Consider the following 57,671-nt stretch of genomic DNA (forward strand, 5'->3'; position numbering starts at 1 on the left):
TGAACAGAAAACAATCATTCCGACAGACTTTAATTTTGTTCTGTCTTTTTCAATTTTCGTTTTTCATTTTTAGTGCAAAAGCGCAGGTAACAATCGGTGCCGACAAAGCACCCGAAAGTTTTTCACTTTTAGAAGTAACAGGTACTACAGGCGGTTTTCGCTTGCCTCAGCTTACTACCGTTCAGCGTAATGCCTTATCGGTAAATGGTAAGGATTTAGCTAAGGGGCTAACTATTTACAACACTACTACTGATTGTTTCGACGTATGGAATGGTACTACATGGGTATCGCATTGTACAGGTGATTCGGCTCCACAAATTACTACTCAGCCTCGTGCTTTCAACTGGAAAGAAACTGTAGGCGCAGGTACTCTGTTAGGTATAGGTGCTGACGCCGCTACCATAAGCGTAGCAGCTACCGGAATAGCTCCTCTTGCTTACCAATGGTACGAAATCACTGCTAATCAGAATGCTGAGCCTAAGGCTGTGACAGACGGTACAGGAGGCGATTCGGATACTTTCACTCCCAGTTTGACTGCTTCAGGCATGCGCCGTTACTATTGCCAGGTTACCGACGCTAATGGTAATAGTATAAACAGTGATATAGCCGAAGTGGCTGTTGGTTGTGGTGCTAAAAACGTAAGTGGTGGTTGGAGTAAATTTATGTGTTATAATTTGGGCGCTACTGTTACAACTATTGCAGCTCAGAAATCAACATCAAGCGTTGTGTATAGTTTCAGTAGTGGTGTAACTCCCGACGATATGAAGGCTTCTCCTGTTTACGGTGACTTATACCAATGGGGTCGTAAAACTGACGGTCACGAGAAGCGTACAAGTGCTGCAACCACTACATTGTCTACTAACAATGACGCTACACTTCCTGCCGGTATTTCCGGTTCCTTTATTAAAGTTCCTTCTTATCCTTACAACTGGGTTGATGTAACAAAAGCTACTGCCGCCGACCTCAACTGGCGTAACCAAAAAAACGGCACTTACGACCCATGTCCTAGTGGTTGGCGTGTTCCTGCTCAAGGCGAATGGAGCGATATCTTCCGTGGCGGTTCAGCTCCCGGAGCTAAAGCTACTGCCGTAGCTAATACTTGGGAGTGGTATTCTACTGGTGGTACTAATGGTTACGAGATTAAGCCTGATGGCGAAACCACCACTTTATTTTTGCCCGCCGCCGGCTACCGCGAGTGCTCTACTGGCGAGCTCTACCACGTAGGTTCCGGCGGCCGCTACTGGAGTGGTAGCCTTAGCAGTATGTGCTCGCTCAACCTGAACTTCAATGGTAGTAACGTGTACCCTGCGGGTCTGAATTACCGTGCGGACGGCTTAAGTGTACGGTGTATCTCAGAATTATAAGATACTTTTTGGCTTCTTTAAAACTGTACGGTGTTGTAAGAGCATAGATAAAGAGGGATGTCTCAAAAGGAAAAAGAACGCAAATTACCCTTAGAGGTTGTTTAAATTTTCCACAAATACGCTATTATAGTTTTGAATATATCTTTTTCGCAATAAATTATGTCCTTTTTTGTGAAATTTTACCTTTCATTTTACTCATTTAGCCCGCTAAAATCGTAAAATGAAGTCAAAATTTCTCTAAAAAATCACCAAAATTTATCTTGCGAGTAAAATTTAAACAACCTCTTAGTTTGTGTTTAAAATAAAATTAAAGGTTAATTCTTTACTTTTGTTGTAAAAAAGAAAGAATTAACCGATTCTTAAAAGTGGACTATGCAAATGACAAGAGTTAAAACTCTACCTTGCGAAGTTGAAAATAATGATAGACTTTATTTGAAAGTCAACAGGGGTAAAACACAAGTGGGTTATGTTCGGCGAATGAAGTTCTTGGGTTATTCCTTTTATATGAATAAAGGGGAATGCCGCCAGGAAAGCGAGGGAGTGGGGGCGTATTAAAGGTTATTGGCGATTGTCGGGCAGCCCGGTTCCCCAACGTCAGAGGCATTGCTAAAAGCAGATTGTCCCACACTATTGAATTATAGTAAATTGTATTGTAAAAAAGGAACCGCTTGTACGGTGGTGTGAGAGGTCGAAAACAAAAATAGGAGAAAACTATTTTTGTTTTCTCCTACTCGATTTATGTTCTCCTTCAGTTATTTCAGGACGCCAAGTTCTTTCCCTACTTTAGTAAATGCAGCAATACATTTGTCTAAATGTTGTTTTTCGTGTCCTGCCGATATTTGCACACGTATACGGGCTTCTCCTTTAGGCACAACAGGATAATAGAAGCCTGTAACATAAATGCCTTCTTCTTGCAGGCGCGATGCCATATCTTGCGATAGTTTAGCATCGTAAAGCATCACTGCGCAAATAGCCGATTGAGTAGGTTTAATGTCGAATCCGGCTTCTTTCATGCCTTTTACAAAGTATTCTGTATTTGCATGCAGTTTATCTTGCAGTTCGTTAGTCGAGCTCATAATTTCAAACATTTCTATTCCGGCAGCAGCTACCATCGGAGGGATAGAGTTTGAGAACAGGTATGGGCGCGAACGCTGGCGAAGCATGTCGATAATCTCTTTTTTACCGGTAGTAAATCCGCCAATAGCACCGCCGAATGCTTTACCTAAAGTTCCGGTAATGATTTCAACTTTTCCGTGCAGGTTATATTGCTCAGTAACTCCACGGCCTGTTTTTCCTACCACACCGGCTGAGTGAGACTCGTCAATCATCACCATAGCGTTGTATTTTTCGGCCAAAGCATAAATTTTATCCATCGGAGCTACGTTGCCGTCCATAGAGAAAACACCGTCAGTAACAATGAGGCGGAAGCGTTGTGCCTGAGCCTTTTTCAGTTGGTTTTCTAAATCTTCCATATCTGCATTAGCATAGCGGTAGCGCTGTGCTTTGCAAAGGCGCACGCCGTCGATAATAGAAGCATGGTTCAGCGCATCCGAGATAATAGCGTCTTCGTCAGTCAGCAGTGGCTCGAAAACACCGCCATTAGCATCAAAACATGCTGCATAAAGGATAGTATCTTCAGTGCCGAAAAAATCTGCAATAGTTTTTTCCAATTTTTTATGCATATCCTGGGTTCCACAGATGAAACGTACCGACGACATGCCATATCCGCGTTCGTCCATAGCCTTTTTGGCGGCGTTAATCAAACGTTGGTCGTTCGATAGTCCCAGATAATTGTTTGCACAAAAGTTCAATACTTTTTTTCCGCCCGAAACTTCAATTTCAGCTCCCTGAGCAGATGTAATGATACGCTCGTTTTTATACAATCCTGCTTCTTTTATCTCATCCAACTGAGATTGCAAGTGCGATTTAAATTCTTGATACATGATTATTTATATTTGATGTTCTTTTGTGTTATTTGCGATGCAAAATTACTTAAAAAAATCAGAGTACATGAGAAAAAATGTCAAATGTTTTTTCAATCTGTTATAGGAACCTTATGACCTTGTCCGGTGAGCCGAAAAACAAGTGAAAGGAGCGTAAAAATACTCATTGTTTGAGCGTAGCGAGTTTGAGGATTTTAGCTCCTTGAGCGTAAGTTTTTCGTGCGAAGCGGGCATAGTCTTGAAAACACCGTTTAAGCAAGAACAGAACCGAGTTTACTCGGATTATGCCGAGCGTAGGCGCTTCAATGAAATTAGTTTTTGTTCCTTTTGCATCAAGGCAAAAGGAAGTAGGTGGATACCTTAAATAAATAAAATCTTTGATTGCCAGAAAAATACTGATTGTTATTCAGTTCTTTATAATGTACTTAATAAAAAAACAGTGAATGCCGAAATAATCCGATTATTCTTTACCTAATAATTTTAACTGCACTCTTTTTCTTGCAGCATCTATTTCCAGTACACGTACTTTCACATGTTGATGTAGCGAAACTACTTCCGCCGGATTGCTTATGAAGCGGTCGGCCATTTGCGATACGTGGATTAGCCCGTTTTCTTTAATTCCCACATCAACAAAAGCACCAAAATTAGTGATGTTGGTCACGATACCGGGCAGTTCCATGCCAATTTTCAAATCGTCTATTGTTTTTACATTGGAGTCGAACTCAAAAACTTTGATTGTTGTACGTGGGTCTCTTCCCGGTTTTTCAAGCTCCTGTACAATATCGGTCAGGGTAGGGAGGCCGACTTTATCGGTGGTATAATTTTTTAGTTCGATTGACTTCAATAATTCCTTATTTCCGATAAGTTGTTTTACATCGGTTTTTAAATCTTTTGCAATAGTTTCCACTATCTTGTAACTTTCGGGGTGGACAGCCGAATTATCAAGCGGTTGCTCACCATCCGGAATGCGCAGGAATCCGGCGCATTGTTCAAAAGTCTTTGCACCCATTTTCGGCACTTTCATCAGTTGTTTACGGTTGGCAAAGGCGCCGTTCTCGGCACGATAGTCCACAATATTTTGAGCCAATTGAGGCCCAAGCCCGGATATATACGTAAGTAAGTGTTTACTTGCAGTATTTAAGTTTACACCCACTTTATTTACGGCATTCTCTACGGTTTGGTCGAGGGCTTTTTTGAGCATCCCTTGGTCTACGTCGTGTTGGTATTGCCCTACACCGATTGACTTAGGGTCAATCTTTACCAATTCTGCCAAGGGGTCCATCAGCCTGCGCCCTATCGAAACCGCCCCACGTACAGTAACGTCATAATCGGGAAATTCCTCGCGGGCTATTTTTGATGCAGAATAGATAGATGCTCCATTTTCGCTTACTACGAAAACCTGTACCTTGCGGTCGAAGCGTGTATTTTGTATAAACTGTTCGGTTTCGCGTCCGGCTGTACCATTACCTATAGCAATAGCTTCAATATCGTATGCCTCTACCATTTTCTGTACCTTTCGCATAGCCTGTTGGTACTCGTTTTGTGGTGGGTGAGGGTAGATGGTTTCGTTATGCAGCAGGTTGCCTTGTGCATCCATACAAACCACTTTGCACCCTGTACGGAATCCGGGGTCGATACCTAATACACGTTTTTGCCCCAATGGAGGTGCTAATAGTAACTGTCGTAAATTTTCGGCAAACACCCGGATTGCTTCCATATCGGCTTTCTGCTTGCTCGACGATGCAAATTCGGTTTCGATAGATGGTTTCAGCAGACGTTTGTAGCTGTCTTCCAAAGCATCAAAAACCTGTTCGGCCGATTCGTTATCACCTTTTATAAAAATACGCTCCAAGCGTTCGATGCTATGTTCGTCGTCAGGACTGATACCCACACGCAGAAAACCTTCGGACTCGCCCCTGCGCATGGCAAGCAAGCGGTGCGACGAAACGCGCGCGAGTTTTTCACTCATTTCGAAATAATCGCGGTATTTTTGTCCGTCTTCCTCCTTTCCTTTGATAACCTTGGAAGTAATCATCGCTTCGCGTGCGAACACATTGCGTACCGAGTTTCGTGCGGCTTCGCTCTCGTTTATCCATTCGGCAATAATGTCGCGTGCGCCTTTCAGTGCGTCTTCAACGTTCTCAACCGACTCTTTTACAAAACCTAACGCCAATCGCTCTATATCGTCTGAATTTTGTTTCATCAGCATTTTAGCCAAAGGTTCCAATCCTTTTTCACGGGCTATTTCGGCACGTGTGCGGCGTTTAGGTTTATACGGAAGATAAATGTCTTCCAACTCGGTCATGTTCCAACAATTTTCAATTCGGCTCTTTAGTTCGTCAGTTAGTTTGCCTTGTTCTGCGATGGTAGAAAGAACGGTTTCTTTGCGTTTTGCAAGTTCACATAGTTTCTCGTAAAGCTCTTTTGCTTCGGCTAACAGTACTTCGTCCATCCCTCCGGTCATTTCCTTACGGTAACGGCTTATGAATGGGATGGTTGCTCCTTCGTTCAGCAGTTGGATGGCATTGCGTATTTGCTTTTCGGATAATTGCAAACTGTCGGAAATCAGTTTTATAAATTGCTGTGAAATATTGTCGGTAGACATATGGTAATAGGATTTATTTTTTATACAAATTGTTTTCTGAAATATATTGCTTTACTTCCTGTGGTAGCCATTTGTCAGCTTCTTTAGCGTGTATATTATTCCGTATTTCAGTCGACGAAATATCGTAATATGGCGTGTCGAGTAGTTGCATTTGGGGAAATTTGCTTGCTACTTCTATAAAATTATACCCACGTCGCGGATAAACAAGTACAGAGTATTCTGCTAAAATTTCCTCGTAGCTTTTCCATTTGTCGAAAACCAAAGCATTGTCGCTGCCTATCAACAAATAAAAGGCATAACCAGGATATTCGGAAGAAAGCAAGTGTAGTGTATCTATAGTGTACGAGGGCTTCGGCATGCTGAATTCTATATCCGAAACTTTCATGTTTTTATTATGTGCCGTTGCCAGTTTCAGCATCTCAAAACGGTATTTTTCGTCTATCAGGTCCGAATCTTTTTTCAAAGGGTTGTGAGGGGAAACAATAAACCATATTTCGTCGACTAAACGCAGTTTCAGTATGTCATTTGCAAGGTTCAGATGCCCGTAATGAACAGGATTGAAAGAACCAAAATATAATCCTACTTTTATATGGTTGTTTTTTTCTGCCATTTATTATCCTCGAAAAATTAATATCTTTGCCTTTCGGTTTGCATTATTAATGCAATGCAAAGATACGATAAAAAATAATACCTTTTATGAACGAAAAAGTTCAGTCTTATATTCAGGAACATCAATTATTAACATCAGGTAAGCCTGTGTTGGTAACGGTGAGCGGTGGTGCCGATTCGATGGCATTGTTGCATGTCCTTTTATCATTAGGGTACGAGTGTATTGTGGCGCATTGCAACTTCCATTTGCGGGGCGAGGAATCAGACAGGGATGAGAAATTTGTCTGTGATTTTTCGCAGAAGAATGATGTTCCGTTTCATAAAATAGATTTTGATACTGTAGGGTATGCTCAGGAGAAGGGTATATCTATCGAAATGGCTGCCCGTGATTTGCGTTACAGTTGGTTTTACGAATTGGCAGAAAAATTAGATGTACAAGCAATAGCCGTTGCGCATCATGCCGATGATAGTATCGAAACGCTGTTGCTGAATCTGATACGTGGTACGGGTTTGCGTGGTTTACGTGGTATTCCTTCCCGAAACGGAAAGGTGGTACGTCCGCTTCTTGCCTGTTCGAGAGAGGAAATAGAATTGTATTTAGCCGCCAATAATATTGGTTACATAGTAGATTCGACCAATAAACAGAATGACTATAGCCGGAATAAAATAAGAAATATTATTATTCCTGAATTGGAAAGTATTAACCCCGCCGTAAGGCAAACCTTATACGATTCGGTAAGGCGGTTTGAGGATACTTGTACGATTTACGAATCGGCTATAAAAAACATCGCTGAAAAGATAGTAAAGAAAGAGGGAGCGCAAATCAGTATTGATATAAAACAACTTGTTGCTCAACCTGCTTTTCACACTGTTTTGTATGAGATATTATATCCTTATGGCTTTACGCCCGATGCGATAGGGCAAATAAGTAAGTTATTGTATGGCGAATCGGGGAAACGTTTTTTTTCTGAAAAATATATGCTTGTGAAGGATAGGGAAGAACTTCTCCTTTTCCCAAAGCAAAGTGTTGATGATAATATATACCTTATTCCGAAAGGGCAAACGTCAATTAACGAGCCTTTGCAGATGGAGTTTAAAAATCTTGTTCGTACTCCGGATTTTCAGGCTTCAAAACTTCCAAATAAAATTCACTTGGATGCTTCTAAAATACAATACCCTTTGCAGCTCAGGCATTGGCAAGAGGGGGATGTGTTTATACCCTTTGGGATGAAAGGCAAGAAGAAAGTAAGTGACTTTTTTATCGACCTGAAATTTAGTCTGTTGCAAAAAGAGCAATGTTGGATCCTGCTTTCGGGCAATGATATTGTATGGATAGTGGGGTACAGAACGGACAACCGTTTTCGGGTGTCGTCAGATACTAACGAAATTCTGGAAATTGAATTATAGCTGCTTTCCTGGGCAATCACCCTTCTCAGACCTTTTTATCTCCCTTATAATTTAGCGATATTTAAGTTTACAGCTTCTTAAAAAATGCTTTTTCTCTGTCGTTTATACAATCAAAAACATTATCTTTGTCAGTCTTTTTTTTGAAAAAAACGGAGAAAGACGATATTTTCGTTAATTATAAAATAAATAAAACCAAATATAGCATGGGATTTAATGATGTTTTGAGTAAACTTTTTGGAAATAAAGCTCAACGTGATTTGAGAGAAATAGAACCGTATGTAGAAAAGGTAAAAAAAGCTTATTCTGAAATAGAAAAACTGAATAATGATGAGTTGCGCCAACGTACCGAAGACCTGAAAAAACGTATTCAGGATTACGTAGCGCCGGAAAGAGATAAAGTAGCTTCGCTGAAAGCAAGTATTGAGGAAACTGAAATCACTCAGCGTGAAAAGATTTACGATGAAATAGACAAGCTCGAAAAAGAAATAACCGAAAAATTTGAAAAAGTATTGGAAGAAGTGCTTCCGGAGGCTTTTTCAATTATAAAAGATACTGCCCGTCGCCTTACCGAAAATGATGAGATAGTAGTAACAGCTAACGATTTCGACCGTGAACTGGCTATAAAGCATGACTTTGTATATATCGACGGCGATAAAGCGCACTACAAAAGTGAATGGACTGCAGGTGGTAATCTTACCAAATGGGAAATGATACACTATGATGTACAGCTATTTGGTGGGGTGGTATTGCATAAAGGAAAAATTGCCGAGATGGCAACCGGTGAGGGTAAAACACTGGTAGCTACATTGCCTGTGTTCCTTAATGCCCTTACACGCAATGGTGTACATGTGGTAACGGTGAACGATTATCTTGCAAAACGTGACTCGGAATGGATGGGGCCTTTGTATATGTTTCATGGGTTAAGCGTGGATTGTATTGACAGGCATCGCCCCAACTCGGAAGAACGTCGTCAGGCTTACATGGCTGACATTACTTTTGGTACAAATAACGAATTTGGTTTCGACTACTTGCGGGATAATATGGCTACAAGCCCGCTCGACCTTGTTCAGCGCAAACACAATTATGCTATTGTGGATGAGGTGGACTCCGTATTGATTGACGATGCCCGTACTCCGCTGATTATATCAGGGCCGGTGCCGAAAGGTGACGACCAGCTTTTTGAAGACCTTCGCCCGCGTGTGGAAAAATTGGTGAGTGTTCAGAAAAAACTTGCGACAGAATACCTTGCCGAAGCACGTAACCTGATGAAATCCGAAGATGAGAAAAAACGTGAAGAAGGTGCATTAGCATTGTTCCGTTCGTACAAAGGTATGCCTAAGAATAAGGCGCTTATAAAATACCTTAGTGAGCAGGGAGTAAGAGCTGCATTGCTTAAAACAGAAGAGTTCTATATGCAGGAGAACAACCGTAATATGCATATAGCTACCGACCCTCTGTATTTTGTTATCGACGAAAAAAATAATTCTATAGAACTTACCGATAAAGGTATCGACCTGATTACAGAAAGCTCGGAAGACCCTGAATTTTTCGTATTGCCTGACGTGGGGGCTGATATAGCCGAACTGGAAAAAGAAACATCGCTATCGGCAGACGAAAAGCAGGCTAAAAAAGATGATATTATGCAGAATTACGCTGTAAAGTCGGAGCGTGTGCATACTATCAACCAGCTACTCAAGGCATATACACTTTTCGAGAAAGATGTGGAATATGTAGTTCTTGAGAATAAAGTGAAAATTGTAGATGAGCAGACAGGTCGTATTATGGAAGGCCGCCGTTACTCAGATGGTTTGCACCAAGCTATCGAAGCTAAAGAACGTGTTACGGTTGAAGCTGCTACGCAAACTTTTGCTACCATTACACTACAAAACTATTTCCGTATGTATCACAAGCTGTCGGGTATGACAGGTACGGCTGAGACAGAAGCAGGTGAGTTTTGGGACATCTACAAACTGGATGTTGTGGTTATTCCTACCAACCGCGCCATCTCCCGTAATGATATGGAAGACCGCGTTTATAAGACCAAGCGCGAAAAATATACAGCAGTTATCAACGAAATAGTGGAATTGGTAAATGCAGGCCGTCCTGTGCTTGTGGGTACAACTTCGGTAGAGATTTCCGAATTGCTGAGCCGTATGCTTACCATTCAGAAGATAAAACATAATGTGCTGAATGCCAAGCTCCACCAACGTGAGGCGGATATTGTGGCAGAAGCAGGACAGCGCAGTACGGTTACTATAGCTACCAATATGGCTGGTCGTGGTACCGACATCAAGCTGAGCGCAGAAGTAAAAGAAGCGGGTGGTTTGGCTATTATCGGTACGGAAAGGCATGAGAGCCGCCGTGTCGACCGCCAGTTGCGTGGTCGTGCAGGGCGTCAGGGTGACCCGGGTTCTTCGGTGTTTTACGTTTCGCTTGAGGACGATTTGATGCGTCTTTTCGGTTCTGAGCGTATTTCCGGTGTTATGGATAAACTCGGATTCAGCGAGGGTGAGATGATTGAACACTCTATGATTTCAAAATCGATAGAACGTGCTCAGAAAAAAGTGGAAGAAAATAACTTTGGTATTCGTAAACGCCTGCTTGAGTATGACGATGTGATGAACTCGCAACGTGAGGTTGTATATTCAAAACGCCGCCATGCGTTGATGGGCGAGCGTATCGGGGTGGATATTACCAACATGATATATGATACTGCGGAAGCTATTGCCGAAAGTACAAAAGAAACAGAAGATTACGAATACTTACAAGAGGAATTGCTCAAGGTGTTTGCAATGGATACGCCGCTTTCGGCCGATGATTTCCGCTCAACGAAAGCTAAAGACATATCGGAAAAAATAGCCGATGCCGCTATTGAGAATTTCAAACGTAAAATGGATAAACTGGCTACTACGGCAAATCCAGTTATCAAACAAGTGTATGAAACACGTGGAAAGCAGTACGAAAATATTTTGATTCCTATTACTGACGGAAAACGAATGTATAACGTTTCTGTTCGTTTGGAAGACGCTTATAAGACTGAATCGAAAGAAATAGTAAAGGCGTTTGAAAAACAAACTTTGTTGTTCGTAGTGGATGACGAGTGGAAAGAACATTTGCGTCAGTTGGACGAATTGCGTAACTCGGTGCAAAATGCGAGCTATGAACAGAAAGACCCATTGTTGATTTATAAACTGGAATCGTTCGGTCTGTTCAAAAAAATGATGGAATCGATGAACCGCAAGGTTATGTCGATACTGATGCGTGGCCAGATTCCTATGCGTGAGCCGGAACACGTGCGTGAGGCACAGGAAGAACGCCGTCAGGATTACAGCAAATATAAAACGCAAAAAGACGAGGTTGCATCTAACGACCCTACAAGGCAGGATACTCGTGAACAGCAACGCCCTGAGCCTCTGGTTCGTCAGGAAAAGAAAGTGGGACGTAACGACCCTTGCCCATGTGGAAGCGGTAAAAAGTACAAGAACTGTCACGGTGCATAGGGTTAGTAGCTAATAGCGAGTAGTGGTATGAATCGTAAATCGTCTTAGTTCTTAAAATAGTAGATATAAAAAATTATGCTTAATTATATTACATGGAACGTTGACCCTGAAATTTTCAGTATTGGCCCGCTTACCGTTCGGTGGTATGGTTTGCTTTGGGCTGCTGCAATTCTGGTGGCTTGGGAGATTGTAAAAAAGATTTTCAAATACGAAAAGCATCCTGAGGCATGGGCTGATAAATTGTTCATCTATGGAACTATAGGTCTTATCGTGGGAGCACGTTTGGGGCATTGTCTTTTTTACGACCCGGTTTATTACCTTTTGCACCCTTGGGAAATGTTGTATATATGGGAAGGAGGGCTTGCCAGCCATGGAGGTGCTGTAGGCTTGTTGATAGCCATGTATTTCTATAATAAAAAAGTAACCCATAAGGGCTTTGTATGGATGCTCGACAGGTTGGTAATCGGAGTTGCCGTAGGCGGAGCTTTAATCCGTCTGGGAAATCTGATGAACTCCGAAATATATGGTGGCCCTACTACGCTGCCTTGGGGATTCAGGTTTGTAAGAGACCTTATGTGGCATATGCCCATTGAGTTGGGAGGGGCAGGGGAATTGCCATGTCACCCCACGCAGATATATGAAATGTTGTATTGCCTCATTACATTTGCCATTATCTGGTGGATGTATTGGAAAAAGAAATCGTATAAACGACCGGGATTGATATTCGGTGTATTTCTGATAGGTATATTTGGAACCCGTTTTCTGCTTGAGTTCATCAAGTTCAACCAGGTTGATTTTGAAGCTACCATGTTCCTGAATATGGGGCAATGGCTGAGTGTGCCGTTTATTATCTGGGGAATTTACCTGATTATCCGGGCAAGCAGAATGAAGCCCATAGAGGAAGAAAAGAAAAAAGAGGAACACTCTGTTATACGTTCGGCAAGTACGGAAAAAAATGAAAAGGAAAGCGCAGCAAAGAAAAAGACTAAATAATTAATTTTAAGAAATCCTCATATTTTGGAATGTCCGGTAAAAAATCATACCGGGCATTTTTTGTATCTACCCTACAGCAATAATGTTCCAAGCCGTTGCTTACCATGAAAAACTGAACGTTTAGCTTTACATTGTATACAGCTACCTGGTCGAACACTTTCTGTGTAATGGGTACGTTTGGGGCTTTAAACTCAATAATGAGGTTGGGATTTGCATAATTGTTGAACAAAACAGCATCGCAACGTTTCTTCATATTATTCAGGTCAATCTGATGCTCTATAGCAAGTAGCGATGCCGGATAATTCATTTCTTCAATCAGGAAGCGTATAAAATGCTGCCTCACCCATTCTTCGGGAGTAAGCGCTACATAGCGTTTACGTTGCTGGTCGAAAACAAAAAACCGCTCGTTTTGTTTTTTTATTTTAAATTGATATTCCGGAAGATTTAGTTGATACATTTTTTGTAACTTTGAAACTCTGAAGTATATTGCAAAGGTACAAACAAAAGTAGAATATGAGCCTATGAAAACCAAAAAAGAGATTGTTGAAAATTGGCTGCCAAGATATACAAAGCGTCCGTTGAGCGAGTTTGACGATTATATACTGCTCACCAATTTTAATAATTATGTCGAGTTGTTTGCTCAGTGGAATGATGTACCTGTGTTGGGAAAAGACGGGAATATGCCCAATGCCTCCGCCAAAGGTATAACCATGATTAATTTTGGCATGGGAAGCCCCAATGCTGCTGTTATTATGGATATTTTATCAGCTATAAGTCCTAAAGCTGTATTGTTTTTAGGGAAATGCGGCGGGTTGCGCAATAAGAACAAAGTAGGCGATTATATTCTTCCCAGTGCGGCTATACGTGGCGAAGGTACTTCTAATGACTACTTTCCGGCTGAGGTTCCTGCACTTCCGGCATTTAGCTTACAGCGGGCTGTATCCTCCAATATTCGCGACTTTGGCAAAGATTATTGGACAGGAACGGTTTACACTACCAACCGCCGTGTGTGGGAACATGATGATGATTTTAAAAGATACTTGCGTGTGACACGTGCTATGGCTGTGGATATGGAAACTGCAACATTGTTTTCCGTCGGTTTTTACAACAGTATTCCTACCGGAGCTTTATTGCTTGTGTCGGATATGCCTATGCGGATAGATGGTGTGAAAACAATAGAAAGTGATAAGCAAGTAACCGCAAGCTTTGTTGAAGAACACATTAAGATTGGGGTTAAGTCGCTTACCTCGTTGATAAACAACAGCCGGACAATCAAGCATTTGCGATTCGAATAATTTAGCTAAAGAAGTATATATATACCAAGATGCCAAAATGAAAAGAAGGTGTCTCAAAAGTCTTTTTTGAACGCAAATTACGCAGATTACGCAAATTTTATTTTTTAAACTTGCTTTATTTCAACGAAATAAGATTTGCGTAATCTGTGTAATTTGCGTTCTCTTTTTTGAGACACTCTCTTTTCCATATATCTGACCAATCATTTTAGTATTACTCTCTTATTTACTATCCTTGTTCTTCTTTGTCGGCCTGCCTACAATAGCAAGCCCTCCTTCGGCGGTTTCTTTGTACAGGCTTGGTAGGTCTTTTCCTGTCAGTCGCATGGTTTCTACCACTTTATCGAAACTGACAAAATGTTTTCCATCCGAAAGCATTGAGGCGAGGTTTGCATCGAATGCCCTTAGTGCTGCGAACGAGTTTCTCTCGATACATGGGATTTGTACCAACCCGCATACAGGGTCGCACGTGAGCCCCAAATGGTGTTCCAATCCCATTTCGGCGGCATATTCTATCTGGTAAGGAGTACCTCCGTATAGTTGGTTTGCTGCTGCGGCAGCCATAGCACAGGCTGTGCCTACTTCGCCCTGACAGCCTACTTCGGCTCCCGATATAGAAGCATTGTTTTTTACAACATTACCAAAAAGTCCTGCTGTAGCCAATGCCCGAAGTATTGAAATATCCGAAAAGTTGTGGGTGTGTTTCAGGTGATACAGTACGGCTGGTATAATTCCGGCAGAGCCACAGGTAGGTGCGGTAACGACCAATCCTCCCGATGCATTTTGTTCTGATACCGCAAGTGCATAAGCCATGATTTGGCAACGGTTTTTCAAGCTGTCCTTATAGCCACTTGCTTTTACATAATATGAAGCTGCTTTTCTTCTTAAACTAAGCCCTCCGGGGAGTACACCTTCGTTTTCCAGCCCTTCGCGTACCGATTGTTGCATAACCTGCCATACTTCGTTCAGATAGTCCCATATATCGCTCTCCTCATGGTCTTGCACGTATTCCCAGTATGTTTTGCCTTCCTCGTCAATCCATTCGAGTATATCTGATATGGTAGTGTGTGTATAAATATGTTTTTCGGTAATGCGTGAATTTTCGTCAATAATCTTACCGCCGCCTATGCTGTATACAGTCCATTCTTGCAGTAGTTTGCGTCCTTCGTCGAATGCTTCAAACTTCATTCCGTTTGTATGGATTGGTAATACTATCTGTGGAAACCATAATATCTCTACAGGTATGGGGCTCATAGCATCAATGATTGCAACATCCGTAAGGTGACCGCGTCCTGTTGCAGCAAGGCTCCCATACAGGCTTACCTGGTAAGATACGGCTTCGGGTGTACGTTCTTTGAACTGTGTGGCTGCCATACGTGGCGCCATAGTGTGGCTACTCGAAGGGCCATACCCTATGCGAAATATAGATTTAATAGATTCCATAAAAATGTTGCAATATATTGCCTTAAGTGTTTGATGAAAATTAATGTCGTATTTTAGAAACAGTTTTGAATTCTACGAATTATAAATTAAAGTCTTTAATAATTGGGAGATGTTTTGAAAAGTATGCTGACTTGAAAAGTCAGCATACTTTGTAAAACACATCCAATAATTGTTTGTAAACTTAAAAAAAACAGAATTTTGTAGTTTTTAAGTTGTTGATTTTCAGATATTTAAAAAAATAATCCTGTGATTTTGTAATCATTTGGTTTTCATTAAGATACAAAAAATTAATGGACTGTTATTTTAAGAAACAACGGAAAATAAATAATAAAAACATGTAGACCTTTTGTAACATATATCCCTTTTTGGCTACCTGCAAGAGGGCTTGAAAAAGGAAGTGGTTAATATGGGCTTATAGAGATTCCGGTGTTCTTAATTCTTGACTCCTCCTTACTCCAAACTCTTTTTATACTCCGATGGAGTCATTCCGTATATTTTCTTAAAACATTTGCTGAAATACCGTGAATCGCTCATTCCCACCATATAAGTAATTTCTGATATATTATGTTCGCCGGCTTGCAAAAGCTGTGCCGCCCTTTTTATCCTTATCTCCCTGATAAACTCAATGGGCGAAAGCCCTGTCAGCCCTTTCAGCTTATTGAAAAACACGGTTCTTCCCAGTCCTATTTCAGAAACAACATCGTCTACAGTTAGTTCACTGTTGTCCATATTTCGCTCCATAATATCGAGTAGCTTAGCAAGGAATATCTCATCCTGCGACGTAATTTCTACTTTGGCAGGCTCCAGTTCCAACAGGTTTTTCCTGTAGGTTTCCTGTAAGCGTCTGCGCTGCTCAAGTATATTCTCTACCCGTGCTTCGAGATATACAGGACTGAAAGGCTTGGTAATATAATCCTCAGCACCATACTTCATTGCCTCCAAACGGCTTTCTATGGCTGATTTTGCCGTTAATAATATAATAGGTATATGGCTTGTACGGGCGTCATTCTTCATTTTCTCAGTAAACTGCAAGCCATCCATATTCGGCATCATCAGGTCGGATATAACCAGGTCGGGGATGATTTCCTGTGCCATTTTCCAGCCTTCTTCGCCATCTGAGGCTGATTGTACCCGATAGTCTTTTTTCAGGACATTGGTGAGGAAATTTCTCATTTCATCATTATCTTCCACTACTAACAGCAGGGGAGCATCTTTGGATAATACAAGGTGTTCGATATCCAGGCTACCCTGATGTGTTTCCTGGTTATCATTCTCACTTTCCAGCTTATCTTCTACCACGTAATCTACGTCATTCCCAAAATGCTCTTTGCCGCCACGGAAAGTTACTGTAAAAGTAGTGCCTTTGTTAAGCTCGCTTTCCACCTCAATCACCCCTTTGTGCAAGTCCACTAGTTCCTTTACCAGATTAAGCCCGATGCCGGTTCCTTTTTGGCTGCTGAGGCTTTGAATTTCGTTGGCCGAAGTAAAGCGTTCGAACAGAAATAGCCGCTTCTCGCGTGCAATGCCTACTCCTTCGTCTACAACTTTTACTTGTACATCGCCATTAGGGTTAATGGTAGAAATCCGTACTTCTATTGTTTTCCCTGCTGGGGTATATTTAAAGGCATTGGAAAGCAAGTTGTAAATAATCATGTCTGTTTTATCCCTGTCTATCCACAAAACTGTACCGGGTGATTCGTTGACAAAATTAAACCGTATGTTTTTCTCTAATGCTTCTTTCGTAAAATTGGAGCAAATTTCTTTAATCAATAAATCGATGCGTGTAGGTTGTATTTTTAAACGCATTTTCTTATTCTGTATTTTTCTGAAATCCAATATCTGGTTAATGAGCCGCAGCATCCTGTCGCCGTTTTTTTGTACTACTACTAATTGTTCTTTGACGGATTCGGATGTTTTTTCGTTTTTCAGTATATTCTCTACCGGCCCAAGAATCAGGCTTAGAGGTGTGCGCAATTCATGGGATATATTAGTGAAAAAACGGAGTTTTATATCGGTTACTTTTTGTTCGATTACCACATCGTTTTTCAGTCGTGAATACATCCTTGTCATGTAGAAAACGATGTATAGGGCAAGTGCAAAAAGGATGAAGTATATAAAATATGCAATAGGAGTTTCCCAGAACGATGGGAGTATTTTTACTTTCAGCACACGTTCGTTGTCTACCCACACCCCTTCATTGTTTGTCGATTTTACCTTGAAGTGGTATGTTCCTTTCGGAATGTTGGTATAAGTTGCTTTTCGCTGGCTTTGCACGTAGTTCCAGCCGTTTTCAAATCCTTCGAGCATGAAGGCATAGCTTATTTTTTCCGGATTGGTGTACTCCAGTGCGGCATATTCGATACTGAAAACCGATTGCTTGCGTGCCAGCTTTATTTCTTCGGTGTGTCCAATGCTTTGCTTCAGCGGAGAATTTTTTTCGCCTATCTTCACATCGTTGTTAAATAACTGAAAGCGGGTAAACTGAACAGAAGGTACGTCGTTGCTCAGTTCTATCATGTCGGGGCGGAATGTGTAATATCCCATATTACACCCGAAAAACATGTTCCCGTCTTTGGAATAAAACCCTGCGGCTTCGGAGAAATATCCTTGCTCGTTACCGCTGAATAAATTAAATTTCTGAAAGAAATTTGTTTTGGGGTTAAAGCGCGATAGCCCGCTTTCGGAACTCAGCCAGAGATTACCTTTACGGTCTTCCTGTATGCACAGCACAATGTCGCTATACATTCCATCGTCGCTGGTATAGTGTTCGAAAACAGCGGTTGAGTTTTCGTCGGCTTTTTTCAGCAGTTTGGAGAGCCCTCCTCCGAATGTGCCTATCCAAAGCTCTCCCGTACTGCTTTTGTGGAGATAATGTACGTCATTATTGCTTAGGCTGGTTTCTACGTTTGGCAGCTTTTCGATATAGAACTCTCTGGAGTGTCCTATATTCATGTAGTTGTCTATTTGCAAAAGCCCGTTTGCAGTAGCCACCCAAAGCGTGTTTCCGTCCTGAAGCAAATGCCTTACTTTTTCGCAGGTATTGATGGGGTAGGAGGTCAGCAGGTTTTTGTAGCTGATGAACGAAACCTGTCCTCCAATTTCGGATACAATGTTTATTCCCCCTCCAAATGTGCCTATTATAATATTGCCGAGGTTATCTTCTATTATGCTATATATGTTGTCGTTGGTCAGGCTGTTGTTGTCGAGCGGATTGTTGGTAAACCGTTTTAGTTTGTAACGTGGTTTTTCAGCATTTGTATAGTCAGGTGTTAGTTTTAATAATCCTCCGCCTTTTGTTCCTATCCAAATGTTTTTGCGGCTGTCCTCGAACATGCAATAGGCTAAATCATCTGTTTTTGCACCCGAATTTAAGGCTCCATTTGCCGATAATACTCCTAATTCATTAAGCGTACTGTTGAAAAAACGGATAGTACCGTCTTTGGTAGCTATTATGATATTGCCGTCCGAGGTTTGCAGAAATGAGCGTATCTCATTCGATGTTAATGTGTTTTCCTTCTTGTTTGGTTTGCCCAAATAAAACTGCGAAGGTAAAATGCTTATTTTATCCAATCCCTTATTGTATGTGCTTAACCATATATTGCCGTTGCGGTCTACATACATAGAGTGGATTATGTTGGAAAAATGGCGGTTTACGCCCTCCGGCTCATTATAAAAGTACTCTAACTCATCTTTATCGCGGTTGTATAATGAGAATCCTCCTCCCTGCGGGTTTATCCATAGGCGTTTTTTTATATCTTCGAAAACGATGAAATTGGGTAACAGCGACCGTTCGTTTACATTGTCCACTTTGGGCTGAAAGTATTTTACCGATTTATCGCTTGGTTTATAACGGAATACTCCTGTTTGCTCCGATTCGAACCATGCTATGTTGTGCGAATCAATCTGTACCGACATGAAATTGTCGGATGTTATTGCTTTGGTGTTGCTGCTGTTGATGTTTATAAGTTTGTCATCAGTTACAGAGTATGTGTAAAATCCGTTTCCGTAGGTAGTAAATATGATATTTTCGTTATCTATCGCTTTAATGTCAGATACTCTTGTGCCGTTTTGGAGAGCGATGGCTTTAAATTTGTTCTCATCTTTCGAGAACAGCCATACATTTCCATTACCGTCGCCAAGCCATATCGATTCTTTTGTTTCGTCTATCGAATAAAAGCCGCTTTTAGAGTTATTGCCGTTTGGCTTGTGCTTTTTTATCTGGTTCGAGTTGATATTGACGCTTTGTATTCCTTGTGTTGTACCAATCCATATATTTTGGTTTGTATCTTCGAATATGAAGTTTACATGATTATCGTCTATTGCATTGGCCGAGAGAACAGAGTACTCTATTACTTTTAAATCAAAGGTTTTAGGGTCGGTAACTATTCTTAAAGCACCTATTTCGTTTGTTGCAATCCATATATCTCCGGTGGATGTTTCTGCAATCCTTTTAGACCGCTCTACACCATATCGAAAACGGTTTGTTTGATAAGGGAGGCTATAAAACTGTTCGGTTTTGGGGTCGAAACGGTGAAATTTACCGTCGTAGGTCTGAATCCAGATAAAGCCGTAATTGTCTTCATGTATATAGTCAATCCGGTTTGTTTGGATATTGCTATGGTCGCCCGGCCGTGATTTATAAATAGTAAATTCGTATCCGTCAAATTTATTCAGTCCGTCCCATGTGCCAAACCACATGAACCCTTTGCTATCCTGCATGATAGCCATTACGGTGTTTTGCGACAGGCCGTCGTCGATAGAGTAATGCTGAAAAACAGCTTGTTCCTCAGCTTGTAACGATGCGAAACCCCCAAATAGAAATATAAAAGCAATGTATTTTTTAAGTATGGTATTTATCATAATGGGTATTTATTTGTCAACACATTAAAACAGTATAACCTTTAAATGATATTTTTATTATATTCCATTTTGTAAAGCTATAGCGTACAGTGTCGGTGAGAAATAACAACCGACAAAAATAGCGAAAAACAATGAAAATATTTAATGAAATAAAGATACAGTTTTTTTATTATTTATTCGTACTGTTCTCAAAAAGAACTTGTTCTGGAAATGAAACACTTAGATTGGTAGTTACTTGTTTTTAACCATATAAATACTTATTTTTGCAGGTATAAAATTAAATTGAAATCCTTATGTCTATTCCCAAAGGAACTGTTGAATTTAATGTCCCTGAGCCTACTTTGCGCCGTTTACCTTGGTATCTGGCTTTTGCACAGTTGGTACAAAGGGAAGGTGAGCAGTATCTGTCTTCCACACAAATAGCTAAAAATATAGCTGTCGATCCGTCGATGGTTGCCAAAGATTTGTCGTATGTAAATATATCGGGGCGTACCCGCGTAGGATACGAGGTAAACGAGCTTGTACGGGTATTGGAACGATTTTTGGGCTTTACCAATTCGCATAAAGCATTTTTGTTTGGAGTTGGGCGTTTGGGGGGAGCTTTGCTGCACGACAATGGGTTGCAACAGTTCGGATTGGAAATTGTGGCCGGATTCGACGTTAAGTACGAACTGGCAGGCAGTAGTATCAATCGTATTCCGGTGCATCATCTGAATCGTTTTCCGGAATTAAGAAAACAAACCGGAGTAGATATCGGTATATTGACCGTGCCGGTGGAGAAAGCGCAATCGGTGTGCGATATGATGATTGAGGGGGGGATAAAAGCTGTATGGAATTTTACACCTTTCCGTATACGTGTTCCTGAAAATGTGGTAGTGCAAAATACATCGATATATGCTCATTTGGCAGTGATGTTCAACAGGCTGAATGCTATTAATGAAGTGGAACGGATTAATGGGAAGAAACATAAATGAAAATAATAGCGATAGGTCAGAATTATGCAGAGCATAATAAGGAATTGAACAGTACTAACCCTACCGAGCCTGTAGTGTTTATGAAGCCTGACTCGGCATTGCTCAAAAGCAATAAACCCTTTTTTATCCCGGATTTCACCCAAGAGCTGCATTACGAAACCGAGTTGATAGTTAAAATCAACCGCTTAGGTAAGAATATCGCTCCACGGTTTGCACACCGCTATTATTCGGAGATAGGGCTTGGCATTGATTTTACGGCACGCGATTTGCAACGGAAACTTCGAGCCGAAGGCAAGCCTTGGGAAGTATGCAAGGCTTTTGACGGTTCGGCGGTAGTAGGAGATTTTCTGCCCGCTGATAAATTTCCCGATATTCAGAACCTGCAATTTTATTTGGATATAAACGGAAAAACTGTTCAGCAAGGCAATACTGCCGATATGATTTTTCCTGTCGACGAGCTTATAGCTTATATAAGTAAGTTTTTTACACTTAAAATAGGCGATTTGATTTTTACAGGAACGCCTGCCGGAGTTGGCACAGTGAGTATAAACGATAGGCTCGAAGGATACCTAATGGGTAATAAAATGTTTAGTTTTTTGATAAAATAGATTACGTATTTATATTGTTGTTGCAGCTTCTGTTGTTTTGCTGAAAGTGATGGTGTAGGGCGATAATAAAGTTGTAGTAATTTCGTTATACAGATATTGTTTCAGAAAGAATCCCATATATGAGAAATAAATTATACTTACTCTCTTTTTTTATAACATCGGTAACTTTTCTTATGGCGCAGCCGCCCACTACTGTCCCCGTTCAGCTCCACTGGCGTGGAATAGAGCGTTGGTATGCAGATTCGTCGTATGTAGAAACGCTTACTTTTGATAATGCGGTACATTCTGTCGATAATAACCTTCCTTATTTCCATTACGAAGAGATGACCGACCCTTCGTTCACGTATACTGCCGAGATAAAGAACGCGAATTATATTCCGGTAAGCGAAGAAGAATCGCTGTTTCTGAGTAATATAGAACTTCCGGCAGAGCCCGGGTTAGATGTTACAACGTCTAATTACCGGAGTAGTGAATCGTTGCATATTAACTTTTTACCATTTGTAATCAGGGATAATAAACCTTATAAGCTAAATGCTTTCGATTTAGTTATTCAGAAGAGTGTTAAATCACGGAGTTTAGTCCGTGCGTCTACTATACATAGCTATGCCAATGAGTCGGTGCTGTCGCAAGGGCGGTTTGTCAAAATACGTGTGAAAGACAGCGGAGTATATCGAATTTCGCATGCTAAATTGCGTGAAAACGGTTTAGAACCTTCCAATGTCCGTGTGTTTGGTTATGGAGGCGGTGTGCTGGAGGAAGATTTTACAAAGGCCAAACACGACGATTTGCCTCAGGTAGCTGTGCACGACACAGGCGATGCCATTATTTTTTATGCTCAGGGAGTGAATAAATGGTCGTACAATGCGGCTAATGAGATTTTCACACATAAGACAAATCCTTATTCTACATATGGTTATTATTTTATTACATCGGATAACGTACAGGATAAGAAAAGGATTGAGGAAAAGCCTGCCGTGCAGCCCGAAGGAAACACGGTTTGTGATATAACAGAATTTGTTGATTATAAACTGTACGAGGTGGAAAAAGAAAACCTGTTGAAATCGGGGAGGGAGTTTTTTGGAGAAAAATTCACTTCGCCGCAATCATCTGTAGATATAACATTTACGTTTCCTAACGTAATAAAAAGCACAGATGCGGTAAGGGTTAATATTAACTTGGCTGCAACTTCGCAAAGTGCCAGTATTTTTGACCTGTCATTAAATGGGGTGAAAAAAACGGTTACTGTACCCGCCTTAGGTGGTAGCGATAACTATTTGCTGGTAAGCAATACGACCAAAATTGTTCCGTACGAGCCTTCGCAGGATATACTGAATTTTAAATTAGCACTGACCACCTCTACTACGGCTTATCTTAATTACATGGAAGTAAATGCACGCCGAAGCCTTATCATGTCAGGCTCGGCTATGCAGTTTAATAATATGGATAATATCGGTAGTAAATCGTACAACCGTTACCATCTGACGGCAAACAGTTCAATTATTCATATCTGGGATATAACCAACCCCGTAAATACCGGGCGTATGAGTACCGACCGCAACGGGAATGCTTTAACCTTTGTGGACAATGCTTCGAGCGTAAAATCGTACATGGCGGTTGATTTGAATGCTTCCGAATCTTTGCCCGAAGTGGAATTTGTAGGAGATGTTGCTACACAGAATATACATGGCATGGAACCCGTTGATATGCTTATTATTACCCATCCGATGTTTGTGGCTCAGGCCAATAAACTTGCACAGGCACATTATGATAAAGATGGACTTAGGGTAGGTGTGGTAACAACAGAGCAGGTTTACAACGAGTTTTCATCAGGTACTCCGGATGTCGGCGCATATCGCTGGGCGGCTAAAATGTTTTATGATAAGCCTGAAAATGAAGATGATAAGCTGAAGTATTTATTGCTGTTCGGCAAGGGAACTTATGACAATAGGGGAATTATGTCTAATTCCGGAAATAATTTGGTTCTGACATATCAGTCGGCTAATTCATATAGCGAAACAAATTCTTATGTGTCTGACGACTATTTTGGTTTTATGGACGATAAAGAAGGGGTCAATATACATGATAGTGCCCATAAGTTGGATATTGGTATAGGACGTTTCCCTGTCAGTACCGAAGCCGAGGCCGAGAATGTGGTAAGCAAAACCATTGCTTATATGGAAAACAAAAATAAAGGAGGATGGAAAAACCAGCTTTGTTTTATTGGCGATGACGGGGGAACCGGCAATGACGGTATGGGACATATGGAAGATGCTGACGTTATAGCTAAAGTGGTGGGAGCTGCCAATCCGGCCTATCAGGTGAATAAAATATACTTGGATGCTTATCAGCAGGAAACAAATGCCAGTGGCGAAAGGTATCCTGCTGCGAAGACTCGTTTTCACAATTTAGTTCGTTCAGGGTTGTTCTTAGTTACTTTTATGGGGCATGGAAGTGCCGGTAACTGGACTAACGAACAGATACTTACGCTGGGTGATATAAATTCTTTTTCGAATAAGAATTTAGGTGTTTGGGCTGCCGGTACTTGCAACTTTTCCCGTTTTGATAAAGACGGTATATCCGGAGGCGAGGCGTTGCTTCTGAATCCTATCGGCGGAGGTATTGGTTCGTTTTCTGCTGCCCGTACCGTTTTCCAGAATTATAACCGTACTGTAGTCAAGAATTTTTGTGAGTATCTGTTTGAAGATATCGACGGAGTACCTCCTCGTATGGGTGATGTGGTAGTTAAAGCAAAAAACAAATCGGAATCGCACGCAAATAAACTTTCGTATATGTACTTTGGCGATCCGGCTCTTAGGCTTAATTATCCTGAGCCATATAAAGTGGTAACAACGCAGATAAACGAGAAACAAGTCGTCCCAACCCATACTGATACTTTACGTGCCTTGTCGGTTGCCACTATAAAAGGAATGGTGACGGACGTTTCGGGTAATTTGAATGAGGATTTTAATGGAAACCTGCAAGTGCTAGTTTTCGATAAAGAGCAAAATATAAAATCGCTGGATAATCATAAAGAAAACTTATCAATAACTTATAAAGAACGACCGAATACTATATTTACAGGGAAAGCAAAAGTGGTTGACGGAAAGTTTGAGTTTACCTTTATGTTACCAAAGGACATTCGTTACAACTATGGAACCGGAAGGCTTAATTTTTACGCATGGGATGATGATAATGAATACGAGGGGCAAGGCTATTGCGAAGATTTTATCATAGGCGGAAGCATTGATAATCCTATTGCCGATAATGAAGGTCCTGAAATTGTTATGTACTTGAACCACTCAGGATTCATATCGGGCGAGAAGGTGAATGAAACTCCTGTATTTACGGCATATTTGCAGGATAATAACGGTATCAATATAGCCGGCTCCAGCCCCGGACATGATATAATGCTTTCTATCGACCAAGACCCTAAGTACTGGTTTACGCTGAACGAATATTACGAGGCGGAAGAAGGAAGTTATCAGCGTGGAATGGTTAAATTTCAGTTGCCTGAGATATCCGAAGGAAAGCATATCCTGACTTTCAGGGTTTGGGACTTGCTGAACAATCCATCTGAGAGAATATTGGAGTTTGAGGTCGTAAAGGCTTTGACTCCCGATTTGTTTTCGGTTACTACGTACCCTAATCCTGCAACATCTATAGCCTATATTAAGGTAAACCACGACAGAGGCGATGAAATAATAAACGTGAATGTAGATGTTTATGATTTGTCGGGAAAGAGAATCTGGACTTTCAACGATTATGTAATTGATAACACAATACAGTGGGATCTTATGCAAGGGAATGGGCAGAAGGTATCGGCTGGTATGTATATTTACAGGGTAAGCGTAGAAACAAACGATAAGAAAATATCAACAAAGTCAAATAAAATTATAGTGACGGAATAATAAAATATGAAATAATCAGTTAGTTATTACGTCGGATTTTATAAATTTACGCACTTTAAAAAAAATAAAAAATAAAAAACATAAATAATTACGAATGAAAAAAACGATTTTGACCTTATTTTGTGTTGCTTCAGTTTTATCGTCGGCAGTATATGCTGATTCTGAATTGCCTGAAGATAATAACTTAAATCCTTTGTACACAGGTGTACCTTCATTATCCATTGCACCGGATGCACGTTCGGGTAGTATGGGCGATACCGGGGCAGCTACTACACCGGATATATACTCTCAGTATTGGAATCCGGCCAAATATGCTTTTATGGAGAGTGCAGTTGGCTTTGGCTTTTCGTATACCCCTTGGTTGAGGTCTTTGGTCGAAGATATTAATTTGGGCTATGTGGCCGGTTATTGGAAATTTGACGATTATCAGGCAGTAAGTGCTTCATTCCGTTTTTTCTCGATGGGTAAGGTTACATTACGCACAGCGGCCGACGGACCTATACACGATGCACATCCTAACGAATTTGCAGTAGATGTGGCTTACTCCCGTATGCTTTCTGAAAAATTCTCGGCTTCGGTAGCATTCCGTTATATACGTGCCGACTTGGGAGTGGGTGGTTTCGGAACAGGTGGTGAAACCGAAATGTATCCTGCAGATGCTTTTGCTGCCGATGTATCAGCTTACTATCGTACCCCAATCACAATGGCAACAGGTGATGCTATCTTAGCATTTGGTGCTAACATTTCCAATATGGGTAACAAAATAAGCTACGATGATATAACATACAATTATCTGCCTACCAACCTTAAAATCGGAGGTTCTTTCGATATTCCGTTCGATAGTTACAACCGTCTTTCAGTTAATGCCGATGTGAACAAACTGTTGGTTATTTCCCGCGGAGGTAAATATGGCGATGAATTTGGTGAAGTATCTCCTCTTTCAGGTATTTTCAGGTCGTTTGCCGATTCTTCGTTTGGCGAGGAAATGAAAGAGATAACATGGTCGGTTGGTTTGGAGTATTCGTACAACAAGCAATTCTTTGCGCGTGTAGGTTATTTCAACGAACATAAAGATAAAGGAGGGCGTAAGTACTTCAATGCAGGTGTCGGTTTTAAATTGAATATATTCCAACTGGATGCGGGATATGTGCTTGCTACTACACCGCTTAACCCTCTTGACCAAACATTGCGGTTTTCATTATCATTTGATTTGTTTGGCTTGAGAGATTTGATGAACTAAAACTTTATATCTAAAAAATATAGAAACGGCTGTAGAAGATAATTGCAGCCGTTTTTCATTAGCTACATTTGTATGACACATAGGTTCAGATAGTTTACACATAAGTACACATAGATTTCTATTGTGTTCTATGTGTTTTCGTGTGTGTACACTATGTGAGCAAAATAATATAATTAAAAGAGCTATTATGAATATACGTGTTGGTTTGGGTTACGATGTGCACATCTTTGCACCCGAAAGGGAGTTGTGGCTTGGTGGTATCCGTATAGAACATACGCGGGGGCTTTTAGGTCACTCAGATGCCGATGTGCTGATTCATGCTTTGTGCGATGCCTTGCTTGGAGCAGCCAATTTGCGTGATATAGGATTTCATTTTCCCGATACCGGTAGCGAATTTAAAAATGTAGACAGTAAAATACTGTTGGCAAAAACCATGACCCTGCTTCGCGACAAGGGGTATGAATTTGTGAATGCGGATTGTACCGTTTGTGCCGAGCAGCCTAAGATAAACCCTCATGTGGAAGCTATGCAAAAATGTTTAGCCGATATTATAGGTACAGAACAAGATAATATATCCATAAAAGCAACTACAAACGAGAAAATGGGGTTTGTGGGTAGAGAAGAGGGGATGGCTGCTTATGCCGTAGTACTGATATGTAAGCAGTAAGGATGTTATGACGAGCTACAAGTAAACGAGAATTTCAGTAGAAAGGGAAAAGGAGAAAGTACTTTTGCCTTTTTATATGAAAATCTAGGTTCTTGACTCTTGACTCTAAAATACAAATATTTATTGTATTTTTGTGTCTTTGCAAAATCAATTATAAGGTATGGAAAAGGTTTGGCTATTTGCACTTCTTAGTGCCATTGTAGTTAGTTTAATCTCTTTTATTGGTGTCTTTTTATTGTCTTTCAGGCAGCAAGCACTTAAAAAAGTATTAGTGTTGCTTGTTTCTTTCGCTGTTGGCGCGTTATTAGGAAACTCTTTTTTCCATTTGTTGCCCGAAGCCTATTTTCATATTCATGAAATATCCACTACGGCATGGATTTGCATTGCCGGTTTTCTTGTATTCTTTATATTAGAACAGTTTCTGCATGTTCACTCCGATAAAAAGAGTGGAGGCGAATCAATAAAGAATTATGGTTACTTAAGCCTTTATGCAGATGGAATCCATAACTTTACCGATGGCATACTGATTGCTGTGGCTTGGATGTTTTCCCCTGAAATGGGGTTGGCTACAACACTGACTATTGTGCTGCATGAGATTCCGCAGGAAATAGCAGATTTTGGTGTATTGCTCAAAGCCGGTTTTACACGTAAAAAAGCCCTTTTATATAATTTTGTTTCAGCTTGTGCTGCCATTCTTGGTACTGTGCTAACGCTTTGGGTGGGCGAACAGGTAAACGATTTTTCTGTTTATGTATTGCCTTTTGCCGCAGGTGGTTTTATCTATCTGGCTGCAACCTCCCTATTGCCCGAAATACTGAAAGAGACAAGTAAGAAGAATTATTGGCTTTATATACTTTGCATATTGTTGGGTGTGTTTGCTATGTATTATTTTAGTGCAAGCGGAGGACATTCGCACGCTCATTGATGTCAGCTTAAAGGGTGCCACATAGGTTCAGTTAGTTCACACATAGGGGCACATAGAGTATTCTCACGCCAGCGGAGGTTGGATTTGCATATGGAGCAATCCAATATGTCGGATACAGCATACAAGCGAAGCGTAGCTTATACCGAAAATAAGTGCAGTTTTAAAACAGTAAAAGAACATAGGTACAAGTCACAGACTTGCACCAAATACAAGTGTTTTATACTAATGGCGGATTTGCAATCCGAAAAGGATAATAGGTTTTAATAATTTGATAATCAATCATACACTTTTATGTCTGAAAACAATGTGAATGATGAAATAAAGAAAGCTATAGAGATGCTTCGGGCTGGTGGGGTTATTCTTTATCCTACCGATACCGTGTGGGGCTTAGGGTGCGATGCTACAAACGAAGAAGCTGTAAAAAAAGTGTATGAAATAAAAAAGAGGGAAGACTCAAAATCAATGTTGGTTTTGCTCGACAGTACAGCCAAATTACCCGCTTATGTTGACGAAGTGCCTGACATAGCCTGGGATTTGATAGAATTGAGCGATAAGCCACTGACTATTATTTATCCCGAAGCAAGAAATCTGGCGAAGAATTTGGTAGCCGAAGATAAATCTATTGGCATAAGGATAACAAGTGAGAGTTTCTCAAAAACATTGTGTGAACGCTTCCGTAAGCCTGTTGTATCCTCTTCGGCAAACATTAGCGGTGAAAGCACTCCGGCGAATTTCATGCAAATATCAGACGAAATTAAAAATAGTGTAGATTATATAGTGAATTTCAGACAGGACGAAAGCACACTTCCTGCACCATCGTCTATTATTAAACTGGGTAAAGGGAATGTTTTCCAAATAATAAGAAAATAAATACTCCTGATGTTGAAAACAAGAAACATGAATAGAATGACTTTGCGCTTGGCGTATCTTTTTTTTGATATGTTGGCGGCTGTCATTGCATGGTTGTTTTTTGTTTATTTCAGGCAGGTAATAAATAATGTGGGCCTGTTTGAGGGTATTCATATCCTGGTGCCTAAATACGATTATACAAAGAGTTTCGTTTTATTTCCTTTTTGCTGTCTTTTTGTTCATTACCTGTCGGGAGTATATCTTTACCCCGAAAGGCATTATCAGGTCAGGCTGTTTATAACAACCTTTGTTGCTTGCGCTATAATTGCCGTAGCTATTTTCTTTGCATTGTTGCTGGATGATATAGTTGTTTCGTACGAGTATTATTATTACTCGCTGCTTGCGTTGTTTCTTATTTTGTTCGTGTTTACTTACACTTTCAGGGTTATCATATGCTTTGGGGTACGGCGAAATTATAAAACCAAACGCTGGACAACCCGAACAGCTATAATTGGGACAGGAAAAAATGCAAAGAAAATAGCATATGAATTAGAAAAAAAACTGAAAGAAAATACTTTCGTTGGTTATATATCCGAAGACAATAAAAACTTGCAGCAAGAAGAGGTTATTGGACGAATATCGCAGATAGAGCCTGTTATAAAGAAAGAAAATATACAGGAAATTATCATCGCCCTGGACGATAGCGATGAGCAAAGACTGTTTTCAATTATCAGCTCTCTTTATAAGTATAATATAAGCATCCGGTTTACTCCGGGCTTGTATGAAATATTGATTGGGAGTGTGAAAATGACAGAACTGGGTATGAGTCCGCTGGTAAGCATTACGAACCCAACTATGAAAGACTGGCAGGCGTGTGTAAAGCGTCTTTTTGATATAGTAGCTTCATTCTTGTCATTAGTGATTTTATCACCATTATTCCTGTTTTTTGCAATCAGGATAAAAGCCGACTCAAAAGGTTCAGTCTTTTTTAAGCAAGAAAGAATAGGGCAGTTTGGGCGTCCTTTTGACATTGTCAAATTCCGTACGATGTATACAAATGCGGAAAATTTAGGTCCGCAACTAAGCAGCCCGCACGATAGCCGTGTTACCCCATTCGGGCGGTTTTTAAGAAAATACCGTTTTGATGAGTTGCCTCAGTTCTGGAATATACTGAAAGGCGAAATGAGCATTGTAGGGCCTCGTCCCGAACGCGATTTTTATATTAAGAAGATAACCGAAGTAGCGCCTTATTATTGCCTTATTTACAAGATTCGTCCGGGTTTGACATCGTGGGGGCCAATACGTATCGGCTATTCGGATACGCTTGAAAAAATGGTAGAGCGGCTCAATTATGATGTTATTTACATGGAAGACATGTCGCTTAAAACAGACCTGAAAATTCTGTTGTACACCGTGGATGTTATTTTTCGTGGCAAAGGGGTGTAAATGCTTCTTATAAAAATATCTTGTTACCTTTAATTCTATATCCATAAAACCCGCATTATCAGTTTTTAAGTAATTCAACTGCTTTTCGAAGTGGTTGCCTGACTTTTTTTAGACTTGGGAGAGTTTAGGCGTAAAGCGGACTTTAAGCCGCTTGCCGGATAAAAACTTTTCAGCCTAAAGTAATTCAAGCAGTTATTAAGAATTGAATGAAGCTAATGTTATATTCTATGATGTAAATTCTTGATAACGAGTGTTGTAGATTATTGTTGATTTCTTGTAACTACTTATATTCGTTTTTTGATGAATAAATATTTATCTTTGCGTGCCTATATGTAAACGATGGACAAACAGAATTGGTATATAAAAATGATTGCGTGGCGCGAAGCTCATATAAAGCAACGCCATTTTATAATTATCCTGAGTTTTGTTGTTGGGGTTTTAGCTTCGCTTGCTGCCTACCTTCTTAAAACAACAATCCATTTCATTCAGAATTTTTTAGCTACTACCTTTAATGCGGATAGTGTAAATTATTGGTATTTGGTTTTTCCTATTGTAGGGATAGCCATTACCTCCCTGTTTGTGCGCTATATTGTGAAGGATGATATAAGCCACGGCGTAACCCGTATTTTATATGCTATTTCGCAGCGAAAGAGTATTCTGAAACTTCACAATGTATGGACATCGCTTGTAGGTAGCTCCATTACTATCGGTTTTGGGGGGTCGGTAGGGGCTGAGGCACCTATTGTACTTACAGGGTCGGCCATAGGGTCCAATTTGGGTAAGTTCTTTAAGATGGACCAAAAAACCCTTATGCTCCTCATTGGGTGCGGTGCTGCCGGTGCTATCGGGGGTATTTTCAAAGCTCCTATTGCCGGACTGGTGTTTACACTGGAGGTGCTTATGCTTGATATGACCATGACTTCAGTTGTTCCACTTTTAATATCTTCTGTTACAGCTACTTCGCTATCATATATTTTCGCAGGTAATGCTTTTATGTTTCATTTTACCCAGTATGAGCCTTTTGCTATCGAACGTATCCCTTTTTTAATCTTATTGGGGGTGGTTTGCGGATTGGTATCTTTGTATTTTACGCGTGGCATGAACTGGTTGGAAGGGATATTCCGTAAACTTAAAAATCCTGTAGCCAAACTGGCGGTAGGAGGAGCTATTTTGAGCCTTCTTATATTTGTTTTTCCTCCTTTATATGGTGAAGGATATGATTCGATAGAAGCCTTATTGAACGGAGATGCTACGAGCCTGCTTGAGCATAGTCTTTTTGCTAATTTCGGTAATACCGCTTTGGTAATTTGTATATATCTGACTTTAATTGTCTTTTTTAAAATATTTGCTTCGGCTGCTACCAATGGTGCGGGCGGAGTAGGAGGTATATTTGCGCCGTCGCTGTTTGTAGGGTGTCTTACAGGTTTTATTGTGGCCAAGGTATTGGGTTCGTTAGGATTTATTGTGCCCGAAGCTAATTTTGCTTTAGCGGGTATGTCGGGACTGATGTCGGGTGTTATGCATGCGCCTCTTACGGGGATTTTCCTCATAGCAGAGCTTACGGGGGGATACAATCTCTTTATGACGTTAATGATTGTGTCTGTAGTGTCTTATATCACTATCATGCTGTTCGAACCTCATAGCTTGTATGCTATGCGTTTGGCACAAAAAGGGGAGTTGATAACACACCACAAAGACAGGGCTGTACTGACGCTGCTTAAAATGGAAAATGTTATCGAAACAGACCTCAGTGAACTTGCTCCTGATATGACTTTGGGCGAATTGGTAAAAGTTATCTCAAAATCGAACCGTAATATATTTCCGGTGGTCGACCCAAGGACGAGGGTTTTTATAGGTGTTGTACTGTTAGACGAAGTAAGGAATATAATGTTCCGCCCGGAACTATATGACAGGTTTACAGTGAAGCAACTGATGATTTCGTCTCCGGCTATGATAAACCAGAATTTGCCAATGGAGAAAGTGATGCAGATTTTTGAAGATACCGGAGCATGGAATTTACCGGTAGTGGATGATGAGAAACGTTATATCGGTTATGTGTCTAAATCGAAGATATTTAATTCATACCGGCATGTGTTAGTTCACTTTTCGGAGGATTAAGAGAGTAATAGCATTGAGAATATGGCAAAAGCAAAATCATATACCGAAGCGATAGAGGAATTAGAAGAAATACTACGCTCATTGGAAGAGAGTGAAGAAGTAAACATGGATTCCATATCCGAAAAGGTAAAACGTGCTTCGGAGTTAATTAAATTCTGCAACAAAAAGCTCCATGAGCTGGACGGGGAACTGGAAAAGATAATTTCAGAATCGTAGCCGGTTAATTTATCATTTTCTTGTTCAGAAATTCCTGAAAGGCATCTTTATAGCTATCCGAGATAGGAATACGTACTTTCCCAAATACAATCCTGTTGTGTTCTATCTCTTTTATTTTATCGGTGTTAACAATGTACGAACGGTGAACCCGCATAAAATTTTGTTTCGATAGCATTTCTTCAACCGTTTTCATTGTAGTGTGCGATATAATTGCTTTCGGGTTATCATCCAGATAGATTTTTACATAATCTTTAAGCCCTTCGATATATGCAATGTCTTTTGTGTTGATTTGTAGTAGTTTATAATCCGATTTTACAAATATACTTCCATTTTTCCCCTCGCTCTGTTTTTCAAAATTAGCTTTGTTGTTTATCTCAAACCATTGCAACGCCTTGTTGGCAGCTTGCAGAAAGTCGGCATACCCAAAAGGTTTCAGCAGATAATCGAGTGCATTTACCTTGTAACTTTCTAATGCGTATTGCTGAAAAGCGGTTGTAAATATGATGCGTGATTGCTCAGGCACTAATTTTGCAAATTCCATCCCATTTAATTCGGCCATTTGGATATCCAGAAAAATAAGGTCGGGCGATAGTTGCTGTACGGCTTGGGTAGCTTCTATTGCCGAATGGAATTTTCCGGTCAATTTCAAAAAAGGAGTTTTAGCCACGTAGCTTTCAATCAGCCCAAGTGCCAAAGGTTCATCATCTATTATAAAACAGGATAATTGCATAGTTATAGCTTATTTTAAAGGTACGATTAATTCACAAACATAAGTATTGTTTTTTTCATCACAACGCAGGATGTGTTTATGAGGGTAAAGTATATCCAATCTGCGATGGAGGTTTTCGAGCCCAATGCCCGAACCGCTCTTATCGCTTTCGTCTTTAGGGAAATAGCTGTTTTTAATAAGGCAGACTATACGGTCTTCTACCTGATGAATATTAACATGGATAAAAGAAGGTTGCGAGTGGCTTACGCCGTGCTTGAAGGCATTCTCAATTAAGGAAATAAATATCATCGGGGCGATTAATTTATTGCTTGTCAAGTCGGCCTGTATATCTACCTTTAAATCCACATTATCGGTTAGGCGGATGCGCATCAGTTCAATATAGTTTTTTATAAAATCCAGTTCCTTATGTAAAGCTACAAAATTATTGGTGTTATCGTATAGTACATACCGCATGAGCTTGCTTAGCTCCAATACTGTATCTTGGGCTTTTTCAGGACTAATAGCGATTAAAGCGTATATGTTGTTCAATGTATTGAAAAAGAAGTGCGGGTTGATTTGCTGGCGGAGGTTTATCAGTTCGGCTTCTTTCCGGCGTTTTTCTTCCTCCTGGCGTTGCCCTTCGGTAACATACCATTTGCCCAGAACCTTTGTTATTATGCTGATGCCGGCAACGATTCCCATCGAAAATACCTCTCTGATATAAAATAAATATGCTTTGAATTGGTAATTGGAAGGATGCATATTGTCCATAGCCTTCTCCATTCTGAAATCTTTCAGAAAATAGACTATTAGCCCTACTACGAGTATGAGCAGAAGGTTTGAACCTAAAAATTTCCATATTTTTTTTTGGAACAGAAATTTCTCCGTCAGTACAAAATACTCCAGATAAAACACCAATGCCGACGATAATACGGTGATGGCGTGGTTGTGTCCTAACCGTATTAGGTCGATATCATCGTGTCGCCATAACATCAAAAATGGAAGGACGAATATGAATAACCATATCAGGACGTTGATTAGTATTTGGAGAGTATTGGTTTTTTTATTTTTCATCAATGCTTATATAGAGTGCTATGTGTATTTAGTACAAAGTTTATCAAGGAACAAAAATAATATGCTTTGCGCTTTTCCGAAAGTTATTTAGACGAATAGTTATTTTTTGTCGACAAATCTAAAAGGAAGTAAAAGGAATAACAGACTAAGATAGACAAAGGAACAAAATGGACTATAACTACGTAATAATTATCGGGCGCGTAGACTTTTCCCTTTTCCCTCCCTCGTCAATTATTCTACTTATAAATGATAAAAATTCAACATTTCGTTTTATGTTTACTTATATATTTGTATTCAGATAAAAGTAAATATCAACACTAAAAATAATTTAATTCATGAAGAAACATTTATTTTTTCTTTTGTTATCGGTCTTATTTATTTGCTTCAATGCAAGTTCGCAGGATGCAGCTTCTGTTGTTTGGCCGCTGAGTAGCAGCACAGAACAAACCGCAGCCTATAGCGGACAACTTGAAAATGGTGGAATTAAACTTCAAGGGCTTGCAGCTTACAATTACGGAGGGCCGGAGTCAACCTTGGTTTTAATGCTGGCAGAAGGAGGGAGTACGAACTGGCATACGGCAGAAGATGCCAATGTGTATATCGAGTTTTCGGTTACTCCAAAAGAAGGAAGTATTTTGACAGCTAAAGAAATTTCGGCTTTCGTTTGTGGAAAAGGTGGGAGTAATATGAGGGCTAATTTTTACTACTCTACCGACCCTACTTTTGCTAAGCGGACTCAGATAGATTACCGCAAGAATACGGATTTGACCCGTGATAGTGGAGATGGTTACGAAGAAATGAAGGTAGAAAATATAGATGCTATCCTCAAGGCGGGAGAAAAAATCTATTTCCGTATATATCCTTATTATAAATCGGTTACTACAGGAAAATACCTGTGCCTGAAAGATGTGTCTATATCGGGAACAACCGAGGCTACTGAAGTTCCGGCAAATGTAAAATGGGCTTTTGTCGAAAACACAAGCCCTGTAATAAGCGGCGCTTTGCTTGCCGGAGATATGTCGTTTGGGGCAGATGCTAAAGTTTACGGATATCGCGATGGCGATGCAACTATCGGTGGTGTGGCAGTGAAAAATGGTACAATTTGTACCACAGCAACAAGTAGTGCTTGGGAAGCCGGTACAGATATACAGGAAAACATATATGCACAATTTGCAGTTTCGCCCAAAGCCGGGGCAACTTTAACCGTGAAAAATATCTCGTTGATGATATCAGCTTTTTCTACCAACAATCTGAAAGCGGCTGTATATATATCGAAAGATGAGACTTTTGCAAACAAAACCGAAATAAAAACAGCTACAGCTTTGGTTGCTACCGAGCTGCAAAGCTGGAATATGACACTTGATACCCCATTGGAAATAGCCACAGGCGAAACCTGTTATCTGCGTGTCTATCCGTTTAATACTCAGGCCGAAACGTGGAAACTTGTTGCGCTGCGTGATGTTACTATTTCGGGTACATTGTTTGGAGCAACGGCCGACCCTGCCGAAGTTAGTACAGTTACATCGGTAAGCTACGTTTCTACCACTACAGCTATTTCGGGTGGAAATGTATCGAACGATGGTGGAGCTGCTGTTACCGAGCGGGGTGTGGTATGGAGCACTGTGTCTAACCCTACTGTAGCAGATAATAAAACAATTGACGGGGAAGGCGCAGGTAGTTTTGAATCGACATTGACCGGGTTAACGGCAGGTACAACTTATTATGTCCGTGCTTATGCGACGAATAAAGCAGGAGTTGCCTATGGCAACGAGGTGTCGTTTACCACCTTGTCCGAGTTAGTAGTACCAACTGTCGAAACATCAAGTAGCAGCAATATTCGTAATGTGTCATTTGAAATTTCGGGTAAAGTGGCTCAATGGGGTGGTACTGAAGTAACTGAGCGTGGCGTTGTGTGGGGAACAAGTGAAAACCCGACTATAACAACGAATAAAAAATCTTCAGGAAGTGGTTTGGGTACTTATAAAGTATTTGTAGACAACTTGCAGCCCGAAACAAAATACTATGTACGTGCTTATGCTGTAAACAGCACAGGTACAGCCTATGGAAACACGTTGGAAGTAACCACCAAAGCAACCGACCCGGATGTGGAAAAAATAATCAATCAGGATGGTACGGGAGATTATACTACAGTACAAGCGGCTTTTGATGCTGTGCCCGCCAACTATACCGGACGATGGATTATCCGCATTAAGTCGGGCACCTATAACGAACGCCCAACATTGAATGCCGGAAAAGTAAATGTATATCTGGTAGGAGAGAATGCAGAGACAACTATAATAACTCACAACACTTATGCCGGACAGGAAAAACCGGGCGGAGGAACTTGGGGAACAAGCAACTCGCAAACAATGGCTATTATGGCTGACGATTTTACGGCAATTAATATTACTATACAGAATACTTTTGTAAACTCGAAAGTGAATGCAGCTATAAATAAAGATACACAAGCTGTAGCCCTTAAAACACAAGGCGACCGTCAGGCATTTTATAATTGCCGCATTACTGGTTATCAGGATACTTATCTTGGCAACAGTATAGGACGCGCTTATTTAAAAAACTGCTATATCGAAGGTAATGTTGACTTTATTTTTGGCCGCCAGACAGTTGTTTTCGACCAGTGTACCACGTATGTAAACCGCAACCAGAGCGTACTGACTGCCCCTGCAACCGAGAAAACTTCAAAATTCGGCATGGTGTTTTTCGATTGTAAGCTGACTGCGCCCGCTACTGATTATGTAGATTTCGACGGAGTTACTTTCAAAGAATTTTTCTACGGACGCCCTTGGCAGAATCAGCCAAAATCAGCATTTATCCGTTGCGAAGCTCCGGCTACCCTGAACGAAAAAGGATGGACTACGATGAATGGTGGATTGAATCCTGTTTTTGTGGAGTACCAGTCCACAGGTGATGGGGCTACAACCGAACGTTTAAGCAAACGTGCTAACGAAGGCCGTGTGATTACCGATGCTGCTGAAGGTGCTGTATATACTATTCAGAATGTTTTGAGCAAAGATACCGACCCAAGTTTTGCTGCCGACTGGATGCCAAAATCTACACCCGATGATGACTTATTACCGATTACTTCTATTGATGAAGTAAATAGTACGTCTGCTTTATCTCAGATGGTTTGTTTTCCCAATCCGTTTACCGAAACAATATCTGTCAGCTATAACCTGACAGATACTTCGGATGTGAAAATTGCGATTTATAGCCTTAATGGTGTTTTAGTAGATGAATTGGAGCAAATAAACCAACAGGCCGGAAACTACAGTTTATCGTTGAACACATCTTCATTTACATCAGGGCTTTATTTGTTGAGTTTGAATTTATCCGATGGAAAACAAATAACCCAAAAGATACAGAAGATTGATTAGTTTTGTCCCTTAGGATTACAAATCAGTCGTGGTCGGAAGATTTTTTCGCCACGAAGTGGCAAGTTATTTTAGCCCAACGGCAAAGCGAAGCGTCGCCTTGGGTTGGTTTGCAATAGCAAACTTAGNCGCTGAATAGTTAATTTATTTAAACCCAAGGCGACGCTTCGCTTTGCCATTGGGCTGAATTAAAACGGGCTTACAGCCCTTAAAATCATGATTATTTTAATGCCTAAAATCTTCCGACCACGACTGATTACAAATCCGTTGAAATAGAGATAATTGATGATTATATGAATCAAAAAAGCCGGTGAAATTATTTATTCACCGGCTTTTTTGTATAATGTATAAGGCTTGTAGCTACTATTATTTCAATCCTCTTTTTATTAATAAGGCATCAGAACTTGGCTGTTTACCTCTGAAGTCCATGTATAATTTCATTGGGTCTTCGCTTCCGCCTTTTTCAAGTATGTTTTTGCGGAACGAAGCAGCTACTTCTTGGTTGTAAATATCGCCTGTTTCTTTAAAAGCCTGATATGCATCGGCATCCAGCACAGCCGACCATGTGTAGCTATAGTATCCGGCAGCATATCCTCCTGCAAAAATATGGTTGAAATAGGTACTGCGGTAGCGTACCACTATTTCCGGAATTAGCCCGATTTTATCAAGCGATGATTTCTCGAATGTTTCCACATCGAAAGGTTCGGTCGAGCTGATAGTGTGGTAGTCCATATCAAGTAGCGATGCCGATAATAATTCGGTCATTACAAATCCTTGGTTGAAAGTACCTGCGTTCTGAATTTTTTCAATCAGTTCGTCGGGGATAATTTCGCCTGTTTCGTAATGGCGGGCATACGTTTTCATTACCTGAGGCTCGAAACACCAGTTTTCCATAATTTGGGATGGAAGCTCCACAAAATCGCGTGGTACGCTCGTTCCGCTTAAGCTCGGATAGGTACATTGCGAAAGCAGCCCGTGAAGCGCATGTCCAAACTCGTGGAAAAGAGTTTCAACTTCGTCCATGCTAAGCAGGGAGGGTTTATCAGCAGTAGGTTTAGTGAAGTTACCTACATTGGTAATAATAGGACGTTGGTTAACACCATCTTTCTTGTATTGTTTCAGAAAACTGCTCATCCATGCACCTGCGCGTTTGCCCGCACGTGGATAATAGTCGGTATATAAAATTCCTATAAGAGAACCATTAGCATCGCTAACCTCAAATACTTCTACATCAGGATGATAAATAGGCATGTCTTCCAGTTTTTTGAAGCGAAGCCCGAATAGTTTTCCGGCAAGGTCGAAAGCGCCTTGTCGAACGTTTTCCATCTTGAAGTATGGGCGGAGCTCTTCTTCATCCAAGTCGTATTTTTGTTGGCGGAGCTTCTCAGCATAATACCACCAGTCCCATGCTTGCAGTTTTTCGCCTTTTTTCTCTTTATCCATCATTTTTTGCAGGTCGCGTGCTTCCAATTTTGCTTTTTTCAAAGCAGGCTGCCATACTTCATCCAGAAAATCGTAAACCGTTTCGCTGTTTTTTGCCATTGTGTTTTCAAGTATGAAATCAGCCGGAGTTTTATACCCAAGCAGGTTGGCACGTTCTACGCGAAGCTTGATTATTTTATTTACATTCTCCTTGTTGTCATTCTCATTATTATTGTTAGCCAGATTATTGTATGCTGTCAATAACTCTTTGCGCAGTTGGCGGTTTTCAGAATACTGTAATACAGGGATAAAGCTCGATTTTTGGGTAGTAAACAGCCATTCTCCCTTGTGTCCGGCGGCGGTTGCAGCTTCGGCAGCAGCCTGACGTACACTTTCGGGTAAACCGGCAAGTTCTTTTTCGCTTTTTACATATTTTTTATAGCTATTAGTCTCAGCCAATATATTTTGACCGAAAGTTAATGATGCCAGACTAAGCTCCTTGTTTATCTCGCGTAGCTTATCTTTATCGGCTTCGCTCAGTGCTGCTCCCTGACGGATGAAATTTTTGTAATATTTTTCAAGCAGTTGGTTCTGTTCACCGGTCAGGTTTAAGTTTTCGCGATTATTGTACAGTGTTTCCACCCTTTTGAAGAGATTCTCGTTCATGTACATGTTATCATAATGCTCGGTAACAAGCGGGGTAATTTCGCGGGCAATAGCCTGCATCTCGTCACAGGTTTCGGCCGAGTTCAGGTTATTGAATACCGCCGCTACTTTGTTTAGTAGTTCTCCGCTGTAATCTAATGCTTCTATTGTGTTCTTGAAAGTAGGTTTTGCCTTCTTATTGGCAATAGCGTCTATTTCTTCCTGATGTTGTTTTATTCCATCCTGATAAGCAGGCAGGAAGTGCTCAAGCTTAATTTGCTCGAACGGCGGAGCACCGTATTTGTTTGTATATTTTTCATAAAACGGATTGCCGTTGTCAGCAGTATTACTACTGCATCCGGCCAAGATAATTCCTGTCATAATAATTAATAGTCCTTTTTTCATTTTTATATGTTTTTTGGGATTTTTCATTCACGCAAAGATAAGTATTTTTATCTTTCCATGTAGTGTTTCATTACTGTATGCTTTTATACAAAAATATTGCCAAAATGCCACAAATAGTATTTAAAAGTTAGTTGTTTAAAAAAACATTAATTTATTTTCATTTCTTAAATATGTTTGGAACAGAAATTGTAATCTGATATCTTCGTTATAAATTTGCATGTATGAAGAAATTAAGTCGGATTTTACCATTGTTTTTAGTCTTTTCATTTCAGCTTCATGCTCAGTCGGCACATGAAAATAAACATGAAAAAGGCTCTTTATCTTCTTCCGAAGGGGTTAGTCTGCGTGTTCAGATTAATGGTAACGATACTATTTTCCTTGCAAGCATCCGCGAAGTGGTGGTTTATCCTCCAATGGTTTTCAAGAATAAGAAAGAAGAAAAGTTTTATTGGAAAACGGTACGTGATGTAAAACGGACGCTTCCATATGCCAAGTTGGTATCGTCGGAGCTTATTGCTACAAACCAATACCTGATGACTTTGCCTGATGATAATGCACGGAAAGATTATCTGGAGGAATACGAAAAGGAGCTTTTCAAAAAATATGAAGCCGATTTACGAAACATGACTTTCAGTCAGGGAAAAATGTTGATAAAATTGATTGACCGCGAGTGCGACCAAAGCTCTTTTAACCTGATAAAGATTTACAGAGGAGGTTTCTCTGCATTTTTCTGGCAGGGAATAGCCAAGATATTTGGAGCCGACCTGAAAGCCGGATATGACACCAGCAGGGACGAAGACCGTATTATCGAAAGGGTAATTGCACTTGTAGAGTCTGGGCAATTGTGATACTGTGTTAGGCTTATATAATAACAGAGGCGTTAAAACTACAATTTAACGCCTCTGTTATTTTAGTTGTTCAAAATATGTTTTTACATCTTGTTGAGTTCTTCCAACGCCTTTTGTATGGTTTCATCATCTTTGTAGAAGATAGGATAAAAACCATCATCTCCCATAATATTCCGGGTTATATATGCTTTAAGCTGACGGTCGATTATACGCTTCGATTTATTAATCTCTTTCCATTGTGCTTTTACTCCCTTTGTTTCGGCAAATGCCACAAATTCGTTCAGTATATTTTGTTTGTCCAGATAACTCTCCATATCTTGCCAGTCGGATTTATACAGGTTAAGTTTTTCGCGATTGCGGTCGGCATATTGCAGGGCAAACTGGTAAGTATAGCCATAGTTTATGATACGATTGAGGTAGGGGCTGTATTCTGTAGTATCACGTGCAACAAATATGTCGGGCATAATTCCGCCACCGCCGTATACAACTTTACCTTTGGGGGTGTGGTAAATTAATGAATCTGCCAGGTGGATGCTATCCATAGTATAAAATTCGCCATGCATGTAGCGGTTTACTATATCTTGTTCGTATTCTTCGCTTTTCCCCCGTTCATAAGGTTTTTGTATGCTTCGTCCGGTTGGGGTATAGTATCTTGCTATGGTTAACCGTACGGCAGAACCATCGGAGAATGGTATTTGTTGTTGTACCAGCCCTTTACCGAAAGAGCGGCGGCCGATAATCAAGCCTCTGTCGTTGTCTTGGATTGCTCCTGCAAAAATTTCACTGGCAGAAGCCGAAAACTCATCTATCAGTACTACTAACGGATAATTTATAAAACTGCCGCTTCCGTTTGCACGGTAATCGTCGCGTGGGTATGCTTTTCCTTCGGAATATACAATCATTTCGCCCCGAGGCAGAAATTCATTTACCATTGTGATAGGCTGATCCATCAGTCCACCACTATTGCCACGCAGGTCGATAATTAGTTTTTTTGCTCCTTGGTTTCTTAGTTTGGCCAGCCCGTTTAAGAATTCGTTGTATGTGGTTGCCGAGAATTTATTAACACGGATGAATCCTACTTCGGGCGCTATCATGTACGATATGTCGATGGAGGTAATAGGTATATCGCCCCGGGTGATGGTATAATAGAGTGTTTCGGGCGTGCCGTAACGTTTAATCCCCAGTTTAACTTTTGTATTTTTAGGGCCTCGTAGTTTTTTCATTACTTTTTGGTCGCTGATAATGTCACCTACAAATACCGAATCATCCACTTCAATAATCCGGTCGCCAGCCAATAATCCTGCTTTCTCGGATGGGCCTCCGCTGATGACGCCTACAACCATAATCGTATCGCTCTGTATATTAAACTGAACGCCAATTCCGCCAAAGCTGCCTTCCAGCTCGCTGTTGACAACTTCCAGTTCCGAAGCCGGAATATATACCGAGTGGGGGTCGAGGTCGGCCATGATGGAGATAACAGCATCTTCCGTGAGTTTATTGATATTCACAGTATCGACATACTGCACATCAATTAACGAAAGCAATTCGTCTACCTTACTGCCTTTCCCCAGCTTTTTTACTATGTTTGAAAATGAGGTGATATTGTTGTGCATATTTGCACGGCGTGCCATGATATTACCGAGCAATACACCACATACTATACATAGGAATATGACTAATGCAATATATGAGTTTTTTTTCATCCTTTTCTGATTTGTTGTTTTCAATTATCGAACAAAGTTAGCAAAAAAATAATACTCTTTTATTTGAAACATGCTTTAGTGTTTCTGTTTTTTAGTTTTTTATGTAATATATGAAAAATAAAAAACTGATGGATTCGTTTTCCATCAGTTTTCTGAATTAAAATGGTATTTTCAAAAGGTGCAGAAAAATGAAACTATATTTTTATACAATTTTAGTATCTGCCTTACACATTATCCTAAATTGTTATTTGATAAACTTAGCAACCTGTTTGTCAGTCTTGATAATGTATATACCTGATTTCAGATTAGCTATATCTACCGTATTGTTTTCAATTATGCCCGATTGTACTTCGGCTCCGCAGGTACTGTAAATAGTGTAATTTCCGTTACCTTCCGGTATTTGCAATGTTGATGGGTTAGGTAGATATATCGTCAACGGATTGTTTTTCGGAGTGGAGATACCTGTTGCTATTTTGTCGCCCACAAAATCAACAAGAGTGATTCGTGTATCTTCAGTAGGGGTTGTAACGGGATCGCCTTGTATGTCTAGTCGCAATTCCAAATTTCCGTTTAAAATACTTGCTGAAGTAAAGAAAATATATGTTGGTTCTGCAGGAAGCCCTTCGATAAGAGCTACTTTTGGTCCGTCTGAATAACCTGCTTTCGATAAATCTACCATACCATTGGCATCATTGCTTCTTGTGATTCCACCAACTTTGAGGTCACCTAAAGGTAGGCCTTTAAAGTTGAAATTTTTTATACTCAATGAATATGTATCTCCATCTTGCTCCTTACTTAATGTGATATCAGTATTCGGGAGAACTTCATTATCCAGTACGACGGTAAGATTTCCTCTATATGTTCCGGATATATCTTCGGCTTTGATATCGAATGAAAGAAAACATAATGCACTTAAGCAGATAAGTAAAATTTTTTTCATAATAAAATTGTTTTTTAGTTGATAATTCAAGTTGTTTTGTTATTTGAATATGTGGAGTTTATTGTATCAAAAAGCATACCCGAAATTCAGCCGTATGAATATAGGATACATATCAAATGTGATGGTTTCAAATCCTTTTTTGAAGATAGATTTTACTCCCCACGTAAGGTCTATTCCTGCCATCAAGTGTGGGAAGGCACGAAAATCGGTTCCTAACTGAAGCCCACAATCCCAATGTGATAAGTCGGCCGAAAAATCGTATATTGCTCTATTAAGTTCAATTTTTTCTCCGATGGGGGAACCTACACGCAAATAACCGTCGTAAACTTGTCCTGTGAAGTTGCGGGTAAGTGCGTACGAGCCATATGGACCTAATTTTATCTCCCAACGTTTACTTGGTTTCCACACAAACAGGATTGGTATAGTCAGGTATGAATTACTTACTTGGGTTTCAACCATACCTGTCCATACGCCGGATATTTCACTGTTACCTTCGGTTATTTTCATGCTGTAGTTTTTTACCGAAGCATTCGTTTTCATTCCCTTTGTTTCCAACCGGAGTCCGAAACTCAAGCCAAATGGCTCATTGAATGTTTTTACTATTTCAGCTTCTACTGAAGTGTTTATGAGTGGGTTAAAGCCTTTTACTTCTCTTATTTCTAAGGGAATGGGTAGGGGAGCAGTACCTCCGATGGCTATTCCTGCTTTTACCCTGTATTCTACACCGACTAAAAAGGAGCGTATAATTCCGTGTGTTTGATCGTCAATATCTTCCCAGCTTTTGGTTGGGTTTTCGTCCGACGATTGGGCTGTAATGGGCAGAATAAAGAATACACACGCTAAAAGTAATATGTGGAATAGTTTTATTTTCATGTTGTTCAATCATTTTTATTTGACAAACGTTACCTCATCTATACAAAGCGTACTTCCTACTGCTCCTTCGAACAGGTTACCTTTAGCACTCGAGGAAAAAACTATAGTAATATAGTATAGTCCTTGTTTTTGCTTTTGTACGTCGAATTCGCCTTTTTGTTCAAACGGGATACTTATGTACTTATAATCATCATTCTCTATGTCGTTTACCCTTATTTGTTTTACATGTTCTTCGTTCATAACGGCCAACGATATTATGTTACTGGCTGTTCTAATGTTTGTACCATTCAGTTTTATTGGATTTCCGTTTTCGTCTTTTTCCGGCTCGTACAATACTGCATAAATTTCGGGATAATCGACGATGTTTAGTATATTTCCTTTTTTATCTTTGTATTCGGTTCCGGCCTGATATTTACACCAAAGCGTTATTTCCTTTGGATTGTCCATTATAGTAGGAACCCCGAATTGTGTAGCTTCCAGTGGTTTACTGGTTGCATCGTTAATATTAAAATAACCTAAAAATAAGTTTCCGGCAGCAATTGGCATTCTGAATTTGGATCCGAGATAACCTGTTGACCGAGTTACTAACTTAGCTCCTGTGCCTGTTTTTCCATTAAGGGTAGTTGTAGTAGGATAGGCATCGGCAGGCTGTGTTCCGGCTGTCATAGCAAAGCCGATATTGCCCGAGTCCCAAACATATTGTTTTACCCCTGTCTGGGTATCTACCTCATAAAATATGTAAAATGGTTTGCTAGGTGGAAGTGCAGGTTCGAAATAGGTGAAATCAAATTCATATTGTTCAAAAATAGGGACGTAGAAAATTATATCATATGTTTTTTGCCATTCTCCGTCTTCCGATGTTACTGTATATTGTTGTGGCTGGTTAAAATCTTTTTGAATCCCTTCGTCCGAAATGGTGGCTCCGGGAGTTAGTTCAAATTTGAGAGTTAGAGATTTAAGTTGTTCTACAAATTCCAAGCTGTCGGCTTGGTTTGTAGTCATGTTGGGAATACGTACCTTATCATTGGTAATGATAGGCTTGCCTGCTTTCATCCCTGTGGGTAATACTACTTCTATAATATCGGCCTCAGCGTTCAGTAGTTCGCCTCGTTCGCACGAGAATAGGGAGATACCGACCAGAAAAGCAGCGATTGTACGAATGTAAAACTTTATCATAATAATCGTGTTTGATTATATTGTTGAAATTTACTAAGAGGTTGTTTAAATTTTTCACAAAGAAACTGTTATAGTTTTAATATGTCTTTTTCGCAATAAATTATGTCCTTTTTTGTAAAATTTAAACAACCTCTTACTATCCATTTAAAAACAGCCAACAAAACTATAAAAAATTTATGATATAGTTTTGTTGGTTTTAAGAGAATATAAAGTCTGTCTTTGTTTTTTTACATGCCTCCTTCGATAGTCCACACGAAAGCACGGATACCTAACAGCGGCCGTTTTTGGTTAAGTTCTTCCAAGGCTTCTAACAGCGGTTGAACCTTTTCATCTTCCACTATGGTCATAATAGCGGAGTTTTGTTGTGCCCATGCGTGAGAATTCATGTGCGGATCGCCGGTTTTGCTTCCTGTGCCTAATACACTATTCCATAATGTAAATCCGCGTATGTTCCGATGGCTTAATATAGCCAATACACGTTCCTCCAACGATTGTTCGAATGCTATAAATACTGATTTCATATTTATTATGTTTTTAGTAAAGGGGGGTGATGAGTAAACAAAAATTTATTTTAAAAAGAAGAGAAAAATTTCTTTTGTATAGAGTTCTTGTTTACTCGTCAACCCGCTTACTTGTTTTACTATGTGTTATATACTCATTCCGCTTTCTTCGTATGCACGAATAGCTTCAGCATCTTTTTCTCCGTACAGCTTCCTGAATTTTTTGCGGTTACGTTTCACTCCGTTTCCGGCAAATATAGCATAGAATACAGGTACTACAACTAATGTTAATACGGTAGATACTGTCAGACCTCCAATAACTGCAACCCCCATTGGTTGCCACAATTCTGAACCTTCGCCTATTCCTATCGCCATTGGGAGCATACCGAGTATGGTTGTTAATGTAGTCATCAATACAGGACGAAGACGTGACCTACCTCCATCAACTACCGATTTGATAATGCCAATGTTGCGTCCTCGGTACAGGTTGATATAGTCTACAAGCACAATACCATTCTTCACCACTATACCCACCAGCATGATTACTCCAATCAATGACATGGTACTCAAGGTAGTTCCTGATATCCATAGCAGGAGCACAACTCCTGATAGGGCAAACGGAATGGAGAACATAATCACAAACGGATAGGTGAGCGATTCGAACTCGGCTGCCATTACAATAAATACCAGTATGATGATAATCAATAATAATGCACCCAAGTCGCCGAAAGTTTCCTGCATATCTTCGTAAGAACCACCAATGTCGAACGAGATTTCACTCGGAATATCCATATCCGCAATTTGGCGGTTTGTTTCGGCAACTACCTTATCAAGCGTTGAGCCCGAAAGGGTTCCTTGTACTGTAATTACACGCTGGCGGTTTTTACGTTCGATAGTCGGTGGAGAGAATCGTTCTACAACAGTTCCCAATTCTCGCAGGCGGATTGCTTTACCTTGATTGTTGTATATAAGTATGTTTTCGATGTCTTCAATCGACTGGCGGTATTCCGGTGCATATACAACACGGATTTTATACTCCTCTCCGTCTTCGCGATAAAGCGAAGCTGTAGCACCGTTGATACGGTTACGCAGGAATGTTGATGCTGTTGCTATGTTTAAACCGTTCAGTGCCAGTTTGTCCCGGTCGAAATCTACCTGATATTCAGGTTGGTATTTCTCGCGGCTGATTACCACGTTAGTATAGCCAGGAATTTCTCTCATTCTTTCGGCCAGTTCTTCGGCTACTGCACCGGTAGCGTCAAAGTCGTATCCGTAGATTTCTACATCAACAGTTTGTTCGCCACCCATCATACCACCACCTGTGGTTACGTTTGCTTTTTGGAATTCAGGCATATTATCAAGCTCTTGGCGGATAATATCTGCAATTTCAAAAACAGTACGATTACGGTCGGCAGGGTCAACCAAACGGATACTGTATGTTGCGATGTTGCTACCGTTTGTTTGTATCGAAGCCCATGTATTGTCCGAACCTGCTTGCCCTACAGTGTAGTTGATGTGCATCAGTTCGGGTATGTCTTCAGTCCACTTGTCGTTCAGTTTTTTAGCTATCTCTTTAGTAATTTCGGTACGGGTTCCTACCGGCATTTCCAAAGTAATAGAGATACGTGAACTGTCCGAAGCCGGCATACTTTCCATACCGATTTGCGCCATAGGAAGCATACTTAATATAAAGAATACTAAAGCCCCGATAAGTGTAGCTCCACGGTGGCGTACACACCAATTCAGGATTCGGGCGTACCAGTTGTCCAATCCATCCAAAAAGCGTTGTATTGGTCCATATATCGTTTTCACAAATTTACTTTGCTTACGGTCTAATCGAAGCATTTGCGAGCAAAGCATAGGAGTGAATGTCAATGCCGAGGTAGTTGACACGAATAATATGATACAAACCATCCAGCCCAGTTCCTTGAACATTACACCTGCCATACCACCTACTAATGTTAATGGGAAGAATACGGCGATAAGGGTGAGGGTAGAGGCTACTACCGAAATAGCTACTTCCTGAGTGGCATATACAGAGGCACTTTTGGGCTCGCTACCACGTTCGATGTGGGTTGTAACGTTTTCGAGTACCACAATAGCATCGTCCACCACCATACCGATTGCAACGGATAGGGCACTTAACGAGATAATGTTCAGCGAACTTCCTGTAGCATACAGGTAAATGAATGCCGCTACCAACGATAGTGGAATAGTCAGGATAATAATAACTGTAGCACGCCAGCGTCCGAGGAAAAACAGTACGACAATAATAACGAACAGGAACGCAAATAATACTGTTTCGACCAAACTATTGATCGTATTTTTGATATTATCGGAACCGTCAATAATTACATCGAGTTTTATATCCGAAGGTAGATTTTCCTGTATAGCAGGTAGCGCTTTCTGTATTTTGTTGACAATTTCTACTGTGTTCGATCCTGATTGTTTTTGTATAACGATTACCGCACCTTGTACTCCGTCGGTATAACTTTCTTGAGCACGTTCTTCTTGCGAGTCGCGTATTACGGCTACATCCGACAGGTAAATGTTTTTACCCAGATAGCTTCCTACAACCACGTTGTTCAGTTCAGAAGGGGTGGTAAATTCTCCGTTTACACGCATTGAGTAGGTGTCGCTACCTATGTCGATGGCTCCAAGAGGGGTATTGATGTTTTCGACTGCAATGCTTTGCGAAATTGATTCGATTGTCAGGTTGTATGCCTCCAAACGGTTAGGGTCGATATATACCTGTACTTCGCGTTGAGGTGCACCCGCAATGGATACTGTACCTACTCCGTCGATACGTGCCAACTGGTTGGCTACATTATCATCCAGAATCTTGTACAATCCGGGCATACTCTCTTTTGCAGTTGCCGAAATCTGCATAATCGGAATCATATCGGCGCTAAACTTCATGATTGTCGGGGTAGTAGCTCCATCAGGCATATAACTTTTTACCATCTCGAGCTTATCCCGGACATCGTTCGTTATGACGTCGATATCCAGACCATATTCAAATTCCAACGATATAATCGAAGTGTTTTCTTTCGATTGCGAAGTGATGTTTTTCAGATTGGAAACAGTATTCAATACGTTTTCCAACGGACGGGTCACGTTTGTTTCAATGTCGGATGCACTTGCTCCCGGATAGCTTGTTACTACCATGAGGAAGTTCATCTCGATATCGGGAAACAAGTCAATAGGTAATTGTCTTACAGAAAAAACACCCAAAATAAATACAGCCACAAATATCAATGTGGTCATAATGGGCCTTTTCACCGACTTTTCGTATATACTCATTTTTTATTTATTTACAATTTTGTTATTTACCATATACAACTGCATAAAACAATTGTAGTTCTATTGTCTGAAATTGTTGATTTACAGGGTTATATCGTTGAAAAAATGATATACTATCCCGTAAAAGTAGCTGAATAGTAAATTATTTAATAATTTCTACTTCGGCACCATTTGCCAAGCGTGTTTGACCTGCAACAACTACTTGTGAGCCCGATTCTACTCCTGATATTAATTCGTATTCGTTTCCGAAACGGCGTCCTAATTCTACACGGTCGTAACTTACTTTGCCGTTTTTGTAAACGTAAACAAAGCGTTCGCCTGATCCCGGTTGCTTCACTATAGCTTGGTCGGGTACTACTACACGGTTTTCAACTCCGAAGTTGATTGTTACACGTCCGAACATACCCGGACGTACGCGTAAGTCCTTGTTAGGCAAAGTAATTTCGGTAGTAAAAGTACGTGTCATTTCGTCTATTGTAGGGTAAATCAGGTTTACAGTTCCCTCAAAAACTTCATCACCGAAAACGTCAAACTTAACATCTACAGTCATACCTTTTTTTACTTTCGCGTAGTACGATTCTGATACGTTGATTATTAATTTCAACGGGCTTATTTGCATTACTGTAAATACAGGTACCTGTCCGTTGTACATATCGCCTTCGTCGTAGTTGCGTGCGGTTACAATTCCGTCGATAGGACTAATCAGGGATGTGTTCTCTTCAAGATTTTTCATATTGATTTCCGCAATATCCAGTTGGAGTTTTGCGTTGTCCAATTCCTGTTGCGAAGCACCACCTACCTCGTACAATTCAGCTACACGGTTATAAGTGGTTCGCATGTTGTTTATCTGTGTACGCGTATTTGCCAGGTTGGCATCGTCCATTTGAGCCAGTTTTTGTCCTTTTTTTACATTGTCGCCAACTTCTACCATTAGTTTGCGGATACGTCCGGGCGATTGTGATGTAATATTGTTTTTTATTTCGGGCTGTACGGTAGCTGTAAAATCTGCTGTTTGTGGAACGTCTCTTTTGGTTACTTCCTGAAGGCGGACTTTTGGTTTTCCTTCGTCATCAGCAATAGAGTGAGTTTGTTCTTCTTGTTTCGTACCACATGAAGAAAAACCGATGGCAACTGCCAGAAACAACATACTGATAAATTGTATCTTTTTCATCTTTTTGTAAATTATAATTGTGTTTGTTTACTTTTTTAATTGTTGTTGTAGCTATCGCCTAAGATTTTTTCCAAATCGGCCTTATTCGATAGATATTCATAAATTGACTGGTTGTAAGATAATCCTGCATTGATGTAAGCTAATTCCGAGTTCGATACATCGAGGTATGTCGCCATTCCCACTTCGTACATTTTTTGCGAAATCTGCATTGCTTTTTCAGCTTGATTCATAGCTTGTTTGTCCGATTCTATCTTTTTCAAGGATTTTTTAATATTCTCCATATAATTAATCACCTGAAGTTGCAAGCCACGCTCTAAATTCAACCGGTTTAATTCCATCTGGTCAAGCTGAACTTTTATTTGTTTGTTTTTCTGGTGTTTTGCACCTCCTTGAAACAAAGGAATGGAAAGACCTACGCTCAAATTAGAGACACCAAACCATATGTGATCTTCTGTGAAGGTTTGTTCATCATTTACCATCGACATTATATTATAATCAAAATTCAGCCCCAAAGTAGGTAAAGCACTGCTCTTGTTTATCTTTAACGATTGTTCCAGTTGTTTTGTCTGTAAGTCGAATTGTTTCAAATCAGTGTTGTTTTGTAGGGTAGTAGTGTCTATTGCCATTACATCACCATACATGGTTGATTCAAAATCAGATAATTTACCAACAACTTTTATTTCGGTGTACATATTGATACCCATTAGCATTTTTAGCTGAAGAGTTGCAAGGGTTACTCCACTTTCGGCCGAAACTACATTTGTAAGAGCGCTACGTGCCTGTACATCAGCACGTATCCATTCGAATTCGGAAACGGTTCCCTGTTCAAATTTGTTTTTTACGATTTGTGCGTTTTCAACACTATTATCATAGCTTCGTTTGATTACATTGTAAGAGTCTTGTGCCATTAATATACCATAATATGCTTTTGATACTTGGTTTACCAGGTCTATTTTTGAGGCACGGGATGTTTCGATGGATAGTTCCAACTGTTGTTCACTCAAATTGACTGCTGACCATAACTGGGGTGCAATCAAAGGAAGTGAAGCAGATAATCCTCCAGTGAAGGTATTGTCTTGTCCAACTTCGATTCCATCAGGATTTGAAGGCATTCCGGGGATATCAAACATCATTCTTTGCTTTTTTAAAGCGCGTTGATATGCTCCCGAAAGTGATACTGTAGGCCAAAATCCGCTTGTGGTTTCTCTTTTGGCATAGCGAACCCGCTCAATTTCTTTATCGGCCACTTTAATGGTTGGGCTTTCACTTAAAGCAATGTCTAATGCTTCGGAAAGCGATACAACTAAAGTATCCGGCACCTGAGCCTCTTCTTGTGTTTGTGCCTGTACTGCAAATACAGATAAGCCGCTTAACAAAACGACAAGAAATACTTGTTTGATTTTAAACTGTTTCACAATCTTTTTCTAATTAATTAGTTTAGTAATATGATTTATTAAGTTTTTCTATAGTTCAAAGAACAATTCCAGAGTATTATTTAGCACTATGACAACTCAGCTTTAAATTTCCGGTATTATATAATTGAATTTTTTTCTATTTTTATTTTAATGTCTGCAAAAGTAGCTTCTACTAAATATTTACACATTACAAAATCGACGAATATCTTGTTTTTGTCGACGAATAAAATGAATAAATCTGTTTACTCATTTTTGTAGTAATGTTCCTCGAAATACTTTATTCCTTTTTCATTTGCAATAAGACGAATGATTAAGTCGATATAAAAATCGAGGATACGTCTTTTTGAATAATTTTGCGCCTGTTCTTTCATCGCAGCGAAAGTTGTACTCAACTGCAAAGCATGAAACATGGATATTAATTCGATGTCGATATTATCGCGATAAAATCCTTCTTTTATTCCTTGCCGCATGTTCAGCATGAACCAATCGCTTACTTCTTTTTTTCGTATATTATCATGTTTTTCGTATATATGACTATAATACTTTTTCAGGTCGTAATACATAACGGGCGATTTACATTCGACAGCCTTTTTCATCTCTTTCATTATAAGGATGAGCGATTCTATGGCATTGTTGCTATACAGCAAACCACGAAGTTTAGCAAAAACCTGTTTTTCCGTATAGTCCTGTACTGCATCTACCAAATCTTCTTTCTGTGCAAAATAGTTGTAAAAAGTCTTCTTCGATATTCGTAGTTCTTCGCAAACATTGTCGATGGTAACACTTCTTATTCCATATTGATGGAATAGCTTTTTTGCTGTTTCTACTATTTTTTCATATTGATTTTCCATTAAGAGAATTATTAGAGATTCGCAAAGGTATTCAAATTTATGCTATAGAACATGTTTTTGTTAATATCTTTTTGTTTTAAAAATGTTAATTATTTGTATTCTTCTGTTAGTTAATGATTTAAAAATGATATTTTGGAAACTTTTAAAGTTTTTTAGTTTCTACGTTTCCCTTTTTTTGATAAGATTAAGCCGGAGAGGAGTCGGGAAATAAAAGTGTGTGCTATGCATCGCCTAATGCCTAACAAAAAATGTATATGGTTGTTGTTAATTGTTTTATTTGTGCAACCTTCTGAAAAACAAATGATACATGTTCTTTTTTGCATAAAATAATCAATATACGGTTTTTTATTATTAATATTGCAGTTTAGAAATAGCTGAAAAAATTAGACTATCCTAATTATACTATATATAAATTATTGTATTTATTCTTTTTATTGTTCAATATGAAAAAGGTAGGCTTTTTCGGAAGATATACCTCATATCCTAACTGTTAGAATATTATCTGTTTTAGTTACATTTTTTAATGAGAGATGTTGACGAAATACTCAATTTATTGTCGGTTGGTGACAGAGCTGCATTCAATCGCTTTTATGACTTGTATTATGATCAGGTCTTTCATTTTGCCCTTTATTTTCTTCGAGAAAAAGAAGCCTGCAAAGAGATTGTTTCAGACGTATTTCTTTCAATATGGCAATCCAGAGCCAAACTGCCTGAGATAAAGAATATCGAAACATGGCTTTATGTCCTTACCAAAAACCGTAGTATCCGCTATTTATCGAATCTTAAGAAAGAAAATCATATTTCGTTAGACGAGGATGTACTCAAACTGTCTGTACACTATCATCGCAAAGAGGAGAATGTAACCCCTGATGATATATTGCAGGATAAAGAGATTGAATTGATATTGTCAGACACTATCAATACTCTTCCCGAAAAGTGTAGAATCATATTTATGATGTCGAGAAATGATGGTCTGAAAAACAAGGAAATAGCAGAGATACTATCGCTACAGGAAAGTACGGTAAGGGTGCAGTTGAAAATAGCGATAGAAAAGATAGTTGCAGCTATAACGCCCCATTTCCCTAATTTATTCTCTTGATTTTGCGGTAAAAAATAAGTGGTTGTGTTTTTCAATATGCTTATTTGCATAAAAAAATGAGCGAAAACATATAATGCTCTTGTTTGTTTTACGTATTTTTGTATTCATGCGAACGATAATAGTAAACGTTGAAAAATGTTTGTAGATATTCACTCTCATAAGTTTGCAGTAGATGACATAGGCACAGTAATATATAATGTGCCGATAGCTAAGGCAGATACTATTTTTTGTTCGGATATGAAAGGCTTTTTTTCGGTTGGTTTTCATCCCTGGTATTTAGATGTTTATTCTGCAGAACTGATGGATATGATGAAAATGTGGACTGATGACAGCCGTTTGATTGCCATTGGAGAGTGCGGTTTGGATAAAAACAGCAAGTTTGACATAGAGAGACAAATTGAGATTTTTGAAAAACAAATAAACCTATCCGAAAGTAAACATAAGCCTTTAATTATTCATTGTGTAGGGTGCTATAATGAGCTTTTCGACCTCAGAAAGAGACGAAAGCCTCAGCAGCTTTGGATTATTCATGGTTTCAGAGGTAAACCCCAATTGGCAGAGCAAGCCCTGAAAGCAGGTTGTAGCCTCTCGTTTGGAGAGCATTTCAACGAAGATAGTGTACGGATAACCCCCATTGATAATTTGTATATTGAAACTGACGAGAGTGACATGCCTATTGGCGATATTTATGAAAAAATAGCTATGGTGAAAAAATGTGCTGTGGAGGATTTGTGTGCAGGGAGAGAATTATTGAAAAAGCATAGTCTATAGCTTGTAATTTAGTGTTTTATTTTTAGTACTTATTGGTTTGCAGTTAATATTGTTCGTAAATTATATGATGCGGGAAAAGTTGTTTACCTTTATTTTTGATTTTTCCATCTTTCGTTTAAACTCTTAACCGAAATTTGTGTCTAATGTTATTAGAGAGTTTTTTTAATTGTAGTGAATTTTAATTGTAACATTATAAAAATGATAATATTGTGAAAAAACATTCTATTTTATTCTTTTGTCTACTGCCTTTTTTGCTGTTTTCTTGTGTGAATCAGGAAGGCGAGGGAGGAACAGCCTCTGTTGATGGATTTGTTTATCAGGTATTGCATCCGGATGGAGGTAGCTTTAATCATGAAAAAGATACAATTCCCGCTCAGGATGTCCGTGTATATATCCAATATGGCGATGAAAAACCGTATAGCGACGATATGCGTACAGGCCCTGATGGATATTTCAAATTCAAATATTTACATAAAGGTACCTACAAGGTATTTGCCTATACTGAATATCAGGATGGATTTAAAGAAGCTGTAATAGAAACGGTGACAGTGAAAAAGGGAGAAATCGGTACTGCAGATGATATTTATATCCATACCGGAAAAATGTACGGTAAGACATATATAAGAGGAGAAATAAAGGCTAAGATTACAAGTCTGATTTCACAACCGGCACCTGGTGAGCGGGTTTATATCCGCAAGAAGGGAGCAGAGCAGTATTTTGATGATGTACGCGCCAGCGTAGATGGTGTATTTATTTTTGAAAAAATAGAAGACGGAGAATACGAGATTTTTGCTTTTAGCGAGGCCGACAACAGAGTTCCTTACATTTATGATGATGGTACCGATAAGGGAATCAGGAGTGTAAACGTTACAAATGCAAGTACAACCCCTATAGTTGAGATTGACGCGCCTGTATATATAAAATACCGATAAAGAATAATTTAATAAGAACATGAAAAATACATTTAAGATAATTTCAGCCCTTTCGCTTATCCTGTTTTTTTCGTTTAGCTTATCTGCTCAGGAAGATCAGACAGCAACTTCTAAACGTGAATTTCGGAAAAATTTAGTGATAAAGGAGTATAAAACAGATGCTAAAGGTGGCGACCGGGCTTTGGAAGGGGAGGTGAGATATAACGAGAAAGGTTATAAGGTAGAGGAAATAGAATATGCTCCCTACGGAATGAAGGCGCGTACTACTTACGAATATGATGAAAATAACCGTTGTATTAAAGAAGTATTATACGACGACCGTAATAAGGTAAAACGCATCAGAAAAATAGAATATAACGAGGACGGTACTAAAAAAGCGCACTACAATTATTATCCTAATGGAAGGCTATATTCCTCGAAGCAATTCGAGTATTCCCTTAAATAATACAGTGAAAGAGACGAAAGATGTTTTTCAGGTGATTAATCCTGTTTTGAATGCTTTTGACCCTATCTCGCTCGAAGAGATGGATAAGGTAAAGCTGATGAACAGGATAGATACCAAGTTTCTTATATCGCAGGAGCAGCTTCCGTATCTTCTGAAAAGAGCTTTGGGGCAGTATCGTGTTGTTGAAATCGATGGTTTGCGTGCGTGTCCTTATTCCAGTATATATTTTGATACGGAAGATTTTTATATGTACACGGTGCACCATAATGGTAAGCTGAACCGATATAAAATACGGATGCGCTCATATATTAATTCCGGTATTTCTTTTTTGGAGGTAAAACGCAAGAGCAATAAAGGACGTACTTCCAAAAAGCGTATTAAGATTGATGTAAGAAACTTTCAAGGGGTATTTCTGAATGAAGAAGAGCAAATTTTTATTCAAGAAAAATCACCATTCAGTTATGTAGATTTACGTCCGAGTTTACAAAACTTTTTTAATAGAATAACGCTTGTAGACAAAGATGAAACAGAGCGTGTTACAATTGATGTTAATCTGCAGTTTCGTCCAGTTGGGGCAGAGTCATACAATGGAGTGAATGGTCTTGTTATCATAGAGATGAAACAAGACGGAGCCGCTAAATCGCATTTCAGGGAATATCTGAACGAACTTTCTGTTTTGCCTATAGGGATGAGTAAGTATTGTTTGGGTATGATATTGACAAACCCTGCTGTGAAAAGCAATCGCTTTAAAAAGAAAATACGTTATATTAATAAGTTGACAAACAGTGATTTACTTGCTGTACGATAAAGTGCTTTTTTGTATAAACTTTAAATAAATAATATCATGTTTCAATCCGACTTTCCTGAATATGACTCAAGCATTGCAGAGGAATATGGTGCTGCCGAAGGTTTTTCAGGTCCCGATTTTTTCGGAATTCCCCTTTTCGAAGCGGGTTCTTTATTAGAGCTCATTGTACGTTTTGCTTTCAACTTACTTGTATGTTGGATCATAGTTAAGTATTTTTACTAT

The 57,671-nt window shown here is 39.8% G+C and carries 41 protein-coding genes (1 of these 41 running past the window's edge); 23 read left to right on the forward strand and 18 right to left on the reverse strand.

The genetic code is table 11. From position 1 onward, the window contains the following. Positions 1-1,364, forward strand: a 1,364-nt coding sequence (locus D0T49_RS06070) for a fibrobacter succinogenes major paralogous domain-containing protein (protein WP_239057014.1), incomplete at its 5' end; no start/stop codon positions are given. 752 nt (positions 1,365-2,116) lie between these two features. On the opposite strand, the gene kbl is transcribed toward D0T49_RS06070, so the two are convergent. The 3 genes from kbl to nadD form a co-directional block, all read right to left on the reverse strand. Continuing rightward, positions 2,117-3,307: a glycine C-acetyltransferase gene (kbl, locus tag D0T49_RS06075; RefSeq protein WP_163629705.1), complete on the reverse strand. Its 1,191-nt coding sequence runs from the start codon at positions 3,305-3,307 to the stop codon at positions 2,117-2,119. 460 nt (positions 3,308-3,767) lie between these two features. Then, complete coding sequence (locus D0T49_RS06080; protein ID WP_163629706.1) at positions 3,768-5,912, reverse strand: Tex family protein; 2,145 nt, start codon at positions 5,910-5,912, stop codon at positions 3,768-3,770. Positions 5,913-5,925: 13 nt separating this feature from the next. Continuing rightward, on the reverse strand, positions 5,926-6,522 hold the full coding sequence (gene nadD, locus D0T49_RS06085; RefSeq protein ID WP_203583431.1) for a nicotinate (nicotinamide) nucleotide adenylyltransferase: 597 nt from the start codon (positions 6,520-6,522) through the stop codon (positions 5,926-5,928). A gap of 86 nt (positions 6,523-6,608) precedes the next feature. Between nadD and tilS the strand changes: the two genes are divergently transcribed. The 3 genes from tilS (at position 6,609) to lgt (ending at position 12,421) form a co-directional block, all read left to right on the forward strand. Beyond that, positions 6,609-7,928, forward strand: a complete 1,320-nt coding sequence (gene tilS / locus D0T49_RS06090; RefSeq protein WP_163629707.1) for a tRNA lysidine(34) synthetase TilS — start codon at positions 6,609-6,611, stop codon at positions 7,926-7,928. Between the two features lie 203 nt (positions 7,929-8,131). Then, positions 8,132-11,428 carry a preprotein translocase subunit SecA gene (gene secA / locus D0T49_RS06095; RefSeq protein WP_163629749.1) on the forward strand — a complete coding sequence of 1,099 codons (3,297 nt, stop codon included), beginning with the start codon at positions 8,132-8,134 and terminating at the stop codon, positions 11,426-11,428. A gap of 75 nt (positions 11,429-11,503) precedes the next feature. Next, the gene (gene lgt / locus D0T49_RS06100; protein ID WP_163629708.1) at positions 11,504-12,421 is read left to right on the forward strand and encodes a prolipoprotein diacylglyceryl transferase; all 918 of its coding nucleotides are present in this window, start codon (positions 11,504-11,506) and stop codon (positions 12,419-12,421) included. Here the strand turns inward: lgt and D0T49_RS06105 are convergent. After that, positions 12,414-12,878: a type I restriction enzyme HsdR N-terminal domain-containing protein gene (locus tag D0T49_RS06105; RefSeq protein WP_163629709.1), complete on the reverse strand. Its 465-nt coding sequence runs from the start codon at positions 12,876-12,878 to the stop codon at positions 12,414-12,416. The two genes, lgt and D0T49_RS06105, sit on opposite strands and share 8 nt — an antisense overlap. Positions 12,879-12,942: 64 nt before the next feature. Between D0T49_RS06105 and D0T49_RS06110 the strand changes: the two genes are divergently transcribed. Further along, positions 12,943-13,716 (forward strand): AMP nucleosidase, encoded by a 774-nt coding sequence (locus D0T49_RS06110; RefSeq protein WP_163629710.1) that lies wholly within the window; start codon positions 12,943-12,945, stop codon positions 13,714-13,716. A 219-nt stretch (positions 13,717-13,935) separates the two neighbouring features. Here D0T49_RS06110 and D0T49_RS06115 read toward each other — a convergent pair whose 3' ends face one another. Then, positions 13,936-15,156 (reverse strand): L-serine ammonia-lyase, encoded by a 1,221-nt coding sequence (locus D0T49_RS06115; protein ID WP_163629711.1) that lies wholly within the window; start codon positions 15,154-15,156, stop codon positions 13,936-13,938. Positions 15,157-15,606: 450 nt separating this feature from the next. Beyond that, the gene (locus tag D0T49_RS06120) at positions 15,607-20,016 is read right to left on the reverse strand and encodes a two-component regulator propeller domain-containing protein (RefSeq protein ID WP_163629712.1); all 4,410 of its coding nucleotides are present in this window, start codon (positions 20,014-20,016) and stop codon (positions 15,607-15,609) included. A gap of 293 nt (positions 20,017-20,309) precedes the next feature. Here D0T49_RS06120 and D0T49_RS06125 point away from each other — a divergent pair, with 293 nt between their 5' ends. The 10 genes from D0T49_RS06125 to xseB all read left to right on the forward strand — a co-directional run bounded on the left by D0T49_RS06125 (position 20,310) and on the right by xseB (position 32,967). After that, complete coding sequence (locus D0T49_RS06125) at positions 20,310-20,990, forward strand: redox-sensing transcriptional repressor Rex (protein ID WP_163629713.1); 681 nt, start codon at positions 20,310-20,312, stop codon at positions 20,988-20,990. Continuing rightward, complete coding sequence (locus tag D0T49_RS06130) at positions 20,987-21,598, forward strand: fumarylacetoacetate hydrolase family protein (protein ID WP_163629714.1); 612 nt, start codon at positions 20,987-20,989, stop codon at positions 21,596-21,598. The genes D0T49_RS06125 and D0T49_RS06130 overlap by 4 nt, the downstream gene beginning before the upstream one ends. 119 nt (positions 21,599-21,717) lie before the next feature. After that, complete coding sequence (gene porU, locus D0T49_RS06135; RefSeq protein ID WP_163629715.1) at positions 21,718-25,506, forward strand: type IX secretion system sortase PorU; 3,789 nt, start codon at positions 21,718-21,720, stop codon at positions 25,504-25,506. Between the two features lie 94 nt (positions 25,507-25,600). After that, positions 25,601-26,746 carry a type IX secretion system outer membrane channel protein PorV gene (gene porV, locus D0T49_RS06140; RefSeq protein WP_163629716.1) on the forward strand — a complete coding sequence of 382 codons (1,146 nt, stop codon included), beginning with the start codon at positions 25,601-25,603 and terminating at the stop codon, positions 26,744-26,746. Between the two features lie 187 nt (positions 26,747-26,933). After that, positions 26,934-27,413: a 2-C-methyl-D-erythritol 2,4-cyclodiphosphate synthase gene (gene ispF, locus D0T49_RS06145; protein ID WP_163629717.1), complete on the forward strand. Its 480-nt coding sequence runs from the start codon at positions 26,934-26,936 to the stop codon at positions 27,411-27,413. A 160-nt stretch (positions 27,414-27,573) separates the two neighbouring features. Beyond that, the gene (locus tag D0T49_RS06150; protein WP_163629718.1) at positions 27,574-28,338 is read left to right on the forward strand and encodes a ZIP family metal transporter; all 765 of its coding nucleotides are present in this window, start codon (positions 27,574-27,576) and stop codon (positions 28,336-28,338) included. Between the two features lie 291 nt (positions 28,339-28,629). After that, the gene (locus tag D0T49_RS06155) at positions 28,630-29,208 is read left to right on the forward strand and encodes an L-threonylcarbamoyladenylate synthase (protein ID WP_203583432.1); all 579 of its coding nucleotides are present in this window, start codon (positions 28,630-28,632) and stop codon (positions 29,206-29,208) included. 27 nt (positions 29,209-29,235) lie between these two features. Next, positions 29,236-30,633 (forward strand): sugar transferase, encoded by a 1,398-nt coding sequence (locus tag D0T49_RS06160; protein WP_163629719.1) that lies wholly within the window; start codon positions 29,236-29,238, stop codon positions 30,631-30,633. 339 nt (positions 30,634-30,972) lie between these two features. Then, positions 30,973-32,751 carry a chloride channel protein gene (locus D0T49_RS06165; protein WP_163629720.1) on the forward strand — a complete coding sequence of 593 codons (1,779 nt, stop codon included), beginning with the start codon at positions 30,973-30,975 and terminating at the stop codon, positions 32,749-32,751. 21 nt (positions 32,752-32,772) lie between these two features. Continuing rightward, a complete protein-coding gene (gene xseB / locus D0T49_RS06170; RefSeq protein WP_163629721.1) occupies positions 32,773-32,967 on the forward strand; it encodes an exodeoxyribonuclease VII small subunit in 195 nt (64 codons plus the stop codon). A 4-nt stretch (positions 32,968-32,971) separates the two neighbouring features. Here xseB and D0T49_RS06175 read toward each other — a convergent pair whose 3' ends face one another. Together D0T49_RS06175 and D0T49_RS06180 are read right to left on the reverse strand one after the other, a co-directional pair. Further along, positions 32,972-33,697, reverse strand: a complete 726-nt coding sequence (locus tag D0T49_RS06175; RefSeq protein ID WP_163629722.1) for a LytTR family DNA-binding domain-containing protein — start codon at positions 33,695-33,697, stop codon at positions 32,972-32,974. Positions 33,698-33,706: 9 nt separating this feature from the next. After that, complete coding sequence (locus tag D0T49_RS06180; protein ID WP_163629723.1) at positions 33,707-34,750, reverse strand: sensor histidine kinase; 1,044 nt, start codon at positions 34,748-34,750, stop codon at positions 33,707-33,709. A gap of 335 nt (positions 34,751-35,085) precedes the next feature. On the opposite strand from D0T49_RS06180, the gene D0T49_RS06185 reads away from it, so the two are divergent. Then, positions 35,086-38,145, forward strand: coding sequence for a pectinesterase family protein (locus D0T49_RS06185; protein WP_163629724.1), 3,060 nt, complete (start codon positions 35,086-35,088; stop codon positions 38,143-38,145). A 363-nt stretch (positions 38,146-38,508) separates the two neighbouring features. Here D0T49_RS06185 and D0T49_RS06190 read toward each other — a convergent pair whose 3' ends face one another. Further along, positions 38,509-40,614, reverse strand: coding sequence for a M3 family metallopeptidase (locus D0T49_RS06190; protein ID WP_203583433.1), 2,106 nt, complete (start codon positions 40,612-40,614; stop codon positions 38,509-38,511). Positions 40,615-40,835: 221 nt separating this feature from the next. On the opposite strand from D0T49_RS06190, the gene D0T49_RS06195 reads away from it, so the two are divergent. Next, positions 40,836-41,462 carry a DUF4294 domain-containing protein gene (locus D0T49_RS06195; protein WP_163629725.1) on the forward strand — a complete coding sequence of 209 codons (627 nt, stop codon included), beginning with the start codon at positions 40,836-40,838 and terminating at the stop codon, positions 41,460-41,462. A gap of 83 nt (positions 41,463-41,545) precedes the next feature. Here D0T49_RS06195 and D0T49_RS06200 read toward each other — a convergent pair whose 3' ends face one another. From D0T49_RS06200 to D0T49_RS06240, 9 genes are all read right to left on the reverse strand, one after another. Further along, the gene (locus D0T49_RS06200; protein WP_163629726.1) at positions 41,546-43,165 is read right to left on the reverse strand and encodes a S41 family peptidase; all 1,620 of its coding nucleotides are present in this window, start codon (positions 43,163-43,165) and stop codon (positions 41,546-41,548) included. Between the two features lie 244 nt (positions 43,166-43,409). Then, complete coding sequence (locus D0T49_RS06205; protein WP_163629727.1) at positions 43,410-44,105, reverse strand: calycin-like domain-containing protein; 696 nt, start codon at positions 44,103-44,105, stop codon at positions 43,410-43,412. A 66-nt stretch (positions 44,106-44,171) separates the two neighbouring features. Next, on the reverse strand, positions 44,172-44,978 hold the full coding sequence (locus D0T49_RS06210) for a porin family protein (RefSeq protein ID WP_163629728.1): 807 nt from the start codon (positions 44,976-44,978) through the stop codon (positions 44,172-44,174). 15 nt (positions 44,979-44,993) lie between these two features. Then, positions 44,994-46,154 carry a PCMD domain-containing protein gene (locus D0T49_RS06215; protein WP_163629729.1) on the reverse strand — a complete coding sequence of 387 codons (1,161 nt, stop codon included), beginning with the start codon at positions 46,152-46,154 and terminating at the stop codon, positions 44,994-44,996. Between the two features lie 227 nt (positions 46,155-46,381). Continuing rightward, positions 46,382-46,675, reverse strand: coding sequence for a PG0541 family transporter-associated protein (locus tag D0T49_RS06220; protein WP_163629730.1), 294 nt, complete (start codon positions 46,673-46,675; stop codon positions 46,382-46,384). A 126-nt stretch (positions 46,676-46,801) separates the two neighbouring features. Beyond that, on the reverse strand, positions 46,802-49,957 hold the full coding sequence (locus tag D0T49_RS06225; RefSeq protein WP_163629731.1) for an efflux RND transporter permease subunit: 3,156 nt from the start codon (positions 49,955-49,957) through the stop codon (positions 46,802-46,804). A gap of 142 nt (positions 49,958-50,099) precedes the next feature. After that, the gene (locus D0T49_RS06230; RefSeq protein WP_163629732.1) at positions 50,100-51,128 is read right to left on the reverse strand and encodes an efflux RND transporter periplasmic adaptor subunit; all 1,029 of its coding nucleotides are present in this window, start codon (positions 51,126-51,128) and stop codon (positions 50,100-50,102) included. 35 nt (positions 51,129-51,163) lie between these two features. Next, positions 51,164-52,543: a TolC family protein gene (locus tag D0T49_RS06235; protein WP_163629733.1), complete on the reverse strand. Its 1,380-nt coding sequence runs from the start codon at positions 52,541-52,543 to the stop codon at positions 51,164-51,166. A gap of 242 nt (positions 52,544-52,785) precedes the next feature. Then, entirely contained in the window at positions 52,786-53,394 is a 609-nt protein-coding gene (locus D0T49_RS06240; RefSeq protein ID WP_163629734.1) for a TetR/AcrR family transcriptional regulator, read from the reverse strand. A 523-nt stretch (positions 53,395-53,917) separates the two neighbouring features. On the opposite strand from D0T49_RS06240, the gene D0T49_RS06245 reads away from it, so the two are divergent. The 6 genes from D0T49_RS06245 to D0T49_RS06270 form a co-directional block, all read left to right on the forward strand. Then, positions 53,918-54,493, forward strand: a complete 576-nt coding sequence (locus tag D0T49_RS06245; protein WP_163629735.1) for an RNA polymerase sigma-70 factor — start codon at positions 53,918-53,920, stop codon at positions 54,491-54,493. A 135-nt stretch (positions 54,494-54,628) separates the two neighbouring features. Beyond that, positions 54,629-55,264, forward strand: a complete 636-nt coding sequence (locus D0T49_RS06250; RefSeq protein ID WP_163629736.1) for a TatD family hydrolase — start codon at positions 54,629-54,631, stop codon at positions 55,262-55,264. Positions 55,265-55,473: 209 nt separating this feature from the next. Further along, complete coding sequence (locus tag D0T49_RS06255; protein WP_163629737.1) at positions 55,474-56,196, forward strand: carboxypeptidase-like regulatory domain-containing protein; 723 nt, start codon at positions 55,474-55,476, stop codon at positions 56,194-56,196. 19 nt (positions 56,197-56,215) lie between these two features. After that, positions 56,216-56,641, forward strand: coding sequence for a hypothetical protein (locus tag D0T49_RS06260; RefSeq protein ID WP_163629738.1), 426 nt, complete (start codon positions 56,216-56,218; stop codon positions 56,639-56,641). A gap of 4 nt (positions 56,642-56,645) precedes the next feature. Next, positions 56,646-57,449, forward strand: coding sequence for a polyphosphate polymerase domain-containing protein (locus D0T49_RS06265; protein WP_163629739.1), 804 nt, complete (start codon positions 56,646-56,648; stop codon positions 57,447-57,449). Between the two features lie 36 nt (positions 57,450-57,485). Continuing rightward, positions 57,486-57,671: the 5' end (the start) of a DUF4956 domain-containing protein gene (locus tag D0T49_RS06270; RefSeq protein WP_163629740.1), read on the forward strand. Its footprint extends 540 nt past the window's final position; the window shows 186 of its 726 coding nt (coding positions 1-186); it begins with the start codon at positions 57,486-57,488; its stop codon lies off the right edge, out of view.

Origin of the sequence: Paludibacter sp. 221 (genome assembly GCF_010501035.1) — a bacterium.
Taxonomy (GTDB): domain Bacteria; phylum Bacteroidota; class Bacteroidia; order Bacteroidales; family Paludibacteraceae; genus QVMH01.

Excerpts from the sequence above, each read along its gene's own strand:
- kbl (WP_163629705.1), bottom strand. The coding sequence starts at position 3,307 with ATGTATCAAGAATTTAAATCGCACTTGCAATCTCAGTTGGATGAGATA.
- D0T49_RS06080 (WP_163629706.1), bottom strand. The coding sequence starts at position 5,912 with ATGTCTACCGACAATATTTCACAGCAATTTATAAAACTGATTTCCGAC.
- nadD (WP_203583431.1), bottom strand. The coding sequence starts at position 6,522 with ATGGCAGAAAAAAACAACCATATAAAAGTAGGATTATATTTTGGTTCT.
- tilS (WP_163629707.1), top strand. The coding sequence starts at position 6,609 with ATGAACGAAAAAGTTCAGTCTTATATTCAGGAACATCAATTATTAACA.
- secA (WP_163629749.1), top strand. The coding sequence starts at position 8,132 with ATGGGATTTAATGATGTTTTGAGTAAACTTTTTGGAAATAAAGCTCAA.
- lgt (WP_163629708.1), top strand. The coding sequence starts at position 11,504 with ATGCTTAATTATATTACATGGAACGTTGACCCTGAAATTTTCAGTATT.
- D0T49_RS06105 (WP_163629709.1), bottom strand. The coding sequence starts at position 12,878 with ATGTATCAACTAAATCTTCCGGAATATCAATTTAAAATAAAAAAACAA.
- D0T49_RS06110 (WP_163629710.1), top strand. The coding sequence starts at position 12,943 with ATGAAAACCAAAAAAGAGATTGTTGAAAATTGGCTGCCAAGATATACA.
- D0T49_RS06115 (WP_163629711.1), bottom strand. The coding sequence starts at position 15,156 with ATGGAATCTATTAAATCTATATTTCGCATAGGGTATGGCCCTTCGAGT.
- D0T49_RS06120 (WP_163629712.1), bottom strand. The coding sequence starts at position 20,016 with ATGATAAATACCATACTTAAAAAATACATTGCTTTTATATTTCTATTT.
- D0T49_RS06125 (WP_163629713.1), top strand. The coding sequence starts at position 20,310 with ATGTCTATTCCCAAAGGAACTGTTGAATTTAATGTCCCTGAGCCTACT.
- D0T49_RS06130 (WP_163629714.1), top strand. The coding sequence starts at position 20,987 with ATGAAAATAATAGCGATAGGTCAGAATTATGCAGAGCATAATAAGGAA.
- porU (WP_163629715.1), top strand. The coding sequence starts at position 21,718 with ATGAGAAATAAATTATACTTACTCTCTTTTTTTATAACATCGGTAACT.
- porV (WP_163629716.1), top strand. The coding sequence starts at position 25,601 with ATGAAAAAAACGATTTTGACCTTATTTTGTGTTGCTTCAGTTTTATCG.
- ispF (WP_163629717.1), top strand. The coding sequence starts at position 26,934 with ATGAATATACGTGTTGGTTTGGGTTACGATGTGCACATCTTTGCACCC.
- D0T49_RS06150 (WP_163629718.1), top strand. The coding sequence starts at position 27,574 with ATGGAAAAGGTTTGGCTATTTGCACTTCTTAGTGCCATTGTAGTTAGT.
- D0T49_RS06155 (WP_203583432.1), top strand. The coding sequence starts at position 28,630 with ATGTCTGAAAACAATGTGAATGATGAAATAAAGAAAGCTATAGAGATG.
- D0T49_RS06160 (WP_163629719.1), top strand. The coding sequence starts at position 29,236 with ATGAATAGAATGACTTTGCGCTTGGCGTATCTTTTTTTTGATATGTTG.
- D0T49_RS06165 (WP_163629720.1), top strand. The coding sequence starts at position 30,973 with ATGGACAAACAGAATTGGTATATAAAAATGATTGCGTGGCGCGAAGCT.
- xseB (WP_163629721.1), top strand. The coding sequence starts at position 32,773 with ATGGCAAAAGCAAAATCATATACCGAAGCGATAGAGGAATTAGAAGAA.
- D0T49_RS06175 (WP_163629722.1), bottom strand. The coding sequence starts at position 33,697 with ATGCAATTATCCTGTTTTATAATAGATGATGAACCTTTGGCACTTGGG.
- D0T49_RS06180 (WP_163629723.1), bottom strand. The coding sequence starts at position 34,750 with ATGAAAAATAAAAAAACCAATACTCTCCAAATACTAATCAACGTCCTG.
- D0T49_RS06185 (WP_163629724.1), top strand. The coding sequence starts at position 35,086 with ATGAAGAAACATTTATTTTTTCTTTTGTTATCGGTCTTATTTATTTGC.
- D0T49_RS06190 (WP_203583433.1), bottom strand. The coding sequence starts at position 40,614 with ATGAAAAAAGGACTATTAATTATTATGACAGGAATTATCTTGGCCGGA.
- D0T49_RS06195 (WP_163629725.1), top strand. The coding sequence starts at position 40,836 with ATGAAGAAATTAAGTCGGATTTTACCATTGTTTTTAGTCTTTTCATTT.
- D0T49_RS06200 (WP_163629726.1), bottom strand. The coding sequence starts at position 43,165 with ATGAAAAAAAACTCATATATTGCATTAGTCATATTCCTATGTATAGTA.
- D0T49_RS06205 (WP_163629727.1), bottom strand. The coding sequence starts at position 44,105 with ATGAAAAAAATTTTACTTATCTGCTTAAGTGCATTATGTTTTCTTTCA.
- D0T49_RS06210 (WP_163629728.1), bottom strand. The coding sequence starts at position 44,978 with ATGAAAATAAAACTATTCCACATATTACTTTTAGCGTGTGTATTCTTT.
- D0T49_RS06215 (WP_163629729.1), bottom strand. The coding sequence starts at position 46,154 with ATGATAAAGTTTTACATTCGTACAATCGCTGCTTTTCTGGTCGGTATC.
- D0T49_RS06220 (WP_163629730.1), bottom strand. The coding sequence starts at position 46,675 with ATGAAATCAGTATTTATAGCATTCGAACAATCGTTGGAGGAACGTGTA.
- D0T49_RS06225 (WP_163629731.1), bottom strand. The coding sequence starts at position 49,957 with ATGAGTATATACGAAAAGTCGGTGAAAAGGCCCATTATGACCACATTG.
- D0T49_RS06230 (WP_163629732.1), bottom strand. The coding sequence starts at position 51,128 with ATGAAAAAGATACAATTTATCAGTATGTTGTTTCTGGCAGTTGCCATC.
- D0T49_RS06240 (WP_163629734.1), bottom strand. The coding sequence starts at position 53,394 with ATGGAAAATCAATATGAAAAAATAGTAGAAACAGCAAAAAAGCTATTC.
- D0T49_RS06245 (WP_163629735.1), top strand. The coding sequence starts at position 53,918 with ATGAGAGATGTTGACGAAATACTCAATTTATTGTCGGTTGGTGACAGA.
- D0T49_RS06250 (WP_163629736.1), top strand. The coding sequence starts at position 54,629 with ATGTTTGTAGATATTCACTCTCATAAGTTTGCAGTAGATGACATAGGC.
- D0T49_RS06260 (WP_163629738.1), top strand. The coding sequence starts at position 56,216 with ATGAAAAATACATTTAAGATAATTTCAGCCCTTTCGCTTATCCTGTTT.